At 71.9% G+C, this 57,393-nt stretch carries 46 protein-coding genes and 3 pseudogenes (1 of these 49 only partly in view); 26 read left to right on the top strand and 23 right to left on the bottom strand.

Going from position 1 to position 57,393, the window contains the following annotated elements; translation table 11 throughout:
• Positions 1-19: 19 nt before the first annotated feature.
• Positions 20-400, bottom strand: a complete 381-nt coding sequence (locus AB0N14_RS19750) for a hypothetical protein (protein ID WP_366026968.1) — start codon at positions 398-400, stop codon at positions 20-22.
• 186 nt (positions 401-586) lie between these two features.
• Between AB0N14_RS19750 and AB0N14_RS19745 the strand changes: the two genes are divergently transcribed.
• Both AB0N14_RS19745 and AB0N14_RS19740 read left to right on the top strand, forming a co-directional pair.
• Positions 587-4,990 carry an HAD-IC family P-type ATPase gene (locus AB0N14_RS19745; protein ID WP_366026966.1) on the top strand — a complete coding sequence of 1,468 codons (4,404 nt, stop codon included), beginning with the start codon at positions 587-589 and terminating at the stop codon, positions 4,988-4,990.
• A gap of 309 nt (positions 4,991-5,299) precedes the next feature.
• Complete coding sequence (locus AB0N14_RS19740) at positions 5,300-6,916, top strand: C40 family peptidase (RefSeq protein ID WP_366026965.1); 1,617 nt, start codon at positions 5,300-5,302, stop codon at positions 6,914-6,916.
• 38 nt (positions 6,917-6,954) lie between these two features.
• On the opposite strand, the pseudogene AB0N14_RS19735 reads toward AB0N14_RS19740, so the two are convergent.
• Positions 6,955-7,497 (bottom strand): annotated as a pseudogene (locus AB0N14_RS19735) (cinnamyl alcohol dehydrogenase); the annotation flags it as partial.
• A 332-nt stretch (positions 7,498-7,829) separates the two neighbouring features.
• Between AB0N14_RS19735 and AB0N14_RS19730 the strand changes: the two are divergent.
• The 5 genes from AB0N14_RS19730 (at position 7,830) to AB0N14_RS19710 (ending at position 13,405) form a co-directional block, all read left to right on the top strand.
• Positions 7,830-8,933 (top strand): PP2C family protein-serine/threonine phosphatase, encoded by a 1,104-nt coding sequence (locus AB0N14_RS19730; protein ID WP_366026963.1) that lies wholly within the window; start codon positions 7,830-7,832, stop codon positions 8,931-8,933.
• Between the two features lie 104 nt (positions 8,934-9,037).
• The gene (locus AB0N14_RS19725) at positions 9,038-10,402 is read left to right on the top strand and encodes an FAD-dependent oxidoreductase (RefSeq protein WP_366026962.1); all 1,365 of its coding nucleotides are present in this window, start codon (positions 9,038-9,040) and stop codon (positions 10,400-10,402) included.
• Between the two features lie 88 nt (positions 10,403-10,490).
• Entirely contained in the window at positions 10,491-11,429 is a 939-nt protein-coding gene (locus AB0N14_RS19720; RefSeq protein ID WP_366026961.1) for an ATP-binding cassette domain-containing protein, read from the top strand.
• Positions 11,426-12,241, top strand: coding sequence for an ABC transporter permease (locus AB0N14_RS19715; RefSeq protein ID WP_366026960.1), 816 nt, complete (start codon positions 11,426-11,428; stop codon positions 12,239-12,241). Before AB0N14_RS19720 ends, AB0N14_RS19715 begins: the two co-directional genes overlap by 4 nt.
• Positions 12,242-12,358: 117 nt before the next feature.
• Positions 12,359-13,405, top strand: coding sequence for an LLM class flavin-dependent oxidoreductase (locus tag AB0N14_RS19710; protein WP_366026959.1), 1,047 nt, complete (start codon positions 12,359-12,361; stop codon positions 13,403-13,405).
• A gap of 23 nt (positions 13,406-13,428) precedes the next feature.
• On the opposite strand, the gene efeB is transcribed toward AB0N14_RS19710, so the two are convergent.
• Both efeB and efeU read right to left on the bottom strand, forming a co-directional pair.
• Positions 13,429-14,709, bottom strand: coding sequence for an iron uptake transporter deferrochelatase/peroxidase subunit (gene efeB, locus AB0N14_RS19705; protein ID WP_366026958.1), 1,281 nt, complete (start codon positions 14,707-14,709; stop codon positions 13,429-13,431).
• A 68-nt stretch (positions 14,710-14,777) separates the two neighbouring features.
• Positions 14,778-16,892, bottom strand: coding sequence for an iron uptake transporter permease EfeU (gene efeU / locus AB0N14_RS19700; protein ID WP_366026957.1), 2,115 nt, complete (start codon positions 16,890-16,892; stop codon positions 14,778-14,780).
• Positions 16,893-17,140: 248 nt separating this feature from the next.
• Here efeU and AB0N14_RS19695 point away from each other — a divergent pair, with 248 nt between their 5' ends.
• Positions 17,141-18,091 (top strand): TauD/TfdA family dioxygenase, encoded by a 951-nt coding sequence (locus AB0N14_RS19695; RefSeq protein WP_366026956.1) that lies wholly within the window; start codon positions 17,141-17,143, stop codon positions 18,089-18,091.
• 134 nt (positions 18,092-18,225) lie between these two features.
• Here the strand turns inward: AB0N14_RS19695 and AB0N14_RS19690 are convergent, their stop codons facing one another.
• Positions 18,226-18,591, bottom strand: a complete 366-nt coding sequence (locus tag AB0N14_RS19690; RefSeq protein WP_366026955.1) for a cupin domain-containing protein — start codon at positions 18,589-18,591, stop codon at positions 18,226-18,228.
• Between the two features lie 244 nt (positions 18,592-18,835).
• Here AB0N14_RS19690 and AB0N14_RS19685 point away from each other — a divergent pair, with 244 nt between their 5' ends.
• The 4 genes from AB0N14_RS19685 (at position 18,836) to AB0N14_RS19670 (ending at position 23,974) form a co-directional block, all read left to right on the top strand.
• Positions 18,836-20,704 carry an AMP-dependent synthetase/ligase gene (locus tag AB0N14_RS19685; protein WP_366026977.1) on the top strand — a complete coding sequence of 623 codons (1,869 nt, stop codon included), beginning with the start codon at positions 18,836-18,838 and terminating at the stop codon, positions 20,702-20,704.
• 814 nt (positions 20,705-21,518) lie between these two features.
• Entirely contained in the window at positions 21,519-21,707 is a 189-nt protein-coding gene (locus tag AB0N14_RS19680) for a hypothetical protein (RefSeq protein ID WP_366026954.1), read from the top strand.
• Between the two features lie 125 nt (positions 21,708-21,832).
• On the top strand, positions 21,833-23,131 hold the full coding sequence (locus tag AB0N14_RS19675) for a DUF4032 domain-containing protein (protein WP_366026953.1): 1,299 nt from the start codon (positions 21,833-21,835) through the stop codon (positions 23,129-23,131).
• An 87-nt stretch (positions 23,132-23,218) separates the two neighbouring features.
• Positions 23,219-23,974 carry a dienelactone hydrolase family protein gene (locus AB0N14_RS19670; RefSeq protein ID WP_366026952.1) on the top strand — a complete coding sequence of 252 codons (756 nt, stop codon included), beginning with the start codon at positions 23,219-23,221 and terminating at the stop codon, positions 23,972-23,974.
• Between the two features lie 13 nt (positions 23,975-23,987).
• Here AB0N14_RS19670 and AB0N14_RS19665 read toward each other — a convergent pair whose 3' ends face one another.
• Positions 23,988-24,857: a universal stress protein gene (locus AB0N14_RS19665; protein WP_366026951.1), complete on the bottom strand. Its 870-nt coding sequence runs from the start codon at positions 24,855-24,857 to the stop codon at positions 23,988-23,990.
• Positions 24,858-24,991: 134 nt separating this feature from the next.
• Here AB0N14_RS19665 and AB0N14_RS19660 point away from each other — a divergent pair, with 134 nt between their 5' ends.
• The 3 genes from AB0N14_RS19660 to AB0N14_RS19650 are packed head-to-tail and all read left to right on the top strand — an operon-like array spanning position 24,992 to position 28,501.
• A complete protein-coding gene (locus tag AB0N14_RS19660) occupies positions 24,992-26,671 on the top strand; it encodes an FAD-dependent oxidoreductase (RefSeq protein WP_366026950.1) in 1,680 nt (559 codons plus the stop codon).
• 22 nt (positions 26,672-26,693) lie between these two features.
• On the top strand, positions 26,694-28,154 hold the full coding sequence (locus AB0N14_RS19655) for an ATP-binding protein (RefSeq protein ID WP_366026949.1): 1,461 nt from the start codon (positions 26,694-26,696) through the stop codon (positions 28,152-28,154).
• Positions 28,151-28,501 (top strand): UBP-type zinc finger domain-containing protein, encoded by a 351-nt coding sequence (locus AB0N14_RS19650; RefSeq protein WP_366026948.1) that lies wholly within the window; start codon positions 28,151-28,153, stop codon positions 28,499-28,501. Before AB0N14_RS19655 ends, AB0N14_RS19650 begins: the two co-directional genes overlap by 4 nt.
• Here the strand turns inward: AB0N14_RS19650 and AB0N14_RS19645 are convergent.
• Entirely contained in the window at positions 28,498-29,937 is a 1,440-nt protein-coding gene (locus AB0N14_RS19645) for a serine hydrolase domain-containing protein (protein WP_366026947.1), read from the bottom strand. The two genes, AB0N14_RS19650 and AB0N14_RS19645, sit on opposite strands and share 4 nt — an antisense overlap.
• A gap of 192 nt (positions 29,938-30,129) precedes the next feature.
• Between AB0N14_RS19645 and AB0N14_RS19640 the strand changes: the two genes are divergently transcribed.
• The 4 genes from AB0N14_RS19640 to AB0N14_RS19625 all read left to right on the top strand — a co-directional run bounded on the left by AB0N14_RS19640 (position 30,130) and on the right by AB0N14_RS19625 (position 34,502).
• Positions 30,130-31,101 (top strand): LLM class F420-dependent oxidoreductase, encoded by a 972-nt coding sequence (locus AB0N14_RS19640; protein ID WP_366026946.1) that lies wholly within the window; start codon positions 30,130-30,132, stop codon positions 31,099-31,101.
• A gap of 78 nt (positions 31,102-31,179) precedes the next feature.
• Positions 31,180-32,454: a 4-hydroxybenzoate 3-monooxygenase gene (locus AB0N14_RS19635; protein WP_366026945.1), complete on the top strand. Its 1,275-nt coding sequence runs from the start codon at positions 31,180-31,182 to the stop codon at positions 32,452-32,454.
• Between the two features lie 113 nt (positions 32,455-32,567).
• The gene (locus AB0N14_RS19630; protein WP_366026944.1) at positions 32,568-34,163 is read left to right on the top strand and encodes a serine/threonine-protein kinase; all 1,596 of its coding nucleotides are present in this window, start codon (positions 32,568-32,570) and stop codon (positions 34,161-34,163) included.
• Positions 34,164-34,316: 153 nt separating this feature from the next.
• Positions 34,317-34,502, top strand: a complete 186-nt coding sequence (locus tag AB0N14_RS19625) for a hypothetical protein (protein WP_366026943.1) — start codon at positions 34,317-34,319, stop codon at positions 34,500-34,502.
• Between the two features lie 37 nt (positions 34,503-34,539).
• On the opposite strand, the gene tgmB is transcribed toward AB0N14_RS19625, so the two are convergent.
• Both tgmB and tgmA read right to left on the bottom strand, forming a co-directional pair.
• Entirely contained in the window at positions 34,540-35,496 is a 957-nt protein-coding gene (gene tgmB, locus AB0N14_RS19620; protein WP_366026942.1) for an ATP-grasp ribosomal peptide maturase, read from the bottom strand.
• Positions 35,497-35,509: 13 nt separating this feature from the next.
• Positions 35,510-35,701 (bottom strand): putative ATP-grasp-modified RiPP, encoded by a 192-nt coding sequence (gene tgmA, locus AB0N14_RS19615; protein WP_366026941.1) that lies wholly within the window; start codon positions 35,699-35,701, stop codon positions 35,510-35,512.
• A 302-nt stretch (positions 35,702-36,003) separates the two neighbouring features.
• Here tgmA and AB0N14_RS19610 point away from each other — a divergent pair, with 302 nt between their 5' ends.
• Entirely contained in the window at positions 36,004-36,240 is a 237-nt protein-coding gene (locus AB0N14_RS19610; protein WP_366026940.1) for a hypothetical protein, read from the top strand.
• Between the two features lie 52 nt (positions 36,241-36,292).
• Here the strand turns inward: AB0N14_RS19610 and AB0N14_RS19605 are convergent, their stop codons facing one another.
• From AB0N14_RS19605 to AB0N14_RS19575, 7 genes and pseudogenes are all read right to left on the bottom strand, one after another.
• Positions 36,293-37,276, bottom strand: coding sequence for an aldo/keto reductase (locus AB0N14_RS19605; protein WP_366026939.1), 984 nt, complete (start codon positions 37,274-37,276; stop codon positions 36,293-36,295).
• 138 nt (positions 37,277-37,414) lie between these two features.
• Positions 37,415-38,485: a PP2C family protein-serine/threonine phosphatase gene (locus AB0N14_RS19600; protein WP_366026938.1), complete on the bottom strand. Its 1,071-nt coding sequence runs from the start codon at positions 38,483-38,485 to the stop codon at positions 37,415-37,417.
• Positions 38,486-38,544: 59 nt separating this feature from the next.
• Positions 38,545-40,203, bottom strand: coding sequence for an ATP-binding SpoIIE family protein phosphatase (locus tag AB0N14_RS19595; RefSeq protein ID WP_366026937.1), 1,659 nt, complete (start codon positions 40,201-40,203; stop codon positions 38,545-38,547).
• Positions 40,204-40,299: 96 nt separating this feature from the next.
• Positions 40,300-40,746, bottom strand: coding sequence for a Fur family transcriptional regulator (locus AB0N14_RS19590; protein WP_366026935.1), 447 nt, complete (start codon positions 40,744-40,746; stop codon positions 40,300-40,302).
• 268 nt (positions 40,747-41,014) lie between these two features.
• Positions 41,015-42,073: pseudogene (locus AB0N14_RS19585) on the bottom strand (helix-turn-helix domain-containing protein).
• Positions 42,074-42,183: 110 nt separating this feature from the next.
• On the bottom strand, positions 42,184-43,197 hold the full coding sequence (locus tag AB0N14_RS19580; RefSeq protein ID WP_366026934.1) for an alpha/beta hydrolase: 1,014 nt from the start codon (positions 43,195-43,197) through the stop codon (positions 42,184-42,186).
• A 266-nt stretch (positions 43,198-43,463) separates the two neighbouring features.
• A complete protein-coding gene (locus tag AB0N14_RS19575) occupies positions 43,464-43,853 on the bottom strand; it encodes a hypothetical protein (protein WP_366026933.1) in 390 nt (129 codons plus the stop codon).
• A gap of 210 nt (positions 43,854-44,063) precedes the next feature.
• Between AB0N14_RS19575 and AB0N14_RS19570 the strand changes: the two genes are divergently transcribed.
• The 3 genes from AB0N14_RS19570 (at position 44,064) to AB0N14_RS19560 (ending at position 46,116) form a co-directional block, all read left to right on the top strand.
• Positions 44,064-44,984 (top strand): MurR/RpiR family transcriptional regulator, encoded by a 921-nt coding sequence (locus tag AB0N14_RS19570; protein ID WP_366026932.1) that lies wholly within the window; start codon positions 44,064-44,066, stop codon positions 44,982-44,984.
• A 320-nt stretch (positions 44,985-45,304) separates the two neighbouring features.
• Complete coding sequence (locus tag AB0N14_RS19565; RefSeq protein WP_103843473.1) at positions 45,305-45,691, top strand: hypothetical protein; 387 nt, start codon at positions 45,305-45,307, stop codon at positions 45,689-45,691.
• Between the two features lie 119 nt (positions 45,692-45,810).
• A complete protein-coding gene (locus AB0N14_RS19560; protein ID WP_366026931.1) occupies positions 45,811-46,116 on the top strand; it encodes a YkvA family protein in 306 nt (101 codons plus the stop codon).
• 159 nt (positions 46,117-46,275) lie between these two features.
• On the opposite strand, the gene AB0N14_RS19555 is transcribed toward AB0N14_RS19560, so the two are convergent.
• Positions 46,276-48,309 carry a SpoIIE family protein phosphatase gene (locus tag AB0N14_RS19555; RefSeq protein WP_366026930.1) on the bottom strand — a complete coding sequence of 678 codons (2,034 nt, stop codon included), beginning with the start codon at positions 48,307-48,309 and terminating at the stop codon, positions 46,276-46,278.
• A 140-nt stretch (positions 48,310-48,449) separates the two neighbouring features.
• Entirely contained in the window at positions 48,450-49,163 is a 714-nt protein-coding gene (locus tag AB0N14_RS19550) for a substrate-binding domain-containing protein (protein ID WP_366026976.1), read from the bottom strand.
• On the opposite strand from AB0N14_RS19550, the gene AB0N14_RS19545 reads away from it, so the two are divergent.
• On the top strand, positions 49,147-49,689 hold the full coding sequence (locus AB0N14_RS19545) for an RICIN domain-containing protein (RefSeq protein ID WP_366026929.1): 543 nt from the start codon (positions 49,147-49,149) through the stop codon (positions 49,687-49,689). The two genes, AB0N14_RS19550 and AB0N14_RS19545, sit on opposite strands and share 17 nt — an antisense overlap.
• A 62-nt stretch (positions 49,690-49,751) precedes the next feature.
• Here AB0N14_RS19545 and AB0N14_RS19540 read toward each other — a convergent pair whose 3' ends face one another.
• Both AB0N14_RS19540 and AB0N14_RS19535 read right to left on the bottom strand, forming a co-directional pair.
• Positions 49,752-52,109 (bottom strand): glycosyl hydrolase family 65 protein, encoded by a 2,358-nt coding sequence (locus AB0N14_RS19540; RefSeq protein WP_366026928.1) that lies wholly within the window; start codon positions 52,107-52,109, stop codon positions 49,752-49,754.
• The gene (locus AB0N14_RS19535; RefSeq protein ID WP_366026927.1) at positions 52,106-52,843 is read right to left on the bottom strand and encodes a beta-phosphoglucomutase family hydrolase; all 738 of its coding nucleotides are present in this window, start codon (positions 52,841-52,843) and stop codon (positions 52,106-52,108) included. The genes AB0N14_RS19540 and AB0N14_RS19535 overlap by 4 nt, the downstream gene beginning before the upstream one ends.
• A gap of 420 nt (positions 52,844-53,263) precedes the next feature.
• On the opposite strand from AB0N14_RS19535, the gene AB0N14_RS19530 reads away from it, so the two are divergent.
• Positions 53,264-53,956 carry a nucleoside/nucleotide kinase family protein gene (locus tag AB0N14_RS19530; RefSeq protein ID WP_366026975.1) on the top strand — a complete coding sequence of 231 codons (693 nt, stop codon included), beginning with the start codon at positions 53,264-53,266 and terminating at the stop codon, positions 53,954-53,956.
• A 437-nt stretch (positions 53,957-54,393) separates the two neighbouring features.
• Here AB0N14_RS19530 and AB0N14_RS19525 read toward each other — a convergent pair whose 3' ends face one another.
• On the bottom strand, positions 54,394-54,927 hold the full coding sequence (locus AB0N14_RS19525; protein ID WP_366026925.1) for a hypothetical protein: 534 nt from the start codon (positions 54,925-54,927) through the stop codon (positions 54,394-54,396).
• A gap of 349 nt (positions 54,928-55,276) precedes the next feature.
• Positions 55,277-56,299 carry a transposase gene (locus tag AB0N14_RS19520; protein ID WP_366026924.1) on the bottom strand — a complete coding sequence of 341 codons (1,023 nt, stop codon included), beginning with the start codon at positions 56,297-56,299 and terminating at the stop codon, positions 55,277-55,279.
• On the opposite strand from AB0N14_RS19520, the pseudogene AB0N14_RS19515 reads away from it, so the two are divergent.
• Positions 56,277-57,235 (top strand): annotated as a pseudogene (locus AB0N14_RS19515) (AbfB domain-containing protein); the annotation flags it as partial. The gene AB0N14_RS19520 and the pseudogene AB0N14_RS19515 sit on opposite strands and share 23 nt — an antisense overlap.
• Here AB0N14_RS19515 and AB0N14_RS19510 read toward each other — a convergent pair.
• Positions 57,207-57,393, bottom strand: the 3' end of a protein-coding gene (locus AB0N14_RS19510) for a GDSL-type esterase/lipase family protein (protein WP_366026923.1). Its footprint extends 983 nt past the window's final position; only the last 187 of its 1,170 coding nucleotides appear in the window; its start codon lies off the right edge, out of view; it ends in the stop codon at positions 57,207-57,209. The pseudogene AB0N14_RS19515 and the gene AB0N14_RS19510 overlap by 29 nt on opposite strands.

Raw genomic sequence — 57,393 nt, 5'->3', positions numbered from 1 at the left:
CACCGTGGGCCGGGTCGTCTCAGGCCGCCCTCCTCCCCGAGGCACGACTCCCACCGTTGTGCCCGGCCGTCGTTTCGGCGCCCCGTTCGCGCGTCCTGCCGCCGCGCAGCAGCCAGGTGGCTCCGCCGACGGCCAGCGCCACCGGCCAGTCCAGAACCTCCGCGATCGCCATCGCGGTCAGCCCCCCGTAGAACACGAGGTCCTTGCCCGGTACGCCGGGCATGCGCGACGTCGCCTCCCTGGCGGTGCTGGTCAGGTCGTCCCTCGTGATGTACGGAATCCTCAGTGAGGGGTGCACCGTACGCGTGTGAAGGTGCAGGCCACCGCCCTCGTGCGCATGGGTTTCCGCCGGCTGCTGCCGGGTCTCTTCACGCGGTGTCGTTGCCGCTGTTCTGGCCATCCCCTGTCCTCCTCTCACGGAGTCGGTGTGGTGTGCCACTTCAATTCTCGCGCGCTCCGCCCGACGTGCGCCTCTGCGATCCGGTAGAAATAGGAGGTTTGTCAGCATTCCGATTGAAGCTGGCGATTTATGGCTACTCGCGTTGTTCGGAGCGGGTGTCAGGCCGCAGGGAGCGGGTGATGCGCTGTGGCACTGCCGGGACGGCGACTGCTGCGGTCCGTCGTGTCCTCCGCCACCGCCTCGCTGTGGGACGGCACACACAAACGGGTACGCCGGTTCGAAGGGCGTTTCCACATCGCCGTACGCGGCCTGACCCACGGTGAGCTGCCCCGCGCCTCGGCGGCGAAGCTGGCCGAGGAGGTGGAGCGGCGGCTCACCGGGCTGCCGGGCGTGACCTGGGCCGTGGTGAACACCGTGCTGGGGCATGCCGTCGTCGGCACGGACGACTCCTTCGACCCCGAGGAACTGGTGCCGGTCCTGATCGACGCGGTCGAGGAGGTGGAGGAGGCGCACGGACTCGAGCACCCGCTGCCCGACCATCCGGCCTCCGGCCGGACGACCCGGCGAGCGGCCCTGGCCGTGGCCGTGCAGGTGGCGGCCGCCCCCCTGGCCGCCGTGACGGGCCTGGGCCGCCGGGCGCCGCTCCCGTCGTCGGTCACGGTTCTCATCCCGCTCATCGACGTCCACCCGAGGCTTCGGGCGGTGGTGGACCGGGCGATCGGCACCGACAACGCCAATCTGCTGCTGCCCCTGCTGGCGGCGGTGGGTCATGCGGGCTCCGGAGGTATGGTCGGGGTCGTCGTGGACACCGTCCGGCACACCCTGCGAGTGCTGGAGGCGAACGCGGAAGCCGCCGCCTGGACCGCGGCCGAGCCGCGCCTGGCCGGCAGTCCCGCCGCCGGATCCCATGGCCCGATGCACGACCCACCGCCACGCGAGACACCGCTGCGGCCGGGGCCGGTCGAGCGCTACGCCGACCAGGCCGTCCTGGTGGCGGCGGCGTCGTTCACCGGATCGCTGCTGGTCACCCGGCGCCCGGCCAGAGCCGCCGGCGGTGCGCTCGCCGCGATCCCCAAGGCACCGCTGCTGGCCCGCGAAGGCTTCGCCTGCGCCCTCGGCCGGGGCCTGGCCCGCAGGGGCGTTCTCGTGGCGGACTCCGGCGCGCTGCGTCGGCTGGACCGTATCGGCACCGTGCTCCTCGACACCGGCGTTCTGGCCACCGGGTCCCATGTGCTGGCCGATCTGGTGCCCCTCGACGACGACGCGCCCGTGGGCGACCTCGCCGCGCGGGCCCACCGGCTCTTCGACGGCTCCGCGCCCGAGAAGCCGGCCCGTGACGGCGAATGGGCCCTGGGCCCGGTCGAGCAGCTGTCCCTGCAGGGGCGCACCGGAGCGCGCGAGCGGGATCGGCTGCACCGCGGCGGGGCACGGCTCGTGCTGGGGCTGACACACGAGCGGCGGCTGCTCGCCGTGATCAGTGCGGTGCCGCAGATGCACGACGCCGCCGGCGCCTTCGTCCCCGCGGCGCATGCCGCCAGGCTGCGCGTCGTGGCCGCCGGGGCGCACACCGCCGACCCGGCCGTACGCGAGGCCGACGCGGTGCGCGCGGCGGACGAACGACTGGTGGACTGCGTACGGGACCTCCAGCGTGACGGAGAAGGGGTGCTGCTGATCTCCCGGGACCGGGCGGCCCTGAGCGCGGCCGATGTCGGGGTCGGTGTCGCCGGGCCGGACGGGACGCCGCCCTGGGGCGCGCATCTTTACGTGGACGCCGATCCGGCGGCGGCCGTCGTCATCGTGCGGGCCTGCCGCGGTGCCCGCGACAGTGCGCGGCGCGGGGTCCGGATCGCTGAGGCGGCCGCCGCCGTCGGCGCGACGGCGGCGCTGGCCGGGCGGTCGGGGCGGACCGCGACGCGCGGCGTGACGGCGTTCAACGTGGGGGGCGCCCTCGCCACCTGCACCGGAGTCTGGTCGGCCGTACGACTGCTGCGGCGTCCTTCCCCGGTGACCGCCGCGTCCCGTGGCCCCTGGCACGCGATGGACCCGGGCACCGTGCTCGAGCGGACCGGGAGCGCCGAGGCCGGGCTGACGGACGACGAGGCGCAGGCGCGGGGCACCGCACCCGGCGAGCGAGCCCCCACGTCGTCGCCCGTGCGGGCGTACCTCACCGAGATGGCCAACCCGCTCACGCCCGTCCTCGGTGCCGGGGCGGCCATGTCGGCGTCGGTGGGCGCCGTACTCGACGCCGTCGTCATCGTGGCGGTCACCGCCGTTTCCGGCCTCGTCGGCGGGTTCCAGCGCTACCGGACCGACCGGGCGGTGGCCCGGCTGCGCCGCGAGTCGGGCGTGATGGCCCGGGTGCTGCGGGACGAGCGGGAGACCACCGTGCCCGCCCAGCAGCTGGTCGTGGGCGATGTCGTCGTCCTGAGCGCCGGCGACGTCGTACCCGCGGACGCGCGCCTGCTGGAGGCGCACCACCTGGAGACCGACGAGTCGGCGCTCACCGGCGAGTCGCTGCCGGTGGCCAAGGCCGTCGCGCCCGTGCTGGCCTCGGACGTCGCGGAGCGCACGTCCATGGTGTACGAGGGCACCACCGTCGCGGCCGGCCGCTGCCGCGCGGTCGTCGTCGCGACCGGCACGGCGACGGAGGCGAGCCGGGCCGCGGTGATGGGCCGGGGTGCGGCCGCGCCCGCCGTCGGGGTGGAGCGCAGGCTGGCACGGATCACCCGCAGCACACTGCCCGTGGCCCTCGGCTCGGCCGCCGCGGTGATGGTGGCCGGAACGCTGCGCGGGCGCTCGACGCGGGAGACGGTGGGCGCGGGTGTGGGGCTGGCCGTGGCCAGTGTCCCGGAGGGACTGCCGTTCCTGGTGTCGGCGGCCCAACTCGCCTCCGCCCGCAGGCTTTCCGCACGGGGCGCCCTGGTCAGGGATCCCCGTACGATCGAGGCGGCCGGCCGTACCGACGTCCTGTGCTTCGACAAGACCGGAACCCTCACTTACGGACGGATCTCGCTCGTCGCCGTTTCGTCGGACGGCGACAGCCGGCCCCTGGAATCGCTCGGCGACGAGCAACGCGCCGTCCTCGCCGCCGCGTTGCGGGCCACCCCTCACCCGCACGGCGGCGCCGGGTTCGAGCACGCCACCGACGGGGCCGTCACCGCCGGCGCGGAGGAGGCGGGCGTGCGACGGACGACGGACGTGCCCGGCTGGCGGCGTGTCTCCGGCCTGCCGTTCGAGCCGAGCCGCGGCTTCCACGCCACGATGGGCCGGTTCGGGGAACGCCGGATCCTGTCGGTGAAGGGCGCGCCGGAGGAGGTCGTCGAGCGCTGCGCCACCCGTGGCGGCCGGCCGCTGGAGCAGCGGGAGCGCGCGGACGTGCTCGCCGCCGGCGAGAAGCTGGCGGCCGAGGGCCACCGCGTCCTCGCGGTCGCGGAGCTGCGGGACGCGGCCGACGAGGAGCTGAGGGACGAGACGGTGCGGGGGCTGGACTTCGTCGGGTTCCTCGCCTTCGCCGACCGGGTGCGCGGCACCGCCGCCGAGGCGGTGCGCCACCTGGCGGACGCCGGGGTGCACATCGTGATGATCACCGGGGACCACCCGGGCACGGCCGGTGCGATGGCCGCCGAACTGGGCGTGCTGGACGGCAGGCGGGTGGTGACCGGCACCGAACTCGACGACCTGGACGACCGGGCGCTCGACGCCCTGCTGCCCGATGTCGGGGTCGTCGCGCGCGGTACCCCCGTGCACAAGGTGCGTGTGGTGCAGGCGTTCCAGCGACTGGGACGCACCGTCGCGATGACCGGGGACGGCGCCAACGACGCGCCCGCGATCCGGCTCGCGGACGTCGGCATCGCGTTCGGGACGCGTGCCACGCCGGCGGCGCGCGCGGCGGCCGACCTCGTGGTCACGGACGACCGGCTGGAGACGGTGCTCGCCGCGCTGGTGGAGGGCCGCGCCATGTGGGCGTCCGTGCGGCAGGCGCTGGCGATCCTGGTCGGCGGCAACCTGGGCGAGATCGCCTTCACCCTCCTCGGCGCGGCCGCCACCGGGACCTCGCCGCTGACAGCCCGTCAACTTCTGCTGGTGAACCTGTTCACGGACCTGGCTCCGGCCATGGCGGTCGCCCTGCGCCCGCCTCGCCCCGAGGCCGCCGAGCGGATGCTGCACGAGGGACCGGAGGTCTCCCTGGGCACGGCCCTGACCGAGGAGACCGTGTGCCGGGCCGTCGCCACCGCCCTCGGCGCCACCGCCGCCTGGATCATCGCCCGGTTCACCGGTCGCGCCGTGCGCGCCCGTACGGTCGCCCTCGTCGCGCTGGTGAGCACACAGCTCGGGCAGACACTGCTGGCCGGCGGACGGAGCGGGGCGATCGTCGGCTCCTCCCTCGGCTCGCTGGCGGCGCTGGCGGCCGTGGTGCAGACGCCCGTGCTCAGCCAGTTCTTCGGCTGCACGCCGCTCGGCCCGCTCGCCTGGGGCATCGCGCTGTCCACCGCGGCGGCGGCGACGGTGAGTTCGCTGTTCCTGCCGCCGCTGATCGGCCGGATCCGAACCCTGCTTCCGCTGCCGCTGCCGGCCGTCGCCGGGGCGTAGACGGTAGCCGAGAGAACACCTTCCGGAACGTCAAACTCTTTCTTGAACGACAAGATGAAAATCACACCGACGTCTCGGACATTTCGCGGCTCAATCTTCACGCGAGGCACACAAGTTGGCTAGGTTGTCCGGCAGGCCGCACGACTCCCTCCGGCGAACCTCGCCGGGTCGCACGGCCTCCGCCGAGGGCACGGGCCACAGGGCACGCCTTCCGGAGCCTCCAGCCCGAACCCTCCCCCAGCGCCCCGAACGGCCTGGGGGCGCTGCACGGCCGACCCGGCAGGCGGAGCACGGAAGGAGTACGTCCCCATGGCGCAGCGCGACTCCGAGGGGCCGAGCCGCGACGAGGTCCAGCGGCGGATCCAGAGCCTCTACGACCGGGCCGAGACCGCCACCGGGAACTTCAACGCGACCCGCGCGATGTCGACGGGGACCCGCAGGCGCAGTGACCCGGTCCTGGGCAGGCAGCGCAGGCGCAGCGATCCCGCGCTCGACGACGTCGCCCGGGAATGGTTCGACGCGGCGCGCGCGAAGCTGGGTCCGACCGTCCCGGCGGTGCTGCCGGCGGACAGGATGCCGGCCGGGGCGGCCGGGGACGGGCCCGTGGTCCCGGCTGGGCGGCCGGGGAACGAACTGCCCGCCCTCGAGCGGGCGAACTCGGACCGGCCGGTCCGGGAACTGACGGCCGGGCCGGCTTCCGGGTCGGACCGTCCGGTCCGGGAGTTGACCGCCGGGCCGGTGGCGGAGCTGACGGCCGGTCCCATGGCCACGTTGCCTGCCGCGCCGGCGTCGCGGCAGGAGACGCCGCGCGCCCTGCCGGGGGCTCCCGCCGAGCCGGGGCGGTCCACGCCGACCACCGCCAAGGAGCGGAGCCGGCGCAAGCTCGCCGCGGCCCGGGAGATGCTGGACCGGCATGCGGCGCAGCAGGGCCCGGCGGGCGGCACCTGGGGCACGCCGGAAGCGCTCGGTGACAGCGGACAGGCGTGGCAGCAGGTGCAGACGGCCGGTGTCGCCGCGGTCCTGCCGGGTATGTCCCCGGCCGCGGACCTCGCCCTCACCGCCGTTCCTTCTGCCGTGGGCCCGTCGCCCATCGCGCCGTCCCTGGACACGTCGACCGGCGTCGCCGTACCGGCGCCCCCGGCCACCACGCCGGGCCCAGCCACATCGACGGCATTCGCCGTGCCGGCACCGCCGGCCAGCGCGCCCGGCCCAGCCGCCACGACCGCCTTCGCCATGTCGGGACCGCCGGCAACCGCGCCCGTGCCGACCGCCTCGATGCCGCTCACCGGTCCGGACACCTTCGCCGCCACGGCCCCTCTCCCCGCGCCGGCGCCCGGAGCAGTCCCGGCGCCCGGCGCCCCCGCGCCTGGCTCCTCGGCCTCCTTCGCCACGTCACTGCTCCCCGTCACCGCGCCCCACGCGACCGCCTCCATGCCGCTCACCGGTCCGGCCACCTTCGCCGCCACAGCCACTCCCGCCGCCACGGCGCCCGCCGCAGTCTCGGCGCCCGGCGCCCCCGCTCTTCCCGTCGCCGACGCCTTCGTCGGCGTGCCCGGCACGGGGTACGGCACCAAGGCCGCGAAGGCGCTCGCCTTCGCCCGGGCGCAGATCGGCAAACCGTGTGTGTGGGGTGCCACCGGGCCCGACTCCTACGACGCCCCTGGCCTGACCCAGGCCGCCTGGAAGGCCGCCGGGGTCGTGCTCCCCCGCTCCGCACCCGATCAGGCGGCCATGGGCACGCCGGTCTCCCTCACCGCTCTCCAGCCGGGGGACCTGGTCTTCTTCCACGAGGGCGCCGGCCATGTAGGCATCTGCACCGGCAACGGCATGATGATCCACGCGCCGGGGCCGGGAGCCTACATCCGCGAGGAGTCCCTCCACTACGCCGGCCAGTCGGCGATCCACGGTGCGGTACGGCCAGCCTGAGGCCGGGGCGCCCTGACCTCAGCGTGCCCGAGTCGCCGTCGCCAGGTCTCGTAGTGGTCCAGCAGCGTCTCCTCGATCGGGCGGTAGGTGATGCCCAGTTCGCGCACGCTCCTGGAGTTGTCCACGCGGAAGCGGATACCGAGGTGCTTGCGGATGTAGTCCTGGGTCAGGCCGAAGGCCGGGCCCAGGACGCGTACCGGCCAGTGCGGCAGCGCGGATCGGGGCAGGCGCAGGTCGCGGGGGTACCGGGTGCGGATGATGCGGGACATCTCGTGGAAGGACGTCATCGTCTCGGCGGCGACGATGTACCGGCCCTTCGCCGCGGGGTGCTCCGCGGCGGCGATGTGCGCGTCGGCCACTTCGCGGACGTCGGCCGTGGTGAAACTGAAGTCGGGGGCGCCGTAGAAGAAGTAGCCCTTGAACAGCTCGTCGAGCAGGAACAGGCTGCCGGATTCCGAGGCGGGGGTCAGTGACGGGCCGAGGATCAGCCCGGGGTTGACGGACACCATGCGCCAACGGCTCTGGGCCGCCTCCGCCGCCCAGGCCTCGCGTTCGGCGAGCGTCTTCGCGTAGTGGTAGGGGTAGGCAACTGTTCGCCGGGGAGTGTGCATAAGGTCGCGTTAACTCGATCGTGCGATGGTCGGCTCTCGGGCTTGCAGCGCCCGGGGGGCGACTGGGTCAGTGTGATGATGCGATCTAGGTGTTCTGTCCAGGGAGGTTGTGGACGGGTGAGCCAGGTCTCGGCTGAGGGATCTTGAACAGGTGAGGGCCTTCCGGTTCGGTGTGGATTGCGAGTCACCTCTCGACACCTGCCCTGACGCATCGGACGGCGGAACGATAGGCGCAGCCCGGCGCATCCACGAGAGCCTGCGTCGACGTGCGGCGGGCCGCTCGGCGTAGGAGCGTTAAGGGTGTGCGAAGCGTGCGTGCCGTGCCTGGGCGCCGGGAGGCGGACGGCCGGAGCTGGCTGCGCGGGGCGCCGCCCCCGCGGTCGGTGCGCGTGCTGCCGATGGTGCTGCTGGTCTTCGTGTGCGTCGCCACGCTCGTCGCCCCCCAGCCCCTGGACATCGGCTTCCTGCTGGGCGCCATTCCGCCGCTCGCCGTGCTGTCCTACGGGCCGTTGACGACCGCGGTGCTCGGCGTCCTGGTCATCGCCCTGCAGCACGTCCGGGTCTTCCATCTGGACCACCCCGGCAACACCGATCTGCTCACCATCGGCTTCGTGGCGCTCCTGAGCGTGTTCGTGTCGTATGTGCGCAGCCGCCGTGACGCCCAACTCGACCTCGAACGCACCGTCGCCGAGGCCGCCCAGCGCGCCGTCGCGCCCCCGCTGCCGCCGCGGGTCGGACCGGTCCGCTGCACCGGGCTGTACCGGACCGCGCAGCGCGGGACGCTCGTCGGCGGCGACTTCTACGACGTGCGCTCGGGCCCCGCCGGGGTACGGGCGGTGATGGGCGATGTACAGGGCCACGGACTGTCGGCCGTGGCGACGGTCGCCTCGCTCCTCGGCGCGTTCCGGGAGGCCGTCCTCGACCAGCCGGACCTGCCGTCGGTCGCCGCGTGCCTCGACCGCAGGCTCCTGGTGGACTCGGGGGACGCCCGGCTCGGAGAGCTGTTCGCGACCGTGGTGCTGCTGGAGTTCGCCCCCGACGCCCGTACGGTACGGATCATCGTCTGCGGCAGTCCGGCGCCGGTTCTGCTCCAGGACGGCAAGGCCACGGAGGTTCAGGTCACGCCGGGAACACCGCTCGGGCTCGGCCTGCCCCAGGGGGGCGGTTACGACGAGACCGTCTGTCCGCTCCAGCGGGGGGACCGGCTGTTCCTGGCCTCCGACGGCATCTGGGAGGCCAGGGATTCCACCGGCGCGTTCTATCCGCTGATCGACCGGCTCCCCCGCCTCGCCGACGACGACCCCGTCGTCACGGCCGAGCGCGTGTGGACCGATCTCGTGGAACACTGCGGCAGCGTCCGGGACGATGTGACGATGCTCCTGTTGACCCCGGAGCCGAAGCCATAAGTCCGCCTTATGAGGTCATAGAGCAGACCCGCGTACCAAGTTAGGATTGCCTTAGTTTAGGGTTCCCCACGAGCCGTCCATCCCCGCTCGAAGGGAACCTCATCATGCCCCGCCCCCTGCGGGTAGCCATCGTCGGAGCCGGTCCCGCCGGTATCTACGCCGCCGACGCCCTGCTGAAGTCCGAGGTGGCCGCCGAACCCGGTGTGTCCATCGACCTCTTCGAGCGGATGCCCGCCCCGTTCGGCCTCATCCGGTACGGCGTCGCCCCCGACCACCCGCGCATCAAGGGCATCGTCACGGCCCTGCACCAGGTGCTCGACAAGCCGCAGATCCGCCTCTTCGGCAACGTCTCGTACCCGTCCGACATCAGCCTGGACGACCTGCGCGCCTTGTACGACGCCGTGATCTTCTCCACCGGCGCCATGGCCGACCGGCCCCTCGACATACCGGGCATCGACCTCGACGGCTCCTACGGAGCGGCGGACTTCGTCTCCTGGTACGACGGGCACCCGGACGTGCCGCGCACCTGGCCGCTGACGGCGGAGAAGGTCGCAGTGCTCGGCGTCGGCAACGTCGCACTGGACGTGGCCCGCGTCCTGGCCAAGACGGCGGACGAGCTGCTGCCCACCGAGATCCCGCCGAACGTGTACGACGGGCTCAAGGCCAACCCGGCCCGCGAGATCCACGTCTTCGGCCGCCGTGGCCCGGCCCAGGCCAAGTTCAGCCCGATGGAGCTGCGGGAGCTGGACCACTCCCCCTCCATCGAGGTCGTCGTCGACCCCGAGGACATCGACTACGACGAGGGCTCGATCGCGACCCGGCGCGGCAACAAGCAGGCCGACATGGTCGCCAAGACGCTGGAGAACTGGGCCATCCGCGACGTCGGCGACCGGCCGCACAAGCTGTTCCTGCACTTCTTCGAGTCCCCGACCGAGATCCTCGGCGAGGACGGCCGGGTGGTCGGCCTGCGCACCGAGCGCACGGCCCTGGACGGCACCGGCAACGTCAAGGGGACCGGCACGTTCCGGGACTGGGACGTCACCGCCGTCTACCGTGCCGTGGGCTACCTCTCCGACCCCCTGCCGAAGCTGCCGTGGGACGTCGAGTCGGGCACGGTCCCGGACGAGGGCGGGCGGGTCATCGAGGACAGCGGCACGCATCTGCAGTCGACGTACGTCACCGGCTGGATCCGCCGCGGCCCCGTGGGCCTCATCGGCCACACCAAGGGCGACGCCAACGAGACGGTGGCCAACCTGCTGGACGACCACGCGAACGGGCGCCTGCACACGCCGGCCTCACCCGCACCCGAGGCCGTGGACGCTTTCCTCGCCGAGCGGAACGTCCGTTTCACCACCTGGGAGGGCTGGTACCGCCTGGACGCCGCGGAGAAGGCGCTCGGTGAACCCCAGGGCCGGGAACGCGTGAAGATCGTCGAGCGGGAGGACATGCTCCGAGAAAGCGGCGCATAGACGCGCGCACCGAGGGCGGAAGCGGCCCGGCATCCGGCCGGAGCAGTCCCGCGCGACAGCCGGGCGCGCTCGTACGAGGGTGGAGGGCATGATCGAGGCCCATTCCCTCACCAAACGCTTCGGCGAGCGCATCGCCGTCGACGACCTGAGCTTCACCGTGCGGCCCGGCATCGTGACCGGGTTCCTCGGGCCGAACGGCGCCGGCAAGTCCACGACCATGCGGATGCTGCTGGGGCTGGACACGCCCATCTCCGGCCGGGCCGTGGTCAACGGCAGGAACTACGCCGATCACCGGGCGCCCCTGCACGAGGTGGGGGCCATGCTGGAGGCCCGCTCGGTGCACACCGGGCGCAGCGCCTACCACCACTTGCTGGCGCTCGCCGCGACCCACGGGATCTCCCGGCGCCGGGTCGAGGAGGTGATCGACCTGGTGGGGCTGCGCGCGGTGGCACGGAAACGGGTCGGCAGCTTCTCCCTGGGCATGGGGCAGCGGCTTGGCATCGCCGGGGCGCTGCTCGGCGACCCGGCGACGGTGATCCTCGACGAGCCGGTCAACGGTCTCGATCCGGAGGGGATCCGGTGGATCCGAGATCTGCTCAAGGCGCTGGCCGCCGAGGGGCGTACGGTCCTCGTCTCCTCACATCTGATGTCGGAGATGGCGCTCACGGCCGAGCATCTGATCGTGATCGGGCGGGGACGGCTGATCGCGGACACGTCGGTCGCGGAGTTCGTCGCGCGGGCCGCCGGTGAGGTGGTGCAGGTCCGCACCGAGGAGGCGGAGCGGCTGCACGGTCTGCTGGCCGGCCCGGACGTGTCCGTCACGGCCGAGGAACCGGGCGTGCTGACGGTGACCGGGCTCGGCAGTGAGCGGATCGGACGGATCGCGGCCGAGCACGGTATCGCGCTGGCCGAACTGACGCCGCAGCAGGCCTCGTTGGAGGAGGCCTTCATGCAACTGACCCGGGACGCCGTGGAGTACCAGACACCGGCGGCGCACCTGGTCGGCGCGGAAGGACGTGCGGCATGACGACGGCATCGGTGATTCCCGCCGCGGAGCGGGGCGAGGTCACCCAGCTGCGGGTGATCCACTCGGAATGGATCAAGCTGCGCTCGCTGCGGTCCACCCTGTTCACACTCCTCGCGGCCGTCGTCGCGATGGTCGGACTCGGCTGCGTGTTCAGCTACTTCACCGCCCACCGCTGGGACGACCTGCCGCCCCAGGAGCGGCTCGCCTTCGATCCGACGCTGGTCAGCCTGCGCGGCTTCTTCCTGGCCCAGCTGGCCGTCGGCGTGCTGGGCGTCCTGGTGATGAGCGGCGAGTACGCGACGGGCATGATCCGCGCCTCGCTGGCCGCGGTGCCGCGCCGCCTTCCGGTGCTGTGGGCGAAGTCCCTGGTGTACGCGGTGGTGGCGTGGGTGCTGATGACGGGCGCCGCGCTCGCCGCGTTCCTGCTGGGTCAGGCCGCGCTGTCCGGACGTCACCTGGGAACTTCGCTGAGCGCTCCGGGAGTGCTGCGCGCGGTCCTCGGCGCGGGTCTGTATCTGACGGTCGTGGGGCTGATCGGGGTGGCGCTCGGCGCGCTGATCCGCAACACGGCGGGCGGGATCGCCACCCTCTTCGCCGCCCTGCTGGTGCTTCCCGTGCTCGCCCAGGCGCTGCCGTCGTCCTGGCTCGACGCGATCAACCCGTATCTGCCGAGCACGGCGGGCCAGGGCCTCGTCCACGTCCAGCAGCAGCCGCACACCCTGGCGCCGTGGGCCGGGTTCGCGGTGTTCTGCCTGTACGCGCTGGCGACGCTGGCCGGGGCGGCGGTGACGCTCCGGCGCCGCGACGCCTGACGCGAGGTACCCGGGTCGCCCTCACCGGCTCGTTCACGTGCGCGCAACGATCACCTGCGAGAATCGGACACAGCACCGGCGTACGGCAGACATGCCGCGGACCCTGGAGGAAGCCCCGTGCCGCCGTCCTCGCAACCGCTGCGGAAGTTGGGCTTCCTGACCATCGGCCTGTTCGACGAGGCGGATCCGGGCCGCGGGCACGAGGCGACGCTGGAGATCATCGAGCTGGGTGAGCGGCTGGGGTTCGACAGCGCGTGGGTGCGGCACCGGCATCTGCAGTACGGCATATCCTCGCCCGTCGCCGTGCTGGCGGCGGCCTCCCAGCGCACGAGCCGGATCGACCTGGGCACCGCGGTCATCCCGCTCGGCTGGGAGAACCCGCTGCGCCTCGCCGAGGACCTGGCGACCGTCGACATCCTCTCCGGGGGCCGGCTGAACCCCGGTGTCAGCGTCGGCCCGCCGATGCACTACGAGCAGGTGAAGCAGGCGCTCTACCCGGACACCGCCGACATCGAGGACTTCGGCTACGAACGGGTGCAGCGGCTGCTGGACTTCGTGCGCGGCAAGCCCGCCACGGACTTCGGCGGTGCCGAGGGCTTCGAAGCCACGCGGCGGCAGCCGCATATCGAATACAGCTCGAACCGCGTGCAGCCGTATTCCCCCGGCCTGGGCAGGCGCCTGTGGTACGGCGGCGGGAGCCTGCGCTCGGCCCAGTGGGCGGGCGAGCACGGGATGAACCTGCTCACCTCCAGCGTCGTCAAGGCGGAGGAGTCGGAGGACTTCGCCGAGGTCCAGCTCTCCCACATCCGTACGTTCCGCGCCCACCACCCGGACGGTGAGCGTGCCCGCGTCTCACAGGGGCTGGTGGTCATACCCACCGACAGCGCCACGTACGAGCAGCGCGCCAAGTACGAGGCGTACGCGGCGAAGCGGCTGCCGCGCACGGCGACGCCGCAGGGCCCGGCGCGGATGATGTTCGCGCCCGACCTCGTGGGACCGTCCGACCGGATAGTCGAACAACTGTACGCTCACGCCGCGTTCCGTGAGGTGGACGAAGTGGCGTTCGCGCTGCCGTTCACCTTCGAGCACGAGGACTACGTGCAGATTCTCACCGACATGGCGACGCGACTGGGGCCCGCGCTGGGCTGGCGGCCGGCCGGCTGACCACCCGGTGGCGGCGGGGGCCGTCAGGCGGACATGAGCCCCCGCCCGAGCCAGTCCGAGGAGTCCGTCACACCGGGCAGGGCGAAGAAGTAGCCGCCGCCGGTCGGGGAGATGTAGTCCACGAGGGGCTCGTCGATCAGCCGGGTCTGGGTGGCCTCGAACTGGCGCTGCACGTCCTGCTGGTAGCAGCAGAAGACGAGCCCCATGTCGAGGTTGCCGACGTTGTCGACACCGCGGTCGTAGTTGTAACCGCGGCGCAGGATGCGGGAGTTGTCTGTCTTCGCGGTGCGGGGGTTGGCGAGCCGTATGTGGGCGTCGAGCGGGATCGCCGTGCCCTGCGCATCCTTGGCGTAGTTGGGGACGTCGGTCTCCTGGGCGCCGTCCAGCGGGGCACCGGTGTCCTTGCGGCGGCCGAACATCTTCTCCTGCTCGGTCAGCGAGACCCGGTCCCAGAACTCCACGAGCATCCGGATGATCCGGATGACCTGGTAGCTGCCGCCGGTCGCCCAGGCGGGCTCGCCCTGTCCCTCGTCGACCCAGACGAGACGGTTCATCTCCCGGGAGGAGGTGACGTCGGGGTTGGCTATGCCGTCCTTGAAGCCGAGCAGGTTGCGCTGGGCGCCGCTCGGGCGGGGCGTGTTCTGGAAGCCGTCGATGCGCCACTTGATCTGCATGGCGCCGCGGGTGTGGCGGGCGATGTCGCGCAGCGCGTGCAGCACGGTGTCCTGCCGGTTGGCGCAGATCTGCAGCGACAGGTCACCGTGGCACTCGGCCGGCTGCAGGCTGTCGTTGGGGAACGTGCGCATGGGGGCGAGGCGGCGCGGTTTGGCCTTGGCGAGGCCGTAGCGGTCGTCGAACAGGGAGGCGCCGACCCCTACGGTGACGGTGAGCGCGTCGGCGGGGACCTCCGGGCCGAGGATGCCGTTGTCGGAGGGCGGCGCACCCACGCCGAGGTCCTGCGGGGCGCCGCCGGAGGTGAGGAAGCGGGCCCGCTCGGTGATCGTCCGCAGCAGGTCGGTGAGGCCCTTGCGGTCCTCGGCTATGACGTTGAAGGAGACGAAGGTGGCGGCGGCCGGGGCGGGAGTGATGATGCCCGCCTGGTGGACGCCGTGGAAGGGGACGTTCGTGGCGTTCGCGTCGTCCGCCGCGTGCGCCTCGCCGGTGCCGGCCTGGCTGAGGGCGAGGCCGCCGCCGGCCAGGACCGCGCCCGCGGCCCCGGCGCCCAGGGCCGTCTTCACGAAGGTGCGGCGACCGTGACCGGCGGGGCAGCCGCCCTGGGGGGCGGGCGTTTCGGCGGACGGCATGGAGCGGTTCCCTTCGGCGTGTGCGTTCTCGGCTTCGGTGCGGGCGTTCGCGGCGCGCTCTCGGCCCATCAGGCGGACTTCCGGATCTCGAGCAGGTCCGGAATGGGGGCGAGGTCCTCGAGGAGCTGTCCGGCGGCCCCGTTCAGCCGGTCACGGGCGGTCTCGTCGAGCCGGTCGACGGGGGTCCAGGAGTCTCCGTGGTGAGCGGCGTCGAGCAGCTTCTGCACCCGGGCGATGTCCGTGTCCACGGTGGGCAGCAGCTTCGGGGCGCGGGTGGTCAGCAGCGGCTTGAGGACGGTGAGGAGCTCGCGGGTGCCGGCCAGGTTGGCGTCCGCCGTGGCCAGTTCGGTGCCGCTGCCCTGGCCGGTGTGGCCGGTGAGCTCGAACTGGAGGGTGTTCTCCAGGATCTCGTGGGCACGCAGGGGCAGGTCGCCCGGGTCGAAGGTCTGGGCGGGGAACGCCTTTCGCAGTCCCTCGGCATCGTCGGCGAGTTGCTGGGCGGGGGCCTTGAGCTGGTCCGCGGACTGCCCGTGCCACAGCCCGTACTCCAGGCGGTGGAAGCCGGTGAAGTCCTTGTCGTTCACCCCGCCGGGCAGGCCGTCGGGGCGGCCGTTGATCTTCTGGTCGAAGTCCTCGAAGGTGCCGTAGGCGGCGCCGAGCGAGGAGTAGGTGCGGTGGGCGGTCAGCCAGTCGGCGCGGGCGGCGTCGAGGTGGCCCGCGGCGATGTCGTCGCTGAGCTTGCGGGTCTGGGTGAGGAGGGTGGCCAGACCCTGTTCGACGTACGTCCTGTACGCGGCCAGGGGCGCGGCGAGGTCCTTCTCGGAGACGGGGACGACGGCCTTGGCGCCGGCGCCGCCGCTCACGCGGACCGCCTTGGAGGTGACGGCCTTGCCGCCGGTGGGCACGCAGCGCCAGGCGTAGCTGCCGCCCGCGACGGTGGCGACGAGGTCGCGCGTGGTGCCGGGGGCGAGGCCCTCGATCTCGCCGTACACCGCGTTGGTGGCCGGGTCGACCAGGTACACCTCGGAGGTCTGGTCGCCGGTGTTGTGCATCTGGAAGGTCTGCCGGCCGGGCTGGGGCGCGGTGAATCCCCTGCCGCACTCGGTCTCGGAGACCGCGACGGTCTGGGTGCCGGCGGGCTTGGAGCCGCTGACGGCGACGACCAGCCCGGCCACGACGGAGGGGACGGCGACGACGGCGACGGGGACGGCCCAGACGGGGCGGCGGCGGACCGGGGTGACGGACGCGGTTTGCGGTGCCTTCACGGCGGGCCTCGGCTGGTCCTCCTGCGCCTTCACGTCCTCCTTGGCCTTCGTCACGGGCTTCGCCCGGTCGGGTGCCGCGGGCTTCGCCCGGGTGGCCGTGGCCCCGGCCCCGCGCACGCCGCGTACGAACAGCGTCATCACCACGGCGAGGTATCCGGCATAGGCGACGACCTGCAGCCACGTCATCGTCGGCGTCAGGTTGAACACGCCCTGGATCAGCGTGCTGTACCAGGAACCGGCGTCGACGCTGCCGCCGAGGTCCACGGCATGGGCGGTGCCGCCTGGCAGCACCCCGCCCTCCTGCAGATCGCGCAGGCCGTAGCCCAGCACCCCGGCGGCTATCACGATGAGGACGGCGCCGGTCGCGGTGAAGAACCTGGTCAGGTTGATCTTCAGGACACGGCGGTACAGACCCCAACACAAGCCGGCCGCGAGGACGAGGCCGATGCCGGCGCCCGCCATCGGACCCGCCGACTCCCCGGCCGCGCGCGCCGTGGTCCACAGGAACAGAGCCGTCTCCAGGCCCTCGCGGCCCACCGCGAGGAACGAGGTGAGGGTCAGCATGCCGGCGCCCATCGCGAGCGCGCCGGTGACCTTCTCCTTGATCTCGCCGGAGAGACTGCGGGCCGAGCGGCGCATCCAGAAGACCATCGCGGTGGCGAACGCGACGGCGATCACGCTGAGGGCGCCGCCGAACGCCTCCTGGGCGGTCGCGGACAGGGACGCCGCGGTGAACGTCAGCACCGCGCCGAAGCTCATCGCGAGCGCGATCGCGGCGAGGACGCCGGTCCACACCTGGGGCAGCCGGGACTTCGCACCCGCTCTCACGAGGGTCGCGACGAGGATGGAGACGATGAGTCCGCCTTCGAGCCCTTCCCTCAGTCCGATGAGAAAGCTCGGAAACGCGTCATCCCACATGCGGCCCTCCCCGGCATGCCCCCCGCCGTCGGTCGTGCAGGTTAGCGAAGGCATGCCTTACCAGTGCTGAACCATCATGACGACAGCCGTGTCGTCAATTACCCATAGGACGGCAATGGGACGGTAAAAGGGCCGACGTGCCGAGGGCTGACGGGTCACTCGTACGCAGCTCGTGTGATCTTTCGCACGAGCCGGGGGCGGGGGATGCTTGCTCCGTGAGGTCCTGACCCACCACGGACGGAGCCCGTATGACGACGGACAGTGGTACCGAGGTCGAGGTGAGGCCCGTCGCGGGCCGCATCGGCGCCGAGATCACGGGGGTCGACCTGGCCGGCGACCTGCCGGACGCGGCGGTGTCCGCGATCAGGTCGGCCGTGCTGCGCTGGAAGGTGGTGTTCTTCCGGGACCAGAAACTGGACCACACGGCGCACGTCGCGCTCGCCCGCCGGTTCGGCGAGCCCGTCGTCCTGGGCCGGCGCGGCAGCGCCTCACCGCGGGACGTCCCGGAGGTGGAGACCACGGCCGACCGGCTGGAGCTGGGCGGGCGCTACGGCATGGACCACGACGAGTGGCTGCGGCGCAGGCGCCACTCGCTGTTGCGGGGCTGGCACTGCGACCACGGCGCCCGCGTCGATCCGCCCGCCGCTACCATCCTGCGTGCCGAGAGCGTGCCCCCGTACGGCGGGGACACCCAGTGGTCCAACCTCGCCGCCGCCTACGCGGGTCTGTCGGAGCCCGTCCGGCGTTTCGTCGACGGCCTGCGCGCCGAGCACCGGCTCGGCGTCGGATACCAGCCTCGGCCCGGCGAAGACGCCTACCTGCGTCATCTGCTGGACCACCAGATGGCCACGGAGCATCCGCTGGTGCGGGTGCACCCGGAGACGGGCGAACGGATCCTGTTCGTCAACGGCTACTACGTCGAGCAGATCCTCGGCCTGTCACGCGCGGAGAGCGCGCACATCCTGCAGATGCTCCTGGAGCAGGCCACGCGCCCGGAGTACACGGTCCGTTTCCGCTGGGAGGCCGGCAGCGTGGCCTTCTGGGACAACCGGGCCACCGTCCATCTGGCTCCGAGCGACCTCGTCACCCCCGAGCATCCCCGGATCATGCACCGGGTGATGCTCGCCGGGGACGTCCCCGTCGGCCCGGACGGCCGACCCTCGTCCCCGATCAGCGGTACGGAACCCGGCCGCTGGTGACGGACGGCACCCGGACACTCACCCGGCAAGCCGACACTCGGCGAGGACCCACCCTGTATACGGCGCCGCGATACCCAGCGGGGACGCGCCCGCCTACGGCTCGGCGGGTCCCCGCAGACCTTCTCCCTCCGCGGCTATCCGCGGTCCGCCCTCGCGTAGTCCTGTGCCATGGGACCCGCGAAGTCCAGGACCACGACGGGTTCGTCGCCCTCGACCCACGCGTCGTGCCCGGCCGAGCACACGAAGACGTCGCCGGGTCCGAGCTCCTCCTCGGCCCCGTCGTCCATGCGGATGTGCATCCGTCCCCGGACGACATAGCCGTTGTGGTCGAACTGGCAGCTCTGCGTGCCGGCGATCGGGGCGACGGACTCCGACCAGCGCCAGCCGGGCTCGAAGGTCCCGACCGCGAAGTCGAGTCCGGTCAGATGGACGGCCTCCAGGTGGCCCCGGGGGAAATCACGCCGCTCGTCGGGCTTGTCGGCTGCCTTCACCTCGAGCATGACCGCTCCCTCCGCAGTGAACGGCTCCTACCACTCCATCGTCCGCCCGTCCACCCGGCACCGCCAGAGCGGCACAGGCGGGTTCGTCGCCGTTTCCGGCACGTCCGGCGGAAACCTGGGCTACATTCGAGCACCGCCGATGCCGCGACCATCGGCGATCAAGCAGGAAAGCCTCGGGGGGCGGCGCATGCGCGAATGTGGGAACGCACGTCCGGCCGCCCCGGACCCGGTCTCAAGGCCCGTGATGACGGGCGGACTCGCCGACAGCGTCTTCGACACGGCGAGCCGGAACCCGGGGCTTCCCCTGGTGGCACGCCACAGCGACGACGGATCCTGGATCCCCATGACGGCGGCCGGGCTACGGGACGAAGTGGTCGATCTGGCGAGGGGGCTCGTCGCCTCCGGCATCCGCCCCGGCAACCGCGTGGCCATCATGGCGCGCACCCGCTACGAGTGGACTCTGCTCAGCTGCGCGCTGTGGGCGGTCGGCGCGGAGGTGGTGCCGGTCTACCCGACCTCCTCGCACGAGCAGGTCGAGTGGATCCTGAGGGACGCCGCCTGCGTCGCCGTGCTCGTCGAGGACGAGAAGGGCGTGATGACCGTGGGGTCGGTGTGCGGCTCACTGCCCCGGCTGCGCCACGTCTGGCAACTGGACGTGGGCGCGCTGGACGATCTCGTGGCGCGCGGTCGCCCGGTCCCGGCCACGACCGTCGACTCGCTGCGCCGCATCGTGCTGCCGGACTCGACCGCGATCGTCGCCTACACCTCCGGCACCAGCGGCCACCCCCGCGGGTGCGCGCTCAGCCACCGCAACCTGGCGAGCCCCTGCGACACGCTGCTGGCCGGCTGGCGGCACACCGCGGCACCGCCCGGTGAGCAGCCCTCCATCCTCGTCTTCCTGCCCTTCTCGCATGTGTACGGGCTGATGCTCCAGGAGCTGTGTCTGCGCGGCGGCATCCTCATGGGCCACGAACCCGAGCTGGCCGCGGAGGCCCTGGCCTCGTCGTTGCTGACGTTCCGGCCCACGTACCTGTACGCGGTGCCGTACGTCTTCGAGAAGCTGTACAAGAAGTTCCTCCAAACCGCCCAGCAGGCGGGCCGCGGCGCCCTGTTCGAGCGGGCCGTTCGCACCGCGCAGGACTACGCGCTCGCGGCCGAGCGGCAGCGGCTGGGCACGGGGCCCGGCCCCGGCTTCGACCTGAGACTGCAGCACGCCCTCTACGACAAGGCCGTGTACCGCAAGCTGCGCGCCGCGCTGGGCGGGCGGGTGTGCGGGGCGGTGAGCGGGGGATCGCCGCTGAACCGTGAACTCGCCCTCTTCTTCGCGGGCATCGGCATCCTCGTACACGACGGGTACGGGCTCACCGAGACAAGCGGAGGCATCACCGCACAGCCGGTCGGGCGGGAGAAGTCCGGCACGGTGGGGCGCCCGCTTCCGGGTGTCGACGTACGGGTGGCCGAGGACGGGGAGATCCTGGTGCGCGGCCCGTCGGTGTTCCAGGGGTATGTGGGCGACGACCACGGCACCCGCACGGCGCTGCGCGACGGCTGGCTGGCCACGGGCGACATCGGGCGGCTGGACCCCGAGGGCTATCTGTCCATCACCGGCCGCAAGAAGGACATCATCGTCACGAGCGGCGGCAAGAGCGTGGCCCCGGTGGCGCTGGAGGAGCGCCTGCGGGTGCATCCGCTCATTCACCAGGCGGTCGTCGTGGGCGACAACCGGCCCTGCGTCGGCGCCCTGATCACCCTGGACCCGGAGTTCGTGGCGCACTGGCGCGGCGCCCTGTTCACGCGTGGGGACACGTCGGGCCGGGACGCCCGGGAGGAGAACGCGCTGCGGCAGGAGATCGCGCGCGCCGTGGCCGCGGCCAACAGCACGGTGTCGCGGTCGGAGTCGATCCGGGTCTTCCGGGTACTGCCGGAGCCGTTCGACGTCGCGAACGGGCTGCTGACGCCGTCGATGAAGCTGCGCCGGGACGCCATCGCCCGCCGGTACGCGGTCGAGATCGACGCCATGTACCAGTCGGCGTCACGCGTTCCACGGGAGCGCCGGCCGGAGGAACTGCCCACGTGGGACGACTCCGACGACGTGTTCCGGCGCGTGCGGTGACCGCTTCCGTGACCGCTGCCCGGGCCACCGGTCCCCCGGGATGCGCGCGCACGACGGGGCGGCGCATGGCTGACTGTGGTACGGACCCGACGGCCGGGGACGAGGGCAGACCGATGCGAGGGAGCATCGACGACACGGGCAGCGCACTCGGGACGCCGGCCACGGCGCTGACCCGCGCGGCGGTGGACGTGCTGCGTGCCGTGGGCGGTCTGGCGTGCGGCGTGTACCTGCGCTCCGGCACGCCGGGTGTGCTGCGCCTGGCCGTGCTCTCCGGGCTCCCCTCGAAAACTCTTCCGACCGTGGTCGCGGCTGCACCAGGACCGGCCGTTCCCCGTCGCGGACGCCTACCGGCTGGGCGTGCAGGTGGTGCTCAGCGACGCCACGGAGACGATGCGGCGCTATCCGCAGCTGTCCGCCGGGCTGCTGTTCCGCTTCGGCTCGGTGTACGTGCCCGTGCGGGCCGGTGCCACTACGTACGGGTGTGCTGACGGTGCTACGGCCCCCGGCGCCGTCCGCGACCGAGGCGCTGCCCGACCGGGGCCGGCTGACGGCCATAGCGGACCGGCTGGGTCACACCCTGGCCACCCTGGAGGAGGGCGGGGATCCGGTGGTGTGGGACGGGGCCGTCCCTGTGTGTACGACCGCCCGTGGCCGGCCGGCCGCAGGGCCGCATCGGGCACTTCGTATGGGACCCGGCCGACGGGGCGGTCACCACGGACGACACCTTTTGGGGGCTGGCGGCGGGCTCCGCGTACGACGTCGTCCGGTCGCCGGAGGCGCTCGCCCGGGCCGTCTCCCCCGCGACGCGCACCTGGTGCTGTCCGCGCTGCGCGAGACGGCCGCCGGCGGCTCGCCGGTGCGGCGGTTGCGGGTGCGGTCCGAGGACGGTGGAGAGCGGCTGCTGGAGTTCTGGACGGAGGGACCGGAGCAGGGGGCGGACATCGACGCGCCGGGGTGGTCTCGCCCCCGCCGCCCCTACCCTTCCCGTCCCGGGGGGCTGTGAATGCGGCTGACCCGCCACCGCACGTTCCCGTCCAAGATCCGGGCCGGCGGTTGACTCCGGTGCCGTGCTGGTGCGGTGATGCTCCTTGGTACGTCGGCCGACCGTGAGGCGAGGACAGTTCATCGATGGCTCTGCAGATCAGCGCGACCAATCCGGAGCACCCCGCGCTCCTGCTCGAACTGCCGTGGCAGCTGCCCCTGGAGGAGTGGCCGGAGCATTACCTCGTGCCGCTGCCCCGCGGTATCTCCCGGCACGTCGTACGCTACGCACGCGCCGGTACGGAGGTGGTGGCCGTCAAGGAGCTCGCCGAGCGGCCCGCGGTGCGCGAGTTCGAGCTGTTGCGGGACCTCGACCGGCTCGGAATCCCGGCGGTGGACCCGCTCGCCGTGGTCACCGGCCGTACCGGCAAGGACGGCGAGCCCCTGGAGCCCGTGCTGATCACCCGGCATCTGCGCGGCTCGATGCCGTACCGCTCGATGTTCGAGACGACCATGCGGCCCGCGACCATGCACCGGCTGATGGACGCGCTGGCCGTGCTGTTGGTCCGTCTGCATCTGGCCGGGTTCGCGTGGGGAGACTGCTCGCTGTCCAACACCCTCTTCCGGCGCGACGCGGGCGCCTTCGCCGCGTATCTGGTGGACGCCGAGACCGGTGAGCTGCACCCCCGGCTGAGCCCGGGGCAGCGGGAGTACGACCTCGATCTGGCACGCGTCAACATCAGCGGTGAGCTGCTCGACCTGGAGGCTTCCGGGGCACTGCACCCGTCCGTCGATCCGGTCGCGTTCGGCACGGAGATCTGCGCGCGGTACTCCGGTCTGTGGGACGAGCTGACCCGCACCTCCGTGTATCCGGCGGGCAAGCACCACTACATCGACCGCCGTGTCCGCCGCCTGAACGACCTCGGCTTCGACGTGGCGGAGATGCAGATATCGCACTCCTCCAACGGCGACACCGTCACCTTCGTACCGAAGGTCGTCGACGCCGGGCACCATCAGCGGCAGCTGCTCCGGCTGACCGGCCTCGACGCCGAGGAGAACCAGGCGCGGCGGCTGCTGAACGACCTGGAGAGCTGGATGGCCACCCAGGGCGACTACGCGCCCGGCGACCCTCCCCCAAGCTCTCGGCTTCGCTCGAACAGGGGGTACCCCCCTGCCGCCCGGCCCGAAGTGCTCGCACACCGCTGGGTGCGAGACGTGTTCCGGCCCACCGTGCGCGCCGTGCCGCCGGAGCTGCGGGGGTCGATGGATCCGGCGGAGCTGTACCACGAGCTGCTGGAACACCGGTGGTATCTCTCGGAGCGGGCCCAGCACGACATCGGTCTGGACACCGCCGTCAAGGACTACGTGGACAACATCCTGCCCAAGGTCCGCGAGACGCTGGCCGATCCGCAGGAAGAGGAAGACGGTCCCGCGCGACCCTCCTGAGCGACCGCCGACCGGCGTTGCGATGATGATCGCAAGGCCCGGCCGGGGTCGTCCCCGGCCGGACGTCGACAGGCAGGAGAACCACACATGACCGCCATCCGTGGAACGTCCGTGGACATCCCCACCGAGGACGGCACGGCGGACGCGTACCTCGCCCACCCGGACGACCACAGCCCCCACCCCGCCGTCCTGCTCTACATGGACGCCTTCGGACTGCGCCCGTCCCTGAAGAAGATGGCCGACCGCCTCGCCGGGCACGGCTACACGGTCCTGGTCCCCAACGTCTTCTACCGCCACGGCCGGTCGCCCGTGGTCGAGCTGCCCGACTTCATCGACCCGTCGGCGCGCCCGGAGATCTTCCAGCAGGTCATGCCGATGATGCGGGTGCTGACGCCCGAGCGTGTGGAGCGGGATGCCGACGCCTATCTGCGCCGGCTCGCCGACTGCCCGCAGGCCGCCGACGGTCCGGTCGGTGTCACCGGCTACTGCATGGGCGCCCGGCTGGCCCTGCGCACCGCCGGCACGCATCCGGAGCGGGTCGCCGCCGTGGCCGGCTTCCACGGCGGGCAGCTGGCGACCGACAAGCCGGACAGCCCCCATCTGGTGGCCGACCGCATCACCGCGGAGGCGTACTTCGGACACGCCGACCAGGACCACTCCCTGCCGCCCGAGCAGATCGAGCGGCTGGAGAAGGCGCTCACCGACGCGGGTGTGCGTCACCGCTGCGAGGTCTACCCGGGCGCCCAGCACGGCTACACCCAGGAGGACACCTCCAGCTACCACGCCGAGGCGGCGGAACGGCACTGGCGGGAGCTGCTGGCCCTCTTCGACCGCGCCCTGTGAGTCAGAGCCTGCGTCAGGCGGGCGGTACGACCGCCACCGGGCAGGGTGCGTGGTGCAGCAGCGCGTGCGCCACCGATCCGATGCGGGGCCCCACGGCCCGGGTGGCACGGCGTCCCGCCACCACGAGCTGGGCGTCGTCGGCCGCGGAGAGCAGCACCTGGGCGGCGCTGCCCATCTCCACGTGCTCGGTCACCGGCACGTCGGGGTAGCGCTCCCGCCAGGGGCGCAGCGCCTCGTCGAGCGCCTTCCTCTCGAACTGTTCCAGCCCACCGGCCTCGTCGAGCAGCTTGAGCGAGCCGGGGCTGTAGGCGAACACGGGCGGCAGGCTCCAGGCCCGTACGACGCGGACGGCCGCGCCCCGGGCGGCGGCCGTCTCGAACGCGAAGGCGAGCGCGGGCGCGCTGTCGTCCGGCCCTCCGTGCTGTCCCACGACGATGTCGCGGCCCGCCGCCTCGGCGGCGGGCCGGTCGCCCGCGCGGACCAGCACCACGGGCCGGGTGGACTCGGCGATCACCTGCTGGCCGACGGAGCCGATCAGGAACCCGACGACGGCCCCGTGCCCGCGTGAGCCCAGCACCAGCAGTTCGGCCGTGGCCGCCTCGGCGACCAGCGACTCGACGGGCGCGCCCTGGAGCGCCTCGGCGGTCACGGTCAGCTCCGGGTGCCGCTCGGTGAGCGTGCCCCGGGCCGCGTCCACGACCTCCCGGGCCCACCGGGCCTGGGCGTCCTCGTCGGCCGCCAGGGCGACGTCCAGGGCCTGCCACTGCCAGGCGTGCACGATCCTCAACGGCAGGCCCCGGCGCACGGCCTCCCGGCCCGCCCAGGCCGCCGCGGCGACGCTCTCCGGCGATCCGTCCACTCCCACGGTGATCGGGCGGGTCATGCTGCTGCCTTCCTGTCGCTGCTGCGGTGCAGGTGATCATGCCACCGGTCAGGTGCTCACCGGGTTCAGGAGCGAAACCGGACGTTCGAACATACGATGGGCGAGACGCGCATGAGCTCGGGGCGGGAGACCTTATGGCACAGGCTGCGGGGGCAGCTGCACGGACCGTCATCCTGACAGTGGACGACGACCCCGGGGTGTCGCGCGCAGTGGCACGCGACCTGCGCCGCCGGTACGGCGAGTCGTACCGCATCGTGCGCGCCGAGTCCGGTGAGAGCGGGCTCGAGGCGCTGCGGGAGCTGAAGCTGCGCGGAGACCTGGTCGCGGTGATCCTGGCCGACTACCGGATGCCGCAGATGAACGGCATCGAGTTCCTGGAACAGGCCCTGGACGTCTACCCGGGGGCGCGGCGGGTGCTGCTGACGGCGTACGCGGACACCAACGCGGCCATCGACGCGATCAACGTGATCGACCTCGACCACTATCTCCTGAAGCCATGGGACCCGCCCGAGGAGAAGCTCTACCCGGTCCTGGACGATCTGCTGGAGGCGTGGCGGACTTCCGACTACCGGCCGGTTCCCACCACGAAGGTGGTCGGTCACCGCTGGTCGGCACGCTCGTCGGACGTACGGGAGTTCCTGGCCCGCAACCAGGTGCCCTACCGCTGGTACTCGGTCGAGACCCCGGAGGGGCAGCGGCTGCTGGCGGCGGCCGGGCAGGACGGGGAGCGGCTGCCGCTCGTCGTCACCTCGGACGGCACGCCGCTGGTCGAGCCGGAGGACCCGGAACTGGCCGCGCACGTGGGCCTGGCGACGACGCCGACCTCGGAGTTCTACGACCTGGTCGTGATCGGCGGCGGGCCCGCCGGGCTCGGGGCGGCGGTGTACGGGGCGTCGGAGGGACTGCGGACGCTGCTCGTGGAGCGGTCCGCGACCGGCGGTCAGGCCGGGCAGAGTTCCCGGATCGAGAACTACCTCGGCTTCCCCGACGGTGTGTCGGGCGCGCAGCTGACGGACCGGGCGCGCCGGCAGGCGAAGAAGTTCGGCGCGGAGATCCTCACCGCGCGGGAGGTGTCCGCTCTCGAGGTCAACGGTGCCGCCCGGATCGTGCGGTTCTCGGACGGGACCGCGATCGGCGCGCACAGCGTGATCCTGGCGACCGGCGTGTCGTACCGGCAACTCCAGGCGCCGGGGCTCGCCGAGCTGACGGGGTGCGGGGTGTTCTACGGTTCGGCGCTGACGGAGGCGCCGGCCTGTTCCGGGTACGACGTGTACATCGTGGGTGGCGCCAACTCGGCGGGCCAGGCGGCGATGCACCTGTCGCGGGGCTGCAAGTCGGTCAACCTCCTGGTACGCGGGGAGTCGCTGTCGGCGTCGATGTCGCACTATCTGATCCAGCAGATCAACGACGCTCCGAACATTCACGTCCGCACCCGCACCGTGGTGGACGCGGCGCACGGCTCGGACCATCTGGAGAAGCTGACGCTGCGGGACGCGGCGACCGGGCAGACCGAACTCGTCGACGCGCAGTGGCTGTTCGTGTTCATCGGGGCGGCCCCGCTGACCGACTGGCTGGAGGGGACGGTGCTGCGGGACGGGAAGGGGTTCATCCCGACCGGGCCCGACATGACGAGCGACGGGCAGCCGCCGAAGGGCTGGGAGCTGGACCGGCCCCCGTACCACCTGGAGACCAACGTCCCGGGTGTGTTCGTGGCGGGCGACGCGCGCGCCGAGTCCGCCAAGCGGGTGGCCTCCGCGGTGGGCGAGGGAGCCATGGCCGTGATGCTCGTCCACCGGTACCTGGAGCAGTCATGAACCCACGACGCGGGGAGCGGTGATGAGCGGCCGGCCGATGGCGTGCGACCGGGCGGAGCTGAAGACGCTCTTCCTGTTCGAGAAGCTGGACGACGAGCAGCTGGCGCGGCTGTGCCGGGAAGGGCGGGTGGAGGAGTTCGACCCCGGCCCGGTCTATACCGAGGGCGAGCCCGCCACCTGCTTCTTCGTCCTCCTCAAAGGGACGGTCGTGCTGTCGCGGCGGGTCGGCGCCGATGACGTGGAGGTCAACCGGACTTCGCAGCGCGGTGTGTACGCGGGCGCCTTCCAGGCGTATCTGGGCGACCGGGCCGCGGCGTCGTACAGCGGGTCGATGCGGGTCACCGAACCTTCGCGGTTCTTCATCCTGCCCGCGGAGACGTTCGCCTCGATCATGCGGGACTGGTTCCCGATGGCGGTGCACCTGCTGGAGGGGCTGTTCTTCGGCTCCAAGAACACCCAGCAGGTCATCAACCAGCGGGAGCGGCTGCTGGCGCTCGGATCGCTGTCCGCCGGTCTCACCCATGAGCTGAACAACCCGGCCGCGGCGGCCGTGCGCGCCACCTCGGCGCTGCGCGAGCGGGTCGCCGGGATGCGGCACAAGCTGGGCGTGATCGCCGCCGGACGCTACGAGCCGGACACGCTGCTGACACTGGTCGAGATCCAGGAGCGGACGGCCGAACAGGTCGCCAAGGCCACGCCGGTCAGCCCGCTGGAGGCGTCCGACCGCGAGGACGCGATCGCCGACTGGCTCGACGACCACGGTATCGACGGCGGCTGGCAGCTCGCGCCGACGTTCGTCCAGGCCGGCCTCGACACGGATTGGCTGGACCAGGTCGCGGTGGCCGTCGACGAGCGGACGCTGGAGGGCGCGGTCCGCTGGCTCAACTACACGGTCGAGACCGAGCTGCTGATGAACGAGATCGAGGACTCCACGACCCGGGTGTCCACGCTCGTCAACGCGGCGCGGCAGTACTCGCAGCTCGACCGGGCGCCGTACCGGACGGCCGATGTGCACGAGCTCCTCGACAGCACCCTGATGATGCTGTCCGGGAAGATCGGCAAGCGGATCACCGTCGTCAAGGACTACGACCGGTCCCTGCCGGACATCCCCGCCTATCCGGGCGAGTTGAACCAGGTGTGGACCAACCTCATCGACAACGCGGTGTCGGCCATGAACGACGCGGGCGGGGAGGGCACGTTGACCGTGCGGACGGCCCTCGACCACGACCGGCTGCTCGTGGAGTTCCGCGACACGGGACCGGGCGTGCCGGAGGAGATCCGCGACCGTATCTTCGACCCGTTCTTCACGACGAAGCCGGTCGGCCAGGGAACCGGACTCGGCCTGGACATCTCCTGGCGCATCGTCGTCAACAAGCACCACGGCAGCCTGAGCGTGCGGTCCGAGCCGGGCGACACGCGGTTCCAGGTACGGCTGCCGCTCACTGCCGTGGATTCCGAGACAGCACCGGAGGCGTCGTCATGAGCACAGTGCAGGAAATCGACCCGAGCGTCCCGCCGAGCGGTACCGGGTGCGTGGAGTGCGACGCGGCGGGCGGTTGGTGGTTCCATCTGCGACGGTGCACGCAGTGCGGGCACATCGGGTGTTGCGACGACTCGCCCGCGAAGCACGCGACCGCGCACTTCCATGCCACCGGGCATCCCGTGATCCGCAGTTTCGAGCCGGGTGAGGACTGGTTCTGGAACTACGAGACGTCCGAGCTGTACGAGGCCGGGCCCGAGCTGGCTCCTCCGGACTGTCACCCCGAGGATCAACCCGCGCCGGGACCACGGGGGCGGGTCCCGGCCAACTGGATGGAGACGCTCGGCTAGGCGGGCCGTCCGGCACGGGGCGCCCGGTGCCGGTTCAGCGGCCCCGCGGGCAGCGGTGTGGTGTGCCAGTGGGCCGTGAACGTGCCCGTGCCGGGCGTGCCCGTGATCGTCAGGCGGTGCGGGGTCTCCAGGAACAGGACGTCGGCGCTCAGGGTGTCCGGGGTCGTCCAGCCGCCGCTCGTCGCCGTGGGAAGCGGGTCCTCCTCGACCGCCCAGGCGGTGCCCGGAAGACGGAGCACGAGGCGGTCCTCGCCCTCGACCAGGCTCAGCTTCCAGGTGCCGTCCTCGTGGGTGACCTCGACCGCCGTCAACGTCGGCTGTTCCGGGCAGTGGCCGCCCTCTGGTGTGAGGCGGACACCCGACCGGAGTCCGGGTTCGGCGTCCGCCGCGACCGGGGGCAGCGCGAGGCGTTCCAGGCGGTGCTGGAGTGCCTTGTCCTCGTCGTCGCGGTCGGTCAGCGGGGCCGGGCCGAACGCGGGCAGCAGGTGGCGCCACATCGCGTCCAGCAGCTGCTGCATCTGCTCGGTCGCCGCCGTCGTCGCGATCACCGCGTCGTGCTCGGGCAGGACGACGCAGAACTGGCCGTACGCCCCGTCGCCCCGGTACCCGTGCCCTGACATCCAGAACTGGTAGCCGTATCCCTGCTGCCAGTCCGGCACGGGGTCCCCGGCCCTGAAGCCGTCGGTGGCGATGTGCGGGCGTGTCGCCTGCGCCACCCAGGACGACGGCAGCAGGCGCCTGCCTTCCCAGACGCCGTCCTGAAGGTACAGCTGGCCGAGGCGGGCGACCGCGTCCGTGGCGGCGTGCAGCCCGGTGAATCCGAGGTCGCGGCCTCGCGGATGCTGAACCCAGGCGGCCTCCCCGATGCCGAGCGGGTCGAAGAGCCTCGGGCGCAGGTACTCGGTCAGTGACTGTCCCGACTGCCGCTGCACGACCGCGGCGAGCGTGTACGTCGCGGGCTGGTTGTAGGCGAAGACCGTGCCGGGGTCCCGGTCCGGCGGGATCAGCAGGAAGCCGCGCACGGGCTCCGCACGGTCGTGTGCCAACGCCTCGGCCCAGGTCTCGGCGAGGTGTCCGCTCGCCATGGACGCGACGTGCCGGACCAGCATGGCTCGGCTGCGCGGGTCGGTGACGTCCGCCTCGAACTCGGGGAAGTACGAGATCACGGGCGCGTCGAGGTCGAGAAGGCCCTCGGCGACGGCCAGCCCGGCGGCGGTCGAGGTGAAGCTCTTGCTGAGCGAGTACAGCAGGTGGGGGCGGTCGGCGGTGTACGGCGCCCACCAGCCGGAGGCCACCAGACGGCCGTGGCGCAGGATCATCAGGCTGTGCGGTTCGATGTCCGGCGCCGTCTCCACAGCGTCGAGGAACGCCTGGATGCCACGGGCGTCGACCCCTTGCTCCGCGGGTGTGCTGACGGGCAACGGGCGGGCACTCATCGGGCGGCCTCCTGCATGGTCTCGGCGGGTGATCGGACAACTGCCGGCCAGGACTGCTGACCACGCTTGCCGATCGGACGGCTGATCGCTGTACCCGCCATCCTTTCGCGTCCGCCCTGCGGGTGTCCACGGTGCCGTGACACGGAACCCAATGGCCAGTTTTCGTCTCTTCCAACCGGGAACCCGCGCTTTATGGTGCGAATCGGATACACGATGATGACCGAACAGGCGGGCCCGCGCGAGCTCGTCGACCATGTGGTGCGGGCCGAGGAGGCCGGGTTCGACTTCTCCGTGACCTCCGACCACTACTTCCCGTGGCTGCGGGAGCAGGGCCACGCCCCCTACGCGTGGAGCGTGCTGGGCGCCGCCGCCCAGGCGACCTCGCGCATCCCGCTGATGACGTATGTGACCTGTCCGACCGTCCGCTACCATCCGGCGGTGGTGGCCCAGAAGGCGGCGACGATGCAGCTGCTGTCGCAGGGCCGCTTCCGGCTGGGGCTCGGCGCCGGCGAGAACCTCAACGAGCATGTGGTGGGCCGGGGTTGGCCCTCGGTCGAGGTGCGGCACGAGATGCTGGAAGAGGCGATCGGCATCATCCGCGACCTGTTCGGCGGAGGCCATGTCAGCCGGCGGGGCAAGCACTTCAGCGTGGACTCGGCGCGGCTGTGGGATCTGCCGGACGAGCCGCCGCAGATCGGTGTCGCCGTCTCCGGCGAGCGGTCCTGTGCGCTCGCGGGCCGGCTCGCCGACCTGGTCATCGCCACGGAGCCGAAACAGGAGCTGCTGACCGCGTTCGACCGGCACGGTGGCGAGGGCAAGCCGCGGGTCGGGCAGCTGCCGGTCTGCTACGACCGGGACCGGGACGCGGCGATCCAGCGGGCGCACGAGCAGTTCCGCTGGTTCGGCTGCGGCTGGAAGGTCAACTCCGAGCTGCCGCACCCGGATTCCTTCGCGTCGGCCACCCAGTTCGTCACGACCGACGACGTGGCCGCCTCGATTCCGTGCGGCGACGACCCGGCGGACTTCGTGGAGGCCGTACGCCCCTATGCCGAGGCCGGGTTCACGGAGATCGCGCTGGTGCAGATCGGTGGCGAGTCGCAGCCCGCGTACATCGACTGGTCGAGCAAGGAGCTTCTGCCCGCCCTGCGGGAGGCCCTGGGCTGAGGTCGCGACAGCGGGGGCCGGCAGGGGTAACGGCGCCTGCCCTGTGAGGGGTTGACAGTACGCCGCCATAATGACCGGGTGATCGACTCCTCCCCCGCCTCCGTTCCCCCGCCCGAGCCGCGCGTTCCCGTCGTCATCGTCGGCGCCGGTCCCGCAGGGCTGACACTCGCCAACCTCCTGCGGGACGCCTCCGTCGGCTGTGTCGTCCTGGAGCAGGAGAGCAGGGAGTTCATCGAACAGCGGCCGCGGGCGGGGTTCCTCGAGGAGTGGGCCGTGCGGGCGCTCGAGCGGCACGGTCTGGCCGGACGGCTGCTGGAGTCGGCGCAGACGCACAGCGAGTGCGAGTTCCGCGTCGACGGGGAGCGGCTCCGGTTCCCGTACACGGAGATCTCCGGCCACCACCACTTCGTCTACCCGCAGCCGCTGCTCGTCTCCGACCTCGTACGCGAGTACGAGGACGTCAAAGGGGGCGACATACGGTTCGGTGTGCGGGACGTCGAGGTACATGGAATCGACACCGACGAGCCGTCCGTGTCGTACACGGATCCGGACTCCGGTGAGCACCGGCGCATCGCATGCGAGGTGATCGCCGGCTGCGACGGCGCCCGCGGTGTCACCCGGGCCGCTCTGCCGCCGGAGCGCGCGCACCTCGCGCGGCTCGACCACGGGGTCGGCTGGCTGGCGCTGCTCGCCGAGGCGCCGCCGTCGTCGGACTGCGTCGTCTTCGGGGTCCATCCGCGCGGCTTCGCCGCCCACATGGCGCGCAGCCCGCAGGTCACCCGCTACTACCTCGAGGTGCCGCCCGGCGACGACCCGGAGAACTGGCCGCACGAGCGTGTCTGGTCCGAGCTGCGCGAACGGCTGTCCGTCGCCGGGGCGCCACCGCTGACCGAAGGGCGGCTGATCGAGAAGCGCGTCCTGGACATGCACAACTATGTGGTCCAGCCGATGACGTACGGGCGGCTGTTCCTCGCGGGCGACGCGGCACACCTGGTCGCTCCGATCGCCGCGAAGGGCATGAACCTCGCCCTGCATGACGCGCTGCTGCTCGCGGACGCGCTCATCACCTACCACCGCACGGGCGACACCGGCGGCCTGCGCGGCTACTCGGCGGCCTGCCTGCGGCGCGTGTGGCAGTACCAGGAGTTCTCCGAGTGGTTCGCGGAGCTGCTGCACGGGCCCTCGTCGGGCGATCCGTTCCGCGCGGGCAACGCCATCGCCCGGCTGCGACGGCTGTTCCACTCCCCCGCGGCGGCGGCCGCGTTCGCCGAGTCGTACATCGGCGCGACCACAAAGGTAACCGACGGTAAACTACCGACCAGTAGCCAAAGGGGTGCGTTTTCGCACGTGTGAGCGGTGCACGTCGGGTCGGGAATTCCGGCTCGTAGAAAATCGCCTTTCTTTGAACACCCACCGTCACGCCCGCCGTACATCCGGGAAAGGGAGAGTCCGGTGCGCTGCGAGGGATGACGATGGACCACGGGCAGGTCTCCACACGGGAGTTGGTCGCCGGACGGTACCGGACGCTCGAAGTCGTCCACCGGGAGGAGGGGCGCACCGTCTGGCTCGGCGAGGATGCGGACTTCGCACGGCCGGTCACCCTCACCGGGTCGCGGCTCGCACCGCTGCGGCCCGAGGTCACCTCGCGCCGCACGATCGCCCGGATCCTGCGCGAGTCGGAGGCCATGGAGTCGCTGTGCCCCGGCCGGATCGCCACCGTCCTCGACGTGGTCGACGACAACGGTGTCCTGTGGACCGTGACGGAACGGATCGACGGCACGCCCCTCGGGGAGATCCTCGATCGCGGGCCCCTGAACCATGTGCGTGCCGCCCGCATCGGCCTCGGGATCCTCGACGTCCTGGAGGCCGCCCACCGGCGGGGCGTCACCCACGGGGACCTGAGCCCGGGGCAGGTCTTCGTGCAGGAGGGGGGCCAGGTCGTGGTGACCGGGTTCGGACTGATCGGATCGTCCGTCACCCAGCGGGTCACCGCGCCGTCGTACGCCTCCCCCGAACAGGCCCGCGGCTCGAGCGCCGGGCCGGCGGCGGACCAGTGGGCGCTCGGAGCGCTGCTGTACGCGATGGTGGAGGGCCGTCCGCCGTTCCGGGACCGGGGCGCGGCCGAGGCGACGCTGCGCGCCGTGGACCGGCTGCCGCTGCGCTCCCCGCTGAGCGCCGGGCCGCTGGCACCGGCCATCACGGGGCTGCTGCGCCGCGACGCCCTGGAGCGGGTCCCGGAGTCCGCGGTGCGTGCCTCCCTGGTGCGCATCGTGAGCGACGACCTCGACGAGCCCACGCAGGAGACGCTGATGCCGCGCCTGAGGGGCGCCTGGCTGGTCGCCCACCGGGCGGGGCGGGCCTGGGACAGACCGGCCGTGCGCCGGTCGGTGCTCGTGGGCGCGGGGCTGGTGCTCGTGGCCTCCTCGGTCGCGATCCTCGTCGCGGCGGTCGGCTCGGAGGGGGACCGCGCGTCGGCGACCGGGACGGAGCCGTCGCGCTCCGTCGCGCCCTCCGGGCACGACACGACCCTCCCTCCCGCAACGAGTACGGCACCATCACCGTCCGCACCCCCGTCGTCGCCCGCCGACAGGAACCCGGCAACGACCTTCCGCCGCTACGACGCGCCGGAGGGCTTCTCCATCGACCTGCCCCAGGGATGGAAGCCCATTGACACCCTCAAGGCCGCCGAGGGCACCTACCGGGTGACGTTCGGCGCGAGCGGGGACCCTCGCACGCTCGCGGTCACCTACAGCGTGCGGCTCGGTACGGATCCGGTCACCGTGTGGCGGAAGCTGGAGCCGTCCCTGAAGAGCACGTACGCCGAGTACACACGGGTGGGCGACATCCGCGCCGTGACCTACCAGGGCCACAAGGGCGCCGACATGGTGTGGCTGTCCACGGTGAACGGCGTCCGGGTGCGCACCTTCGGGCGGGGCTTCCTCCTCGGCGACGGCCGCGGCTGCTCCCTGCGCTGGACGACCCCGGCGGCGGACGCGCAGAGCACCGCCAACGAGCAGGCACTCGACGTGTTCCTGAGAACGTTCCGGCCGCCGGCCGGGTGAGTGGACTCTCCGTCCGGCGTCGAGTGGAGCGGGGAAAGCGGTGACGGAGGCGCGGGACGAAGTCGTCGTCTACTGGCGGCCGTTGTGCACGTACTGCATGAAACTGCGGACGCGCCTGCTGTTCTCGCGCCTGCCGCACACCAAGGTGAACATATGGCGGGCCCCGGAGCGGCGGCGTTCGTCCGCTCGGTCGCGGACGGGAACGAGACCGTGCCCACCGTCACGGTCGCGGGCAAGGCCCTGGTCAACCCGTCGATGCGGCGACTGCGGGACACGGTCGCGGACCGCGCCCCGCATCTGCTGCCGGGGTCCCGCGGGAGAACGGGGCGGCGCGGCTGACCGGGGACGGATCCGCTCCGCCGCGTCGGCTCCACGTCTACCAGCGGCTTACCGAAGGCCGGCGGTCGGGTGCGCGCCGGGCCAGCCAGTGGGCGATCGACTCCGCTATCGGCTGGCCGGTCTCCAGTTCGATGAAGCCGAACTGGCCGCCCTGGTTGCACTCCAGGAACCACCACACGCCCTCCCCGTCCTCGGCGAAGTCGAAGGCGGCGTACGCGAGGCCGGCCAGCGCCAGGTACTTGTGGACCGACTTCACGATGCGGTCGGGCACCACGGTGGGCTCCCAGGAGTACTCGGTGTCGCCGTACCGGCCGTCCACCTGCCCGGGCTCCGCTCTCTTGCGGGCGCCGAACAGGCTCGCGCCGACACAGGTCAGCCGGATGTCGGCGCGCTTGGGGATGTAGCGCTGGAGCAGGGCCGGTCCGGCCGCGACCGCGGAGAAGTCGGCGTCGGGGCCGATCAGCGTCGTCGGCAGGGCCAGTTCGGGGTCGTCCGGCGGCGGCCCCGACGCCGACTTCACCACCACGTCCCGGTACTCCTCGGCGAACTGCTGGGCCACACGCGGCGCCGTGGTGACGACGGTCGGCGGCACGGCGAAGCCGCTGAGGTGGGCGATCCGCAGCTGCCACGGCTTGTAGCGGGCCTGCTCGGCGTTGCGGGGATGGTTCATCCACCGTGTGGACGCCGAGTAGAGCATGCCGTACAGGGCCTGGCGGGTCTCCGCGGTCAGCCAGGTCGAGGGCTCCGCGGCGTGGGCGGCCGGTTCGCCGGGCCGGCGTACCCACACCGAGCGCAGGCCCCCCATGCTCAGGACGTGCCCGCCCACCGAGAGGTGGCCGTCGAAGTCGCCGTGGGCGTAGTCGGCCGACAGCACCGCCCTGCCGGGAAGGTCGGCGGGGTCCAGGCGCATCACGGGCACAGCCCGCTCGTACAGCTCGGCCACCACCATGTCGGCCGTCACGTCCTGCTCCGACGTGAGGATGAGAACCGTCATCCGGTCCGTGCCGTCAGTCGTCGAAATGCGTCTGGGAACCCGCCGTCGACGTCGTCGTGCCGGCCGCCAGCAAAAGGGCACGGTCACTGACGGCGGGGCGACCGTCCGGAAGCACGTTCAACTGCCGCGAGGCGTCGAAGCGGTACGGCGTCACCGTGGGCTGAACCCCCCTGGGCACGGCGTAGTTGAGGGTGAACGGTCGCACGTGAAACCTCCACGGTCTTGGGTTGCCACTTCCCAAATTTTTACGTCTTCCCCCCGTAAGGAATTCATCACTTTCCGATACATGAGGGTGAAGGTCATCACATACCCGAGACGCAACCCCATGACGTCAAGGGGCGTCCCCGGCACGCCGGATGCGCGGTGTCAGTGCCCTCGGCAACAATGCGGGGTAAAGATCATCTCGCCTTCCGGGCGGGAGGATCACCGCCCTGCCCCCGGAAAGGCTGACCGACCGTGAGGCGCCCTCGGCTCAGTTCCCGTGCTGCCGAAGTGCTGCGCCTGATCATGGACCAGCGCTTGGCGGTCTTCCTGACGGTGCATGGGAACGGGCGCCGCCGGTACGGCTATTGGCAGACCGACGGCCGTCCCGTGGCCCTGCCGACCGAGGAGTGCGACGCGTTGTGCGCGGCGGGGCGGATCGTGCTCGGCGACCCGGTGGTCGACCGGTCGAAGACCGTCTACCGGGTCCGGGCCGCCGCGCGCGGCACATCCCGCGCGACCCGTTCCGCCCTGACGGCGTGACGGCGTGACGGCGTGAGGGCGTGAGGGTGGAACAGGCCGACGCGGCGGGCGGCTACCAGCGGTCCTCGACCTGCTCCTTGATCCGCCGGTCGTACAGGTCCCGGATCGCGTCGAGCGTCTCGCGCGGCGGCGGGGGCAGCTTGGCGACCGCCGAGTTGGCGCGGGCCTGGTCCGCGGAGCGGGCGCCGGGGATGACCGTGGTCACGCCGGGCTGCTGGAGGATCCAGGCGAGCGCCAGCTGGGCCGGCGTGTAGCCCTCGGGCGCGAGCGCGGCGAACTCGGCCGCCGCCTCCACACCGGTGGCGAAGTCGACACCGGAGAAGGTCTCGCCCTGGTCGAAGGCCTCACCGTGCCGGTTGAAGGAGCGGTGGTCGTTCGCGGCGAAGACCGTGTCCTTGGTGTACTTGCCCGACAGCAGGCCGGAGGCGAGCGGCACCCGGGCGATGATGCCCACGCCGGCTTCCCGCGCCGCCGGAAGGACCTCGCGCAGCGGCTTCATGCGGAAGGGGTTGAGGATGATCTGCACGCTCGCCACGTTCGGGCGGGCCATCGCGGTCAGTGCCTCCGCGCAGGTCTCGACGCTCACCCCGTACGCGGCGACCCGGCCTTCCTCGACCAGGGTGTCCAGGGCGTCGTACACCTCGTCGGAGGAGTAGACGGGCGTGGGCGGGCAGTGCAGCTGCACCAGGTCGATGCGGTCGACGCCGAGGTTGCGGCGGGAGCGGTCGTTCCAGACCCGGAAGTTTTCGAGGACGTAGTTCTCGGGGATCTGGTCGACGCGGCGGCCCATCTTGGTCGCCACCAGCACGTGCAGATCGGGCCTGCCGTGCAGGAAGGAGGCGATGGTCTGTTCGCTCCGCCCGTCGCCGTACACATCGGCGGTGTCGAAGAAGGTCACCCCGGACTCTGCCGCCGCCTCCAGCACCTCGTGGGCGTCCTTGTCGCCCACGTCGCCCCAGTCGGCGCCCAGCTGCCAGGTGCCGAGGCCGATCACCGACGCGTGCTGCCCCGACTTGCGGAATTCTCGCTCTTCCATGCGGTCAGTGTGTCATCCGCGCCCGCCCGCACGCCGAAGGCCCCTCCTTGTGCGCCGCACCGGGCCGCACAGAGTGGTCGAAGCGCCGGGCGTACACGGGTCTTGGCTGAGCCGTTTTCCCTGAGCACAGGCGCGCCGTCAGGGTCGGCGACGGTGCCGCCGGTCGCCCGGTCCGACGCGATGGGCGACCAGGGCCGCGAGGTCGTCGTCGCGGCTGCCCGAGACGTAGGCGAGCACGTCGTGGTGGAGGTGGTCGAGGAGTTGGCGGGGGCCGGCCGAGACCCATCGGCGCACGCGCTGGGCGAGCGGATAGAAGGTCCCGGTGAAGTCGCGGCTCTCGCTCACGCCGTCCGTGTAGAGCAGCAGGCGGTCGCCCACGGTGAAGGGGACGGTGTCCACCTGATAGTGGTCGCCGAGCAGGGCGGCCATGTTGATGGGCGGTGACGGCGCGCTGGGTTCCACCTCCCGCACGTCGCCCTCGTGCAGCAACAGCGGTGCGGGGTGCCCGCAGTTGACCAGGCGCGCGATCGGCTCCCCGGCCGGGATCTCGACAAGCAGAACGGTGATGAAACGCTCCAGCACGTCATCGCCAGGGACCTCCTCGCAATACTCCCTCATACTCGTCTCCAACCGGCCCGCGAGGTACGGCAGGTCGGGCGCATTCCGAACGTGCACCCGGAACGAGGTGAGCATCACCGAGGCGGCCTCGACGGCCGGGAGCCCATTGCCGCGTACGTCGCCGATGATCATCCGCACCCCGTACTCGGTACGGCGCGCCTCGTAGAAGTCGCCGCCGATCCGGGCGTGCGCTGCGGCGGCCTGGTAAAGCACCTCGACGTCGACGCACCCGAGCTGCCGCGGGATCGGAGGGCGCAGCACCTGCTGCGCGGTGTCCGCCACCGTGCGGACCGCGGCCAGGACGCGCTCCCGGTGCTGCCGTACCCGGCTGGCGTAGGCGGCGGCCAGCGTGATGGCCAGGATCGCCAGCAAGGTGAACACGCTGGGTGTGTGTCCCAGCTGATGGTGGGCGGTGGACAGCGCGATGGCGGTCAGCAGGGCCAGCAGCCCGATGGCCAGCGTGCCGGCCACCGGCCACATGGCGGCAGCCAGCGCGGGCGCCGCCCCGAGCAGTCGGTTGAACTGCCAGTGGGGCATGAGCAGGTCCGCCGCGGCGGCCAGTCCGATCACCAGCATAGGACTGACGAGCATCGGCTCGAACCGGCGGCCGTCTCCCCATATCCGATCAGCAAGTGGCTTGGAATGCGGCCTCATGCCGGGTGGTCCTGTTCGGTCCAGACGGTCTTGCCGTCGGCGGTATAGCGGATGCCGTTGTGCTGCGTGAGCTCGCTGACGATGGACAGGCCGCGGCCGCCTTCGTCGATCGGTTTGGCCTTCCGCAGACGGGGAGCCGCACTGCTGGAGTCGGATACCTCGCAGATGAGTGTGTGGTCGTCGTTGATCAGGCGGAGTTCCACCGGCCCGCCGGAGTAGCGGATGGCGTTGGTGACGAGTTCGCTGACGACCAAGGCGGTGGTGAAGGCGAGTTCGTCGAGTGTCCAATCCGTCAGCTGCCGGCTGGTCCAGGCGCGAGCGGCCGCGACGGCGGGGGCGTCGGGCGGCACGGCCAGGGTGGCGACGTTCTCGGGGTCCAACGCCCGTGTCCGGGCCACCAGCAGGGCCGGCTCGGGGCCCTGAGACACGGCACGGCGGACACCCTCGATGATCTTCCGCACATCCGGCCCGGACCGGTCCACCACCTCGCGGATCCGCTCCACAGCCGTGTCCGGACCGGGGTGCGGTTCGTCAGGACCTCCGCTGCGCAGCAGCAGGACGCTGCCCGAGGGGACGTCGACCTCGGCGGTGGTCTCGAAGGGACGGCCGGTGGCGCCGAGAGGCGGATGAGAGGCCAGGACGAGTGTGCTGACGACGCCGTCCGGGAAGACGACCACAAGCTCGGGACGGCCGGCCCACGATGCGGTGCAATGCCCGGTGACGGGGTCGTACACCACACACAGGTAACTGGAGCCGGCGTAGCTCATGTCGAGGGAGCGCCGGCCAGGAGCCGTCTGTTCGCGGGTCAGGCGGGTCACCACGTCGTCCAGACACGCGAGTATCTCGCCGGGCCCCAGATCCCGTACGGCGAGAGCGATGACCATCGCTCTGAGCTGACTCATGCCGACCGCGCTGCACGCGCCCTGCCCCTCCGCTACGCCCACCACCAGGGCCGCGCGCGCACCTGGCAGTGGGATGACGTCGAACCACTCCCCGCCCGAGCCTTCCTCCGGCACGTGGCCTTCAGCATCCTCCACTGCGCTGAGGGACGGCAGCACCTCGGGAAGCAGGTCTCGTTGCAGGAGCCGGGCGTGGGCGCGCTCCTGGACACGGCCACGGACGATGTCCAGACACTGCGCAGCGTGGTCTGCGAACCTGACGGCCGCCCGCAGATCATCCGAACCGAAGGGCGCCGAATCAGCCCGCCGGTACAAGTCGACGCGGCCGAGCACGACGCCTCTGACGACCAGGGGAACCACGATGAGGGAGTGGGCCCGGGTCTCCCGGATCACTCGTGCGCGCGCGGAGTCGCGGGCGAGCCACCGACCGTCCTGGCGCAGGTCGCGGATGAGGCGTGGGCACAGATCCGTAAGGCTCTGCCGGTAGGGAGTGGCGGGGGGCACCCGGGTCACGTCACCGACCGCATACGCGGGCTTGGCCCCTCGCACGGACTGGAAGGCGGCACGCCGAAGCGCTGTGCCGTTGCGGAGCGGGCCCGGCGTGGGCGCTTCGCCGCGCAGCGTCAGCTCCGACACTTCGATGGTGACGATGTCGGCCAGCTCGGGCACTGCGGCCTCGGCGAGCCTGGCTGCGGTCTGGAACAGGTCTGAGCTGGTGCCCGTTGCGCTGCTCTTCAGCTCTGTGCTGGTTCGCACGATGATCAACCTCTGATTGCGTAGGCATCGCGGGATTCACGGCCCCGGCGGTGAGGAGGACTCGTCACAGCGGTCCGCACCGGTGCCGTACGGGGATCACTGGTGTCCCGGCCCGTCGGACTGCTCGGCGGCGCCGGCGCAGCGGGGGCAGGTTCCCCAGAAGGTCACAGCCGCCTCGTCCACTTGATAGGACGCGGGCAGGCGGGAATGGAGGCATGGGGCCGCACCGATCACGCAATCGATGTCGGCGATCTCGCTGCAGGTCCGGCACACGAAGTGGTGGTGGTTGTCGTTCCGTTCCACCTCATAGCGGGCCGGATGGCCGGAGAACTGCGTGCAGCGAACCAAGCCGACATCCGTGAGCACACGGAGAACGTTGTACGTGGCCTGCAGGGACAACCCACCGAGCACCTTCTCCGCCTGAGCCCGGACGGCCTCGACATCGGGGTGCCCGGACAGTTCCTCGATGGCGACGAGCACGGCCATGCGCTGTGCCGTCACCCGTAGCTGCGCGTCGCGCAACCGTGTCGCTGCTCGCACCATGGACTCCTCCGCCGCTTCCAATGGCCTTTGTCCACCGTCCATCTGGACTCGCCTCCTGCCAGATCGCTGAGGGTGCCGGTCGGCCTGTTTGACCTTCAACTTATTCTCTGGAGCAAATACAGACAATAGAGTCATGCCAGGTAAGTTAGCTTTTAACCCTTTTTTCATGATCTGGTAGCCGGCAGGACTGCCGCCAGGCGGTGCGCGCGTCCCGTGGCGATCGCGGCCGCACAGCCAGGTCTTCCCCGAGACGTCGGTGTACGGGCGGTCAGCCGGCGGACGCGGGCCCGGTGTGTCGCAGCCTCCGTACGGCTAGGGCGAGTTGGAGGCGCAGGCGGCCGTGCGGGGTGTGCACGTCCCAGCCGAGTATGTGGTGCAGCTGGAACAGGCGTTCCTGCAGTGTGGATGGTGCACTGTCAGCTCGGTGGCGGCGGACCACAGGCTGGGGGCGGAGGCCACGGCGTGGAGGGTCGCGGCGGCCCAGAGGCCTCGGCGACGGCGCGTTCCACCGCGAGCAGGTCCGGGATCGGCGGTGTGTCCGGGCCGACCGCTCCGGCGAGCAGAGTCAGCGCGCCCAGGTCGTCGGCGTGGACGGTGCGCGGTCCCGGGTCGTGCGGGGTGCCCTCGGCGGTGAAGCGGAGCGCGATGCGGGCCGCCACCCAGGACTCGGGCAGTCGTACGGGCTCCACGGCGGGCCCTGTTCCTGCTCGCGGCGCCTCGGGCGCCTGCCTTCGCGTCCCGTCGGCAGGCTCGACTCGAGCGCCGCCGCCGTACAGCGCCATCGCCCGTACCCGCTGCCCGTCGGGCAGTCCCAGCCGGGCCGCCGCGCGCAGCCGCACGGCCGGGGTGCGGAGGCGTCGAGCACCGCCTCGACGAGCGCCGGGTCGTCGGCCGGGCCGCCGGACGGCGCCCGTCCCCGGGTGCGGTCCAGGACCACGCGGACGGCCGCCACGGCGCGTTCCAGGATCATGGCGTGGACGCCGTCGGGCGGGCCGGGGTGCTCCAGCCACAACCCGGCGTCCTGCGGGTGGGGGCCGTCGGCAGGCGACGTACGGACGTCACCGCCCGGCGCGAGCGGCGCCCACGGCCAGGCCGGGTCGGGCGGGCCCGCCGGGTCGAGGCGGCGTCCGTCGGGTTCGACGCGGAGGCGGACGCCGCGCCGCTCGTCGACGAGCCGGGCGGGGCTGCCGGACAGCACCGCGGCGCCGCGCACCAGCGCTTCCAGCCCCACCCGGCCCTCCGTCAGACGGTCGAAGTACGCGATGACGCGCAGGGCGGCACCCGCGTCGGGATCGAGCGCCGCGAGCCGTCCTGCCAGCTCCTTCACGGGCACCATCCTGCGGTCCTGCGCGATTCCTGCCAAGCGGCGGAACCGGTCCGCCGCGCCCACCCCGGCGCGGCGGACCGCTCGCCGGCCGGGGAGGTGCGCCGGCCGGATCAGGCGCCGAGCAGCCGCCGCAGCCAGCGCAACCGGGCCGCGCGGGCCTCCTGGGAGAGCCGGGCCTGCGGGGCGAAGCCGTCGAAGCCGTGGAACCCGCCGGGCCACACATGGAGTTCGGCGCGTCCGCCCGCCTGCCAGATACGGGTGGCGTAGCTGACGTCCTCGTCGCGGAAGGTCTCCGCGGAGCCGACGTCGATGAAGGCGGGCGGCAGGCCGGACAGATCGGTGGCGCGGGCCGGGGCGGCGTACGGGGAGACGTCCGGACCGCCGCGCGCGTCGCCGAGGAGCGCGCCCCAGCCGGTGGCGTTCGCGGTGCGGTCCCATGCGCCGCGCCCTGCCATCTGGTGGGCGGAGACCGAGTCGTTGCGGTCGTCCAGCATGGGGCACATCAGCATCTGGCCCAGCAGGGCGGGGCCGCCGCGGTCCCGTGCGAGCAGGGCCAGCGCCGCGGTGAGACCGCCGCCCGCGCTGCCGCCGACGACGATGACGCGCTCGGGGTCGATGCCGAGTTCCTCGGCGTTCTCGGCGGTCCACTTCAGGCCCGCGTAGCAGTCCTCGATCGGGGCCGGGTGCGGGTGCTCGGGGGCCAGCCGGTACTCGACGGAGACCACGACCAGCTCCAGCTCCTCGGCCCAGTCGAGCGCATCGTCCACGCCGAACCGGTTGGTGCCGAGAATCATCCCGCCCCCGTGCGCGTGGTAGATCGCCGACAGGGGGCCGGTCGCACCCGTGGGGCGGCAGATGAGCAGGGAGATGTCGGGCGCGCCGGCCGGTCCCGGCACGGCCCGCTCCTCCACCTCGAAGGCGCCGCCGCGGCGCAGCTCGTCGTCGGAGGGCGGTGGGATGACCATGCCGGCGCGCACCTCGGGGATGGCCTCGGGCGGGAAGCCCGGGGACAACTGCTCGCCGATCAGTTCGAGCGCGGCCGCCAGCTCCGGGTCGAGGGGCGGCGGCGGAAAGACGGGCTCGGCGTCTGCGGGTGCCGGGGAGGTCGTCGGCTCGGCGGTCATGGCTGCTCCTCGCGTCGTGGCCACGCCCGTGTGGCCAGTGCCGTTCATGGTGCCCGCCGCCCCGCCGCCGCGGCACGCGCCGTTCTGCGGGAATCCCCCGCCGAACGGCGGGGCGGCACCTGGAACGAGCCGCCGGTGCGGAGCACGGGGGCGGCGCCGCTGACGGGGGCGGGCGCGCACGGGGGCGGACGCGGACGCTCTCTTCCGTCCGCGCCCGCCCTACTGGTCCCCCGCGGCGGCGCCGGTGAGGCGCCCGGATGTGACGCTCAGGGCCGCGTCCGGCTCTCCAGCCGCAGCTCGACGTCGATCTCCTGGTCCCCGGCGACGACGCCGAGCTGGTGGACGGCATACAGCTCGTCCAGGGCGCGGCGCAGTCGCTCCACCGCCCTGGGCTCGCCCTGCAGCTCGGCCTTGACCGGGCCGGACAGCGGCGGTGGCGGCGACGGGCGCTCGGCCGCCCCGCGCGTGGCCGACGTGTCGAACGTCCCTGTCCACATCGTGGGCCGGGAGGTGTGCGCCTCGTGGGGCGCCTCCTCGGCGGCGCGGTCCGAGCCGAACTGCCGGCACAGTTCGGCGAACAGGTTCCCGGCGTCCGTCGCCGAGCAGTCGCTGACCACTACTTCGACCTGTGGTACGTGCGTTTCGGACGCGTTCACGGCCGCTCCTCTCCTCGCGATGGCAGACCGATGGGCCGACCCCGGACGGCCGACGCGGGTACCCCGCCCCAAGGGGCCCATGCACGACGGTACGGCGCGTGTCCCCGGCCCGCCTGTCGGGGAGCAGCCCGCGATATGGGCGGTAAGCCCCCTGGTCAGCGCTGTCCGTGAGCTATGTTGAAGGCCTCGGGACACGACGGAGGAGGTCCGGTGCCATCGCCGCAGCAGGCACGCGCGCAGGCATCTGCGATCACTGCGGGCAAGACGGCCCCGGAAGCGGGTGCCAGCCCGACGTCCCAGCTCAGAGAGTTGTTCGACGGTCCCCGACTGTCCCCGGGGCACCGCCGGATCGCCCAATACCTGATCGAGCACATCACCGAGGCCGCGTTCCTGTCGATCACGGATCTGGCCGAGCGGGTAGGTGTGAGCCAGCCTTCCGTGACCCGTTTCGCCGCGGCCGTCGGCTTCAGCGGCTACCCCGCGCTGCGGGAGAAGTTGCAGTCCATCGCCCTGGGCACCCTGGGCAGCCCGAGCACTCCGGCGGAGCAGCGGGCCAACGAGTTGCAGGCGGCCGTGGACGCCGAGATCGAGAACCTGGAGAACCTGCGCCGGGACTTCGCCGACCCGGACCAGGTGATCCGGGTCGGGCAGGCGCTGTCGGAGTCGACGCCCCTGACCGTGATGGGCCTGAGGATCTCCGCCTCCCTCGCGGAGTACTTCGCCTACGGGGCCCGGCGCATCCACCCCGACGTACGGCTGGTGACGCGCGGCGGGACCGTCGCCTACGACGCGATGTTGCAGTCGAGGGAGGCCGGCGGCACCTGGGTTTTGGCCTTCGGGATGCCCCGGCACGCCCAGGAGAGCCTGACCGCGGTGCGGGTGGCGCGCACCGCGGGGCTCAAGGTGGCCCTGATCACGGATCTGGGGCTGGGGCCGCTCGCGGACGAGGCCGACGTCGTGTTCGCCACCGGCACCGGCTCCCGCCTGGTGTTCGACTCCTACGCCGCCCCCGGTCTGATGGCCGCGGCGCTGCTGCAGGCGATGACCGACGCCGATCCGGAGCGGACGCAGGCCCGCCTGGAGGAGTACGAGCAGATCGCCGACCAGCACCAGTTCTTTCTCAAGGACTGACCGTCCCGGGCGCGGACCAAGGGCGCCGTACCAAGGAGCCTGCCAAACAGGATCTCTTACCCCAAATAGAACATGAATTTTTTCATGTCCTTGCATATCTGCCGGTATATATAAATACTTCTCCCGGATCGCGGACCGGGACAGCCGGAACGCGCCGTACGGACAGCCGGAGTCGTCCGCTCCTACCCACGGGCTCCGGGTGTCCGGCCGGGCCCCGCTGCGCGGGCATCCCTGGTGGCGGCTCCGGTCCTCCCCTAGACCGGAGCCGCCCCCGAAGTCGCCGCAGCGCCCTGAGCCGACGTGACCCGGAAGCGAACATCATGGCCTTGACGACGTACTCGCCGATCAGCTCGGACTGGCCGTGCCAGGTCAAAACCCCCGGCAGCTACGACTGGGAGCGGTCGGCGGCCAAGTGGCTGCGGGAACTCGTGCCCGCGCGCTACGCCAGCTACCCGGCCCTGATCCGCCACCCGGTCCTGCTCGCCCGGCACGCCCAGATCCAGGTGCAGAACGAGGTGCGGGTGGCCCGCACCGCGCTGCAGACGGCCCGCGCGGAGCTGCCGGCTCTCGGTCTGCCGGAGTCGGTCATCGAGCACACGATCAGGATGTACGCCGCCGAGGTCATGCAGCTGCAGCACATCGCGCGCAGCGTACGCGCCGTCAGCCAGGCCCTGATGGAGAGCAACCTGGCACGCCCCGGGCACTGACGCACCGTCACGACCGCCTTCCTCCGCCGTCGGAAGCGTTCGGCCCGGCGCGCGCACAGTCCACCGCGAAGCGGGCATCCGTAGGAGAGGACGACTCCTACGGATGCCCGGAGCTGCGCATGGACTCCACGACCTGGGCCGCGCTCGCCGTCGCCGCCGTACTCGCGGCGGCCCTGCTCGGCGTGGCCCTCGCCCTGCTGCGACGGCTGGTCCGCACGCGCCGCGACCTGCGCCGTGCCGGGCTGCCCACCGGCCCGCGCTGGCTGTTCTGGGGCGCGGTCCTGTACCTGGTACTCCCCGCCGACCTGCTGCCGGATCCCGTGTACCTGGACGACATCGGCGTCCTGCTGCTGGCGCTGAGGTCCATGCGGGCCGCCGTACCGGGACGCGAACCCTGGCGCGACGGCGGCACGTTGCCCGACTGACGGCGCGATGGGGTGGCCCGCCCGCGCCGTGGTGGCAGTACGGACGAGCGGGCGGCGGGACGGGTGAATTGGCTCCCGGAGGCGATCTGCCCTCGCGCCTCCTTGCAACGTGGCGCCTCGTGTGGTGGGCATCGGCGTCAGCGGGGAGGCCGAGTCCGCCTAGCAGTTGCGGGCTTCACCCGCGGTCGGACCCACGGTGGTCCGGTCCGGCTCAGGCACGCCGATCAGGAGCAGCGTCACGTCGTCGTCATGGGCGGCCGTGTCCGGAATGAGGGTCGCGATCAGCCGGGCCGCGGCCTGATCGAGGATCTCCGGGTCGGCCGAAGCGCCCTTCAGCGCTGTGCCCAGGGTGTGGGCGAGGACGTCGATCTGGGCGTCGATGTCGGTGCCGGGCCTCTCGACCAGCCCGTCGGTGTAGAGGGCGAGGGTGCTGCCCGGTGGCAGCCGATGGGTCGTCTCCTGGAACGACAGGCCGCCACACGAATCGTTGACGCCCAGCGGCACGCTGACCGGTGCCTGCAGCCGGCGGGCGAAGCCATCGGGGTTCACTGCGATGACCGGCAGGTGCCCGGCCGAGCAAAGGGTGACCTCGCGGGCGCCCTGGTCGATCACCAGGTAGCAGCACGTGACGAGCTGGTCCGCCAGGTCGTTGACGAACGCGTCAAGCCCGGTCATGAGCCGCCACGGCGGTACACCCGTGCGGGCCAGGGCATGGGCGGCGGCGCGCAGCTGGCCCATGACGGCCGCCGCGTCCAGGCCCCGGCCCATCACGTCGCCGATGACGACGCCGGTGCGGTTGCCGTCCAGCGGAATGATGTCGAACCAGTCGCCGCCGACCCCGGGGTCTTGGACGGACGCCAGGTAACGGTGCGCGCTGGGCAGGTGCGGCAGGCGGGGCGGCTCGCCCATGAGGCTGTGCTGCAGCGTGTAGGCGATGCGGCGTCGTTGCTGCTCGTATCGCTCGGCGCGTTCGGCCTCGGCCTGCTTGCGTTCGGTGATGTCCCGCACGGTCAGGAAGACCAGAGTTTCCTGTTCGGCCTGGAAGGTGCTGATGCTCACTTCGACGGGGAACTCACTGCCGTCGCTGTGCAGCCCGTACAGGCCGCTGTCCAGTACCGTCGGCTTCGGGTCGGGCAGCTGCAGATACTGGCGCAGGAGCGCGCTGTGCAGTGGACGCTGCGGGCCGGGCACCAGGTCCTCGACCTTGGTGCCGACGACACCGGCCGGCACATGGCCGAACAGTCGCTCCACCTGTGCGTTGGCCATGACGATGATGCCGTCGCCGTCCGTGATCAGGGTGGCGTCGGGTGCGGATTCCAGCAGCGCGAGGAAGCGCCGGTTGGCCCGCTCCACCTCGCGCTGGGCCGCGACTCGTTCGGTGATGTCGGTGAGCACACCGGCCACGGCGTAGGGCGCGCCGCGCGCATCGTTGAGCGGGAACACGGTGGCGAGGAAGTCCCGCGGGCCTCCCGGCAGGTCGAAATGCTCCTGCCGCTGCACGGGGGTGCCCCGTGCCAGCATGTCGAGGTCGGCAGCCCGCGTGTGACGGGCTATGTCCGGCGGCAGGACCTCCTGCTCCCGCCGGCCCAGTATCCGTTCGCGGGACAGTCCCATGCTCTCCTCGAACTTCCTGTTGAGCGCCAGCAAGCGACCGTCCAGGTCCTTGATGAACATGACCGCGGGCGTGTGGTCCATGAACGCCTGCAACAGTTCGTTCTGCCGCACCTGATATTCGGCACGCGCGTGCGCCACCTCGATACGCCGGCCCACGGCCAAGGCGGCGAAGACGACCACGGCGAACACGATCATGTGGCCGCACACCAGCAGCGCGGTGCCCAGACGCCTCCCGTACAGACCTGCGTCCTCACCGGCCAGGACGCCCCAGCCCAGCAGCGGCGGCGCGACCAGGATGGTGGCGAACAGCCGGCGGCCCAGCGCGCCCGTGGTGCCCGCGTTCATCAGCAGTCCCGCAGGGCCTTCGTCCGGCCGGGCCAGGAAGGCGGCGATGCCGAGCAGCACCAGGGCCAGCGCGGTGTGCAGGGCCATGCCGGTGTAACCGCCGAACCGTTCCAGCTGGGGCACGGCGTAGGCGAAGCCGTAGAGCCGCAGCATGCCCAGGGTGAGAACGGCCAGCGCCGGGATCTGACTCGTCCAGGCGGGCAATCGGAATGTGCTCGCGCACAGTGACGCCATGCTCCCGAGCGTCAGTGCCGCAGCCGTGTTGCCGCTCCCTGAGCCGCGGCGCGGACGACGGCCACGGCGGGCTCGTGGAACGGCAGTCCCCCGGCCTGCTCCCTGCGTGTCACCAAATCATCACCTTGTGAACAAATGGCCTAACTAGCCCAATTTGCCCAAGTATCACAAAGAGGAGAATTTGGCTCAGTGCATCTCAGGGGCCCCGGGAACAGGCATTCATGGCTCGTCAGCGCAGGACAGCGATCACTGCTGTGCAGCCAGTGACGCTCAGCTGGACTCGCGCACCACCAGCCGGCACGGCACGGTGTGCAGGCCCGGTGCCGGTTCCGCGTCGATGGCCTCCAGCAGGCGCAGGCGGCGATCCTGCCGATCTCGGCGAGGTCCATGTCGATGGTGGTCAGGGGCGGGCGGCTGGCCAGGGCCATGGTGTCCCAGTTGTCGTAGCCCACGACCGCGATGTCACCGGGCACGCTCACCCCGCGTTCGCGCAGCGTGTCGGTGACGCCCCGGGCGATCTGGTCGTTGCCGCAGAAGAAGGCGTCCGTGTCCGGAGCCGTGCGCAGGACGGCGTCGGCGGCGCGACGGCCCCATGCCTCGCTCCACTCGCCGAAGTGGACCCGCCCGGTCGCGAGTCGCCGCGAGGAGTGCTCCAGGTGCTCGATGGTGCGGCGGGCCCGGTCGCGGGCCGCCGCGTGGTGCTCCGGGCCGGTGACATGCGCGATCCGGGTACGCCCGGTGGCCAGCAGATGGTCGACGGCGAGGCGTGCCCCGCCCTGGTCGTCGGAGACCACCGAGGTGTCGGCCGGGTCGGTCGAGGGCGAGAGCGCGTAGACGATGGGGACCGACTCGATGCCGGTCAGCGGGGAGCGGGGGTCCGTGCGGCGGCCGGTGACGATGAACGCCTCCGACGGCTACCACATCGTCGTCACCCCCACCGGCGCCTCCACCTCACTGGCCGGGCGCTACCAGATCACCGACAGGAACAGCGGCCTGGCCCTGGACACCCAGAGCGCGGGCACCGCTTGGGGCACATCCGTCGTCCAGGCGACCTCCACCACCGGCACCGACCAGATCTGGACCCTGGTGTCCGCGGGCCGGGGCCTGTACAAGATCGTCCAGCAGTCCAGCGGTCTGCTGCTCGGCATCCAGAACATGAGCACGGCTGACGGTGGCACCGCCCTGATCTGGGGCGACAACGGCACGGATGACCACCTCTGGCAGCTCATCCCGTCCGGCGACGGCTACTACAGGATCGCCAACTACAACAGCGGTCTCCTGCTCGGCGTGAGCAACATGAGCACGTCCTCCGGCGCGCAGGTTCTGCAGTGGTCCGACAACGGCACGGCCGACCACCTGTGGAAGCTGACCTCGCGCTGAGGTCGGGCCAAGCCGCTGCTCACCGTGCCGGTCCGGCGCGGGGAGTAGCGGCGCGTCCGGCCTCAGCCCTCGTTCGGGTCCATGTGGTTCGGACGCCGGTGCGGTGGCTGATCCGGTGCCGGGCGGGGCTTGAGCGGCGGGATGTCCAGGGTCTGCGGCTTGTCCGCGTCGACCGTGAGCGGCTCACCGTGGTGGTGGATGGTCAACGGGTCGCCGTTCTGCAGCGTGTAGGTGGCCGCGCTGCGGCCGATCTCCACCCGCAGCCGGCGGCCCCGCAGCTGCAGCGTGAAGGCGAGGCGGCCGAACCTCTCCGGCAGGCGCGGGGCGAAATCCATCCGCTGCCCGAGGTGGCGCATACCGCCGAAGCCCGCGACGAGCGCCATCCAGGTGCCCGCGAGGGACGCGATGTGCAGGCCGTCGCGCGTGTTGTGCTCCAGGTCGTGCAGGTCCATCAGCGCGGCCTCGTGCAGATAGTCGTAGGCGAGCCGCATATGGCCCGTCTCGGCCGCCATGACCGCCTGGCAGCAGGCGGACAGCGACGAGTCGCGGACGGTGAGGGGTTCGTAGTAGGCGAAGTTGCGCGCCTTGTGCTCCGCGTCGAAGAAGGAGCTGCAGGTGTACATCGCCAGCACCAGGTCCGCCTGCTTGACGACCTGCTTGCGGTACAGGTCGAAGTACGGGAAGTGCAGCATCAGCGGATACTGGTCGGCGCCCGTGGAGGCGAAGTCCCAGCGCTGGTAGCGGGTGAACCCGGCGTGCTGCTCGTGGACGCCGAGCTCCTGGTTGTACGGGATGTGCATCGCCTCGGCGGCGTCCCGCCAGGCCGCGGCCTCCTCGTCGTCGACGCCCAGTTCCTCCGCGCGGCGCGGATGGCGCTCGACCACGTCGACGGCCGCCAGCAGGTTCGCGCGGGCCATCAGGTTGGTGTACGTGTTGTCGTCGGCGATGGCGCTGTACTCGTCGGGGCCGGTCACCCCGTCGATGTGGAAGGTGCCGTGGTGGTCGTGGTGGCCGAGCGACCGCCACAGCCGGGCCGTCTCCACCAGGAGTTCGAGCCCGGTGTCGCGTTCGAAGCGTTCGTCGCCGGTGGCGGCGACGTAGCGGACGACGGCGTCGGCGATGTCCGCGTTGACGTGGAACGCGGCGGTACCGGCCGGCCAGTACGCCGAACCCTCGGAGCCGTCGATGGTCCGCCACGGGAACGCCGCGCCCCGCAGGCCCAGTTGGACGGCACGTTCGCGGGCGGCGGGCAGGGTGTTCTGCCGCCAGCGCAGCGCTTCGGCGACGGCTCCGGGTGAGGTGTAGGTGAGCGGGGGCAGCACGAACACCTCGGTGTCCCAGAAGGCGTGCCCGTCGTAGCCGGAGCCGGTCAGTCCCTTGGCGGGGATCGCGCGCTGCTCGGCGCGGGCCCCGGCCTGAAGGACGTGGAAGAGGGCGAAGCGGACCGCCTGCTGGATCTGCTCGTCCCCGTCGATCTCGACGTCCGAGCGCGCCCAGAACGCGTCCAGGTACTCCCGCTGTTCGGCGACGAGCCCCGACCAGCCGACGCTGGTGGCGGCGACGAGCGCCGCGTCCACCTGGTCGCTGATCGCGGGCAGGGACCGGGTCCCGGACCAGCCGTAGGAGACGAACTTCTCCACCCGCAGCGTCTGACCCGGGACGAGTGCGGAGGCGACGGTGAGGCGGGCGAGGTCGTCGGTCGCCTCGCTCTCGGTCGTGGTGGGGTCGGGGCCGGTGACGAGGTGGTCGGCGGCGGCGCCGACCCTCAGGCCGCTGCGACTGGTGCGGTGCACCAGTCGCAGCCGGGTGCTCTTCGCGAAGTTCTCCTCGGCCTCCAGCGGCGACTCGAGCACGATCGCGGCGCGCGGGTCGCGGTCACGGCCGGGCAGTTGCTCGTTGGCGACCAGCTCGGACTGGACGACGATCCGGGCGGGTTTGCCGACCGGTTCCACCTCGTACGCGACGGCGGCTATGGCGCGCTGGGTGAAGGAGACCAGGCGGGTGGAGCGCACGCGGACCGTGGAGCCCGCCGGTGAGGTCCACTCGCAGGTCCGGGTGAGCAGTCCGGTGCGCAGGTCGAGGACGCGTTCGTGGGAGCGCAGCCGTCCGTAGCGCAGGTCGAAGGGCTCGTCGTCCACGAGCAGCCGGATGATCTTACCGTTGGTGACGTTGATGACGGTCTGCCCGGACTCGGGATAGCCGTATCCCGCCTCGGCGTAGGGCAGCGGGTGGGTCTCGTGGACGCCGTTGAGATAGGTGCCCGGCAGTCCGTGCGGTTCGCCCTCGTCGAGGTTGCCGCGCCAGCCGACATGCCCGTTGGACAGCGCGAACACCGATTCGCTCTGGGGCAGGACGTCCAGGTTCAGGCCGCGTTCACGCAGGGTCCAGGGCTCGACGGTGTACGAGTTGTGCGTGATCACGACCACTCCCCCAGGTTCACCAGGTCCGGTACGACGACGTCGGCGCCGTGGGCGCGCAGCGCGTCCGCCTGGCCGACGCGGTCCAGGCCGACGACGTAGCCGAAGTGGCCGGAGCGTCCGGCGTCCATGCCGGCGAGCGCGTCCTCGAAGACGGCGGCGGCCTTGGGCTCCACGCCGAGGTCGTGTGCGGCGGCGAGAAAGGTGTCCGGGTGCGGTTTGCCGGGCAGGTGCCGTTCGGCGGCCACGACCCCGTCGATGCGTACGTCGAAGAGGTGCTCGGCGTTGATCGACCGCAGCACGTCTCGGCAGTTGGCGCTGGAGGACACCACGGCCGTGCGCAGGCCCTCGGCCCGTGCGGCGCCGATGTAACGGATGGTGCCGTCGTACGCTTCGACGCCGCGGGTGCGGATCAGCTCCAGCAGCAGCTCGTTCTTGCAGTTGCCGAGGCCGTGCACGGTCTGCCGGTCGGGCGGGTCGTCGGGGGCACCCTCCGGTAGCTGGATGCCGCGGGAGGCGAGGAAGGTGCGGACGCCGTCGGCGCGGGGGCGTCCGTCGACGTACTCGTCATAGTCGGTGTCGTCGAAGGGGCGGAAGTCCGCACCGTCCCGGGCACGCAGGAAGTCGTCGAACGTCTGTTTCCACGCGGCCGCGTGGACGACGGCGGTCTTGGTGATGACCCCGTCGAGGTCGAAGAGGCAGGCCTGGATACCGTCCGGAAGACCGAGCTTCGTCATAGGAGCCACCTTCCCTCATGAACGCCGGGCAGAGGGTGGCGAGTGCCACATTGCGCCCTGTCGACACTCCGTCGGCGGGCGTGGGGCGGGACCCCGTCGCCGGACTCGGCGTCAGGTCCGGGTGAACCGCCCGCAGGCGCGGGCGCGGCGGAGCGCGTGCGGGTACAGGGCGGGGCGTCCACGACCACCGCGCGGTCGTACCAGGCCGGCCACTGGCCCGCCTCGGCGCCGACGATGTCGAGTGCCTTGGCCTGCGCGGCCGTCGACGACATGAGTCCGCGGTCGAGGTGGGCCGAGACCATGCCGACGCACAGCACCGGAGGGAGTCGTCAGCGGCACGCCGTGGCAGGCACGGCTGCCGGCCGGCACCGGTACGCCGGTCTCGCCATCCGGCGCGACCTCTGGTGCAATGACGGGACGATGACCTTCGACGACCTCCTGAAGCGGGCCGCGGCCCTGACCCGCCCCGGCCACCGAGCTGTCCTCGGCATCTCCGGCAGCCCGGGGGCCGGCAAGTCGACGCTCGCCGAGCACCTGGTCCGTGAGCTGAACGGGGACGGGCCGCCGTGGGTGGCGCACGTCCCCATGGACGGCTTCCACCTGGCCGATGTGGAACTCGACCGGCTGGGCCGCCGCGATCGCAAGGGCGCGCCCGACACGTTCGACGCGGCCGGGTACGCGGCGCTGCTGCGGCGCCTGCACGAGGGGCGGGAGGGCGAGATCGTGTACGCGCCGGGCTTCGAGCGCGTCCTGGAGCAGCCGATCGCAGGAGCGATCCCTGTGCCGCCGTCGGCGCGGCTGGTCGTGACCGAGGGCAATTACCTGCTGCTGGGTACGGGGGCGTGGGCACGCGTACGGGCGTCCCTGGACGAGGTGTGGTTCTGCGAGATCGACGAGGAGGAGCGCATCCGGCGGCTGGTGGCCCGCCACGAGGAGTTCGGCAAGGAGCACGACGCGGCGGTGGCGTGGGTGCTGGGCACCGACCAGCACAACGCGGACCTGATCGCGGCGACCCGGGGCCGCGCCGACCTGATCGTGCCGGCGACGGCCCTGCCGGCACCGTACGGGCCGCCCCCGGCAGGACCGGGCCGGGAGCCGTCGACCCGCCCGTGACGCGGCGCGAGCGCGCCGGCCCTTGAAGGACTTCCGGAGTCGACTACCAGTCAACGGCGTTGAGGTTGCACGACAAGGTCAGGTCGGCGAGCCCGCAGTGCGACGCTCAATGTCTGCGGGCCGTACCCACCGACGGGGACACGACTCGGCCGTAGATCTTCGCTCGTACACAGTCGACTTGGGTGCCTTCACGAGCCGTCCACGAGTCGCGACTACCGGACGAACGTGCTCGCCAACCTCACCCCCGAGACGAACGCGGTCCTCCGCGTCCTCGGCGGCATGAGCACGGTGTGGAAGACGGGCGGCACCCTGGAACACCGGCACCCCGCTGATGCCGGACGTGCTGACGCTGCACCTGGACGAGGACCGGCCGCCGACGGCGGGCGCCACCGTCCCGGTGATCGCTACGAGGTCGTTGCGCGGGCAGTTCGGGCGCGTCACCCTGGCCTCGGAGGCCTACCGGGCGGTCCCCGTGTACACGACGGACGGGCTGGCGGTACGGCTGCTGAAACGGTGGCACGCAGGGTCCCGGGGCCGTCGGGGTCGGTGCCCGTCCGCTGGGCGGGGGCGCTTGTGGCGGGTGACCGGGGCGGCGGCGCCGCGGCGTGCTGCTCGATGCCGTCGCCCTGCGGGCCGGGCAGGAGGAGGGCGGCACCGAAGCCGATGAGGGCGGCCGCGGTCACCCCGACCGTGACCGCCGCGCGGCGCAGCGTAAGTCCGTCGTCGGCGGGCCGCTCGCGCCGGCCCCGGGCGGACGGTACGGGAGGCCGTTCCTCCGTCGCGTCCTCGGCGGTCGCCGGCGCCACGTGGACGACGATCGGCTCGTAGACGGGTTGCGGCGGGCGCCTCTCCCCTTCTTGCAGCTCTCTGCCCAGTTCGGCCAGGGCCTCGGTGCGGCGGCGGCGCACGACGTAGGTGGGTTCCAGCACCCGGCGCCGCAGCGGCTGACCCCGCCCGGTCGGTGTCGACACACTGCTCTCCTTCCGTGCCCGCGGTCTCCCGCCGTCCCCGGGAAGACATACGTGTGGGGACGCCGACCGGTTCACCGGCAATCCCCAGTCACCGCGGCGACGGTGCGTCCGCCCGGCGCCCGGGCATGATGCCCTGAGCGGCCACTGCCCCACAGAAATCGGCAAGCATCGCCTTCACCATTGACGCTCGCTCAGCTCGCCTCTACCTTCTGACCGATTCACCGAACCTCGTTCGAAATCCACGCCCTTTGAAGAGCGCATGAGCGTCCACCCCCTCCCCGGTTCACGGCCGTCGCGCCGAATGTTCCTCGGTGTGACTCCTCCCTCTCATGAATGAGGGGGCTTCTCGCTATGCCGGTGCGGCTTCGCGACGGACCAGCCCGGCCCGTAGGACATTGACAGCGCCCACCGTGTCCGCGTGCGCGTTGTGGCCGCAGGCGACGCAGTGGAACTTCTCCTGTGCGGGCCGGTTCTCCTTGGCGGTGTGCCCGCATTCGGGACACCGTCGGGAGGTGTTGCGGGGGTCCACGGCCATCACTTCCCGTCCGGCGCACTCTGCCTTGGCGGTGAGGATCTGGAGGAACACCCCCCATCCGGCATCGTTGATCGATCGGTTCAGCCCGGCCTTCGCGGCGGCCCCGTTGGGCAGGAAGCTGCCCGGCTGGTCGGGGTCCGGCTTCGGGGCCGGGGCCTTGCTCATGTTGCGGATCTTGAGGTCTTCGTGCGCGATGAAGTCGTGTTTGCGTACGAGGTCAAGCGCGGTCTTGTGCGCGTGGTCCAGGCGCTGTCGGCGAACCTTGCGGTGAAGCCGGGCCGCCTTCTCCACGACCTTGTGACGGCGCTTGGAGCCGCGCTTGCAGCGGCTGAGCGCTTGCTGTGCGGCTTCGAGCTGTGCGACGGCTCTCCGGCCGTGTCGGGGGTCGGGTACGAAGCCACCGTTTGAGTCGGCAAGGAAGTTGGCTATGCCCATGTCGATGCCGACTACGCTGCCCGTCGCCGGAAGCGGCTGGGGGGCAGTCTGCTCGGCGGTCAGGATGACGTACCAGCGCTTGCCCTCGCGCTTGACCGAGACCGTCTTGACCTTGCCCACCACGGGCCGGTGCTGGTGCACCCTGACGTGCCCGACGCCCTGGAAACGGACACGGGTCACGGGGTCGTGCGGCGTGGAGTCCCACCGGCAGCCGTCCCCGTCCTTCGGGAACTGAACCGTGTCGAACCGCTTTCCCGGCCGGAAACGTGGACAGCCCGGCTTGTCTTTGGCCTTGATGCGGCGGAAGAACGCGGCGAACGCCTTGTCCAACCGGCGAAGCGTCGCCTGCTGCGACGAGAACGACCAACGGCCCTGACCGGGGCGCGGCCGGTACGCGATCATCTACTCCGCCGTCAACGGCAGCGGCCACAACGTGATCATGGTCAACTACACCACCGACTTCCTGACGGTGTCGTCCCCGCAGGTCTTCTTCGACCCCGGCCACGACGTCATCGACGGTGACATGGCGGTAGGGGCTGGCGGCATGAACTACCTCTACTTCAAGGACAGTTCCAAGCAGGCTCTGGTGGGCGCGCGGTCCGCCACCCTGGATCCCGGCAGCTTCACCGTCTTCAGCACCCCGGCCGCGCACGGCGGCACCGAGGCACCGATCCTGGTGAAGTCGCAGACGTCCAGCACCTGGACCTGTGGGGCGACACCTACACGCCCAACGGCGTCTTCTACGCCTGGCAGAGCACCGACCTGGCCTCCGGCACCTGGACGGCCCTGGACCAGCGCGACTACACCCAGCCGGTCAACTCCAAACACGGCACGATCCAGCCGATCACCACGAGCGAGTACACGAACCTCGTGGCCAAGTGGGGCGCTCCGGCCTGGCGGCGGCTGAAGTCGTACAACTACCCGGCGCGTTACGTCCGGCACTCGAACTACGTCGGCCGTATCGACGAGTACCCCTTCGACCCGTACACGGACGCGCAGTGGAGGCTCGTGCCCGGTCTCGCCGACAGCTCGGGAGTGTCCTTCCAGTCGGTGAACTACCCGACCCGCCACCTGCGCCACTACGACTACCAGCTGCGGCTGGACGTGAACGACGGCACCTCGACGTTCGCACAGGACGCCACGTTCTACTCCACCGCGGGGCTCGCCGACTCCTCGTGGACGTCCTTCCGCTCGTACAACTATCCGACCCGCTACATCAGGCACTCCGACTACGTGCTGCGCATCGACCCGATCTCGACGGCCACCGACCGGGCCGACGCCACGTTCTCCGTCGGCTATTGGGCCCTGCCTATACCCGGAAGGGGCCGTCGGCCGTGAAGGCCAGCTCGGCGAAGCGTTCGCCGATGTGGCGGTGCGTGGCGGCGTCCGGGTGGAGTTCGTCGGGCAGCGGCAGCTCGGCGGCATCGGCCTCGCCGTAGAGGTCGCGGCCGTCGAGATGGTGCAGGTTCGGGTCGTCGGCCGCCCGCTGCCGTACG

Origin of the sequence: Streptomyces sp. NPDC051104 (assembly GCF_040682835.1) — a bacterium.
Taxonomy (GTDB): domain Bacteria; phylum Actinomycetota; class Actinomycetes; order Streptomycetales; family Streptomycetaceae; genus Streptomyces; species Streptomyces cynarae.
Note: the sequence above shows the minus strand (reverse complement) of the source record. Positions and strands in the feature narration are given on the sequence as shown.

Bases quoted from the DNA above. Each gene is read 5' to 3' on its own strand.
- AB0N14_RS19750 (WP_366026968.1), bottom strand. From the start codon at position 400: ATGGCCAGAACAGCGGCAACGACACCGCGTGAAGAGACCCGGCAGCAG.
- AB0N14_RS19740 (WP_366026965.1), top strand. From the start codon at position 5,300: ATGGCGCAGCGCGACTCCGAGGGGCCGAGCCGCGACGAGGTCCAGCGG.
- AB0N14_RS19725 (WP_366026962.1), top strand. From the start codon at position 9,038: ATGCCCCGCCCCCTGCGGGTAGCCATCGTCGGAGCCGGTCCCGCCGGT.
- AB0N14_RS19720 (WP_366026961.1), top strand. From the start codon at position 10,491: ATGATCGAGGCCCATTCCCTCACCAAACGCTTCGGCGAGCGCATCGCC.
- AB0N14_RS19715 (WP_366026960.1), top strand. From the start codon at position 11,426: ATGACGACGGCATCGGTGATTCCCGCCGCGGAGCGGGGCGAGGTCACC.
- efeB (WP_366026958.1), bottom strand. From the start codon at position 14,709: ATGCCGTCCGCCGAAACGCCCGCCCCCCAGGGCGGCTGCCCCGCCGGT.
- efeU (WP_366026957.1), bottom strand. From the start codon at position 16,892: ATGTGGGATGACGCGTTTCCGAGCTTTCTCATCGGACTGAGGGAAGGG.
- AB0N14_RS19695 (WP_366026956.1), top strand. From the start codon at position 17,141: ATGACGACGGACAGTGGTACCGAGGTCGAGGTGAGGCCCGTCGCGGGC.
- AB0N14_RS19690 (WP_366026955.1), bottom strand. From the start codon at position 18,591: ATGCTCGAGGTGAAGGCAGCCGACAAGCCCGACGAGCGGCGTGATTTC.
- AB0N14_RS19685 (WP_366026977.1), top strand. From the start codon at position 18,836: ATGACGGGCGGACTCGCCGACAGCGTCTTCGACACGGCGAGCCGGAAC.
- AB0N14_RS19675 (WP_366026953.1), top strand. From the start codon at position 21,833: ATGGCTCTGCAGATCAGCGCGACCAATCCGGAGCACCCCGCGCTCCTG.
- AB0N14_RS19670 (WP_366026952.1), top strand. From the start codon at position 23,219: ATGACCGCCATCCGTGGAACGTCCGTGGACATCCCCACCGAGGACGGC.
- AB0N14_RS19665 (WP_366026951.1), bottom strand. From the start codon at position 24,857: ATGACCCGCCCGATCACCGTGGGAGTGGACGGATCGCCGGAGAGCGTC.
- AB0N14_RS19660 (WP_366026950.1), top strand. From the start codon at position 24,992: ATGGCACAGGCTGCGGGGGCAGCTGCACGGACCGTCATCCTGACAGTG.
- AB0N14_RS19655 (WP_366026949.1), top strand. From the start codon at position 26,694: ATGAGCGGCCGGCCGATGGCGTGCGACCGGGCGGAGCTGAAGACGCTC.
- AB0N14_RS19650 (WP_366026948.1), top strand. From the start codon at position 28,151: ATGAGCACAGTGCAGGAAATCGACCCGAGCGTCCCGCCGAGCGGTACC.
- AB0N14_RS19645 (WP_366026947.1), bottom strand. From the start codon at position 29,937: ATGAGTGCCCGCCCGTTGCCCGTCAGCACACCCGCGGAGCAAGGGGTC.
- AB0N14_RS19640 (WP_366026946.1), top strand. From the start codon at position 30,130: ATGGTGCGAATCGGATACACGATGATGACCGAACAGGCGGGCCCGCGC.
- AB0N14_RS19630 (WP_366026944.1), top strand. From the start codon at position 32,568: ATGACGATGGACCACGGGCAGGTCTCCACACGGGAGTTGGTCGCCGGA.
- AB0N14_RS19625 (WP_366026943.1), top strand. From the start codon at position 34,317: ATGGCGGGCCCCGGAGCGGCGGCGTTCGTCCGCTCGGTCGCGGACGGG.
- tgmB (WP_366026942.1), bottom strand. From the start codon at position 35,496: ATGACGGTTCTCATCCTCACGTCGGAGCAGGACGTGACGGCCGACATG.
- AB0N14_RS19610 (WP_366026940.1), top strand. From the start codon at position 36,004: ATGGACCAGCGCTTGGCGGTCTTCCTGACGGTGCATGGGAACGGGCGC.
- AB0N14_RS19605 (WP_366026939.1), bottom strand. From the start codon at position 37,276: ATGGAAGAGCGAGAATTCCGCAAGTCGGGGCAGCACGCGTCGGTGATC.
- AB0N14_RS19600 (WP_366026938.1), bottom strand. From the start codon at position 38,485: ATGCTCGTCAGTCCTATGCTGGTGATCGGACTGGCCGCCGCGGCGGAC.
- AB0N14_RS19590 (WP_366026935.1), bottom strand. From the start codon at position 40,746: ATGGTGCGAGCAGCGACACGGTTGCGCGACGCGCAGCTACGGGTGACG.
- AB0N14_RS19580 (WP_366026934.1), bottom strand. From the start codon at position 43,197: ATGACCGCCGAGCCGACGACCTCCCCGGCACCCGCAGACGCCGAGCCC.
- AB0N14_RS19565 (WP_103843473.1), top strand. From the start codon at position 45,305: ATGGCCTTGACGACGTACTCGCCGATCAGCTCGGACTGGCCGTGCCAG.
- AB0N14_RS19560 (WP_366026931.1), top strand. From the start codon at position 45,811: ATGGACTCCACGACCTGGGCCGCGCTCGCCGTCGCCGCCGTACTCGCG.
- AB0N14_RS19555 (WP_366026930.1), bottom strand. From the start codon at position 48,309: ATGGCGTCACTGTGCGCGAGCACATTCCGATTGCCCGCCTGGACGAGT.
- AB0N14_RS19545 (WP_366026929.1), top strand. From the start codon at position 49,147: ATGGGGACCGACTCGATGCCGGTCAGCGGGGAGCGGGGGTCCGTGCGG.
- AB0N14_RS19535 (WP_366026927.1), bottom strand. From the start codon at position 52,843: ATGACGAAGCTCGGTCTTCCGGACGGTATCCAGGCCTGCCTCTTCGAC.
- AB0N14_RS19530 (WP_366026975.1), top strand. From the start codon at position 53,264: ATGACCTTCGACGACCTCCTGAAGCGGGCCGCGGCCCTGACCCGCCCC.
- AB0N14_RS19520 (WP_366026924.1), bottom strand. From the start codon at position 56,299: ATGATCGCGTACCGGCCGCGCCCCGGTCAGGGCCGTTGGTCGTTCTCG.